This window comes from Ornithinibacillus halophilus, assembly GCF_900129485.1.
Lineage (GTDB): Bacteria > Bacillota > Bacilli > Bacillales > Amphibacillaceae > Ornithinibacillus > Ornithinibacillus halophilus.
Window position 1 is genome coordinate 1 of sequence record NZ_FQVW01000013.1, and the last position, 57671, is coordinate 57671.

The following is a 57671-nucleotide window of genomic DNA, read 5'->3' on the forward strand; positions in this document are numbered from 1 at the left end:
AACTCGCTCCACAAAAGAAAAAGTCGCTCGCCCCGAGGAGGAACTCGCTCCACAAAAGGAAAAGTCGCTCGCCCCCACGACTTCCACGCTCCCCAAAACACCAAACTCGCTCCACCCTCAAGCAAACTCCCACCCCCACCAACCGGCCTTTCATTCACTTTTCTTCCACGAGCAACGTTCAACCTGCCACCTTGTCCTATCATGTGTTAAAATAATAGCTAAGATTTGACACGCAAATGGGGGATTTAGATGGCACAGAAAAAAGATGATAAGTCGAATAAGTCTGCTTGGATTATGGTCCTAGTGTTATCCGTCGTATTATTCGGTACGATGTATATATTCCAGCCGATTTCAAAGGATGAGGCTGTTGAAAGTGCAATGGAGATGGTCCCAGAGGAGTTCACTATTGTGAAGCATTCACAATTTATTTCTGCTGAGGAATCTGAGTCAGGTTCTGATGAATGGTATGTTCACTTGGAAAATGAAGCGGAGGAAAGAGCCATTCTCACGATTAACGCCCACAATGGGGAGTTGATTGTAGGTGCGATAGAAAACCAGCAAGGAGAAGTGATGGAGGAATTGTAAAATAACAAGGTGGGAAATTACATGAAAAATGTAAACTTCCCACCTTGTTTTAATTTAACATAATAAAAACGATTTCCACTACAAACTTATTGATATTCTTCCATTAATTCACGATTGAAATATGATGTTTCCTTTTCTCTTACGAAATGAATATCATCGTATCGATACACGATATAATCGACCCCATCAACCGTAATTTCTTCTACAAAATCATATTCATTATTATAATTAATATCATCGAATGTTAATGAAAATGGTTCTTCATCGACGTTAACCCAAGAAACATCGTATAACTTCCAGTTTCCATCATGGAATCGATATTCCCAGTAGTTGGTACCTGGAGTAATTAGAAAAATCTCATCGTCTAACTCTAAGGATGAAGCAACAAAGCTTTCTTCTCCAGTTTCAACTAGTTCAAAGCCAACATTCAAATCATTTTCGGTATAGTGAAACAATACGTCACATTCACAAAAATATGCGCTCAAATATAACTGTGAGAGTGTTTTATCTGCCTCCGGGTGAATATAGTCGGACAATTCCTCGATGGTTATTTCAAGAGCATCAACATGATCTTCATTATTCGAATCAAAATCCAATAAATTTAACCCAAACCATTCCATATTGTATTCATCCTGTAGTTCGTACATCTTCTCATTAATCTGTTGTAAATTCGTAGTAGCTATCTTTTTGGCTTCTTCAGTGTCAAGAGAAGCTGTTGGTACTTCCAATTCTCCTTTTAACGTATAAACATCTGTGGAAACATCCAATTCCATCGTTTCCTGCATAGAACCATTGGTATTTAATTTATTGAAAACCACCCAACCATCTTGGCCATAGATGAAATCATAGTCATACACTTCTATAAATCCTCGCATATTTCGATTTGATTCTTCTGTATACGTTGCCTTTGAAAGATGATCTTTTATTTTAGCTCTCAACGTAAATTGATTATCCAAATATTTTACAGTAATTGACGTAGGGTCTAATGTAATCCCAGTATATTGTTTATCGTGGTAATCACTTGTTTCTTCGTGAAGCTCCTGGAATTCCTTGGAATAATTATTAGTTAGGTTAGAGGCTACATGTTCAAGTTGAGAGAGATCATTTTTTTCCCAACTATCCAAATAGAGTTCCAAATGCTCTTGCACTGCCGTTTCGATACTAGCTAGCAGCTCATCGTTTGTTTCGAAATTGGTTGATACATATTCACTTTCAATCACTTCTTCCGTAGATTTCATCGTTCCCCAAGGAAAATCTACCTCGACATAAAGTGACATAGAACCATCTGCTAGAACAGGGCCAATGGGATCTTCGGAAAAAGCATTAAAATCTGTTTCTTCCCCGTTAATATACACGCGATTCTCTAAGTCATCATTTCCTAAAATATCTAAAAAAACATACGTTGCATCAAAATAAAGAGAGATATGTTCTTCTGACCCGTACACTTCATATTCCTCTTCCAATTCTAACTCTGTAACACCTGAATTAACGGCTCGAAAAGTATAGCGTCCTGGTAGAATGGAGGACATCTGATAATTAAAATCATCCGAATCAGAAGTAACTACTTCCTCATCAGCCATAAACAAGGTTGTATCCACTAGATTCGTACTAAGGTAAACGTCTACTGGCTGAACGGCTAACTGATATGAATCGAAAAATAAAAATCCATCTTTTTCTTCTAAGAGGATTAAATCACTAGTGAAACTTGATGTAACAAAAGAAATAGCTTCTTCTATATTGGTAGGGAGTTTATTCCCACCTTCATCTATAGCAGCTAGTTGTTCATCCAATGAAGTGGAAACGTGTTCTGCCACACGCTCTTCTTTTATGTACTTAAGAAATCCTTGAATTTCAGTTTCAGAAATTTCTTCATCAGTATCACGATAGTTTAATAGTTTTGCTAACTTTTTCGTGTCCTCTTTTTCAACGGCCTCTGTAAATTGATTAACTAATCTTTCCGGAGAAGTAAGGTGTGATATAAATAAAAACAACCCGATTAGTACTGCAACAGCACCTATTCCAATAGATAGTTTTATCTTTTTTTCTTTTGTGAGAGGCTGTGATGTTTTTACTTTGCCTTCATTAGCTGCCTTTTGGGTGACCGGTGTCCCACAGTTTTCACAGCTTTCCTTTCCTTGCTCTAACTTATTCCCACATTCTTTACAAAAATTCATTCCCATTTTCCCCCCATGTTTTTAAAGCCACTTCATATAAGTGGCATTTATAGCTAGAAAAACCGAACTAATTCTTCTATTTCTTCTATGAAACTCAATACTGAGTTACGGATAACAAAATATGAAATAATCATGGCGATAACGCTGGAACCAAGACTAATATAAACCCGTTGATTGGAGATTCCTTGTGTTTTATCGTAAGCAAATAGAGCTGGTACGATAAATGTTAAAAATACTAAACTTATTAATAATAATCCAACTGTTAAAAAGGTTGCCCCGAATAATCCTATAATGAGTGCAATTACACTAACAGCAGCAAATGGAACAACTAATCCCCCATATTGTCCAATATAATGTTTAAAGGAAAGATTACTTTTTGCAGCAAATTTTGTAAGTACAAACATACTAAAGAAACCTATTGCAACAAATAGTAATGCTATCAATGCAACTCTAGAGAATATAGTAAAGAAAGGGAGGCTTTCATCTACAACGCCCCAATAACTTGTCGCCTCTTTAAATAGACCATTCAGAAGAAAATAAATAGCTAGCCCAAAAGTGACAATATAAATTCCAATAGTAATAAGTCCATTTACAAAATATTTTTCACTTAAATTTAATACGGTTGTAGGATTTTTTAATGTGTCTAGGAAATAAGTTCCGTATTTACTTAATGCCTCTTTTGCATTCTGCGTTGTATTAGCTGTAGTTGGTTGTGCTTCAATTGATGCCGCTTGTTGATGTTCTTGGTGTTGAGGATTTGCTTGTTGTTCTACTGTTTCCTGACTGTTTAATGGTGTACCACAGGATTCACAAAATTTTCCTCTATCCTGCTCGTGGTTACAATTTGTACATATCATGGATCTATACATTCCTCTCTTTTATGAGTATTTTTAGGCAAAAATCAGATTTAGTTCTGTTGACCTAATCCAAAAGCACCTCCCTTAAAATTTATTATAAGATTAATTACCTATACAAAATGTTACATAAAGTGGCAAAATTTTCAAGATATTTTATTTTAGATCATTAAAACATGCTTCGCTCCCCAGGTCTTCCGTGCTCGCCACAGAGTGGAATACGCTCGCCCCTGGGGTATTCGCGCTCGCCACGGCAAGAAACTCGCTCGCCCCCCAGGCATCCACGCTCGCCACGCCATAAAACTCGCTCCCCAGATCTCCACGCTCGCCACAGAGTGAAATTCGCTCGCCCCCCAGGTCCCCGCGCTCGCCAAAGCATAAAACTCGCTCGCCCCCCAGGCATCCACGCTCGCCACAACACGAAATTCGCTCGCCCCTCAGGTCTCCGCGCTCGCCACAGCATAAAATTCGCTCGCCCCTCAGGTCCCCGCGCTCACCACAACACGAAATTCGCTCCCAAGGTCCCCACGCTCCCCAACTCCACCACAATCCCACATTTTTCTACTATTGAATTTAAAAACAATCCTATATAATAGGGAAGTATAAATTAAAACATTGTATTACTATGTCGGTTAACATAGAAAATGGGGTATTCAAATGAAAAAAACTAGTATTGCCATATTAATATCAAGCATCATAGTCCTACTCACAAGTGGATTTCTATTTGCAAATAGTAATGATCTTTTTACCACCACCGCCGAAATTGAGTTTTCCACGCATTCTCATAAATCTATCAATCTAAAATTGAATGCTGAACAAGATGTTCAATTCATTAAAGAACGGGACGAGCAAATAAAACAAGAAGAGGAAGAAAAACGTCTAGCCGAAGAAAAAAGAAAAGAAGCAGAGAGACGGAAAGAAGAAGAAAGGGTACGTCTTGAAGAGGAAAAACGTCAAGAAGAACAAGAGCAACAAAAAGCAAAACAAGAATCCCAACAAAATAACGAAGACCAGAAACAAAAAGAAACTCAATCACAAGAACCAAAGGAAAATAAATCAGATTCACCTGATAACTCTTCCTATCCTGGGGTGACTTCTTTTGAAAAAGAAGTTGTGAAGTATACGAATCAAGCAAGGAAGGATGCGGGGTTACCAGAGCTTAAGCTAGATCATGAGTTAAGTAGAGTGGCTTGGTTTAAGTCAAAGGATATGCAAACTCTTGATTACTTTGCTCATCAAAGTCCAACGTATGGTTCTCCTTTTGAGATGATGACGGAGTTTGGCCTTCATTATACGTATGCCGGGGAGAATATTGCGTATGGTTACCCAACTGCAAAACGCTTGGTACAAGGTTGGATGGATAGTCCACCACATCGGGAAAATATATTAAATGAGAACTTCACTCATATTGGAGTGGGACATGTACCAAATGGGCATTATGCGACACAGATGTTCAGGGCGAAGTAATGCACTCTTTAAATTCATTTCTCCAGGACTACCCCAGTACTTCTTTAGGGGAGTCCTAGAGAAATATGAAACTTACTCTCCTACCATCTCATCCATTAATTCCCTCTTTTCTAGTAATTAATAAGTTGTATAATAGAATTTGCATACAATTCCTGTCATATTCCGGTAATATTACCATCTCTTTTCGTCAAATTTCGAGTGTATTTCACAAAAATCTTTCCTTTGCGTGATACAATTGTGTTATAATCTTTTTTAGGTGTTTTTAATTACTTGACAATTTTAATAGACTAATGGAGGTTCAGTCATGGAGGAAACGATTTCCCTAAAGGAAATATTTGATGTATTGAAGAAACGCTTTTTAATGATTATTGCGTTGATGGTAGGTGCGGCAGCTCTTAGTGCTATTTTAACTTATGGATTTATTACGCCGACCTATGAATCTAGTTCGCAATTTATTGTAAACCAAAAGCAAGCTGATCCGAATGCACAGATTACATCAGGTGACATTCGTACTAATGTAGAGTTAATCAATACGTATAACCATATAATTAAAAGTCCACGTATATTAGATATAGTTTTAGAAGAATTGGACTTACCATATTCAAATGGGGTATTAAGTGGGAAGCTACAAGTTTCTAGCCCTGATTCATCACAGGTTGTGAATGTTACGGTAACAGATCCAGATCCACAATTAGCAACAGATATTGCGAATACAACGGTACAAATCTTCCAAGAAGAAATATCATCATTAATGAATGTGGATAATGTACAAGTGTTATCTCCAGCTGTAACATCTGCTAATCCTTCTCCGGTTAATCCAAAACCTGCATTAAACATTGCGATTGCTCTTGTTCTAGGAGCGATGGTGGGAGTCGGAATTGCATTCTTGCTTGAGTACATGGATACAACGATTAAAACAGAAGATGACATCACGAAGAAATTCGGTGTACCTGTACTTGGTGTCATTAGTCATATGGATGATTCAGATATGCGTTCGATGAAACCAGAAATGAATAAAAGAAGACAGAGGGGAGCTTAATAATGGCTAGAAGAAAGAAGCAAAAAACGATTAGTAATGTAAGAAACTTAATTGCTAAACTAAGTCCGAAATCAGTCATTGCAGAACAATACCGTACATTGCGTACCAATATTGAGTTTTCCTCTGTTGATGAGAAATTACAGACGATTCTTGTAACATCAGCAGGTCCTGGTGAGGGGAAAACGTCAACTATCTCTAATCTAGCAGTAGTCTATGCACAACAAGGGAAAAAAGTATTACTTGTAGATGCAGATTTACGTAAACCAGCTGTCCACTATACGTTTCGAATTGACAATATAAATGGACTTAGTAATATTTTGGTTGGCGATATGTCAGTGGCTGAGGCTGTTAATGATGGTGGAGTACCAGGTCTAGATGTTATTTCTAGTGGCCCAATTCCTCCGAATCCATCAGAATTATTAGGTTCCAATAAAATGAAGAAATTCCTTGATCTAGTAAAAGGAAACTATGATATTGTACTAATTGATACACCACCAGTAATAGCGGTTACCGATGCACAAATCCTTGCAAACCATTGTGACGGGGCAATCCTAGTGGTTCGTAGTAAGCATGCAGAATATGAGGCGGTAAATAAAGCGATTGATTTAATCAAGCCTGCTAAAGCAAAATTACTTGGTACGGTATTAAATGATAGAGATAAGAAAGAATCTAACCATTACTATTATTATGGAGCTTAAGTAAAAAGTTGTGCTAATCCTAGCACAACTTTTTTATTTGTATACTATTGAGAGTACTATTATTTTAGGTCTCTTTACCCAAAATGAAATGTTTGGTAGAATAGAAATATAATTTTGAATTGACTAACATTTTATGGAGGGATGGCCGATGATCGATATACATAGTCATATTTTGCCAGGATTTGATAATGGAGCGCGAACAGAGGATGAAAGCATCGCGATGGTCCATAAGGCAATGAGTGAGGGGATTGATAAGATTATATTGACACCGAGTTATATTTCTGGAGAAAGCTTAGTGAATCCAGATCAAATCTTTGAAGCCGTTTCATTATTGGATAATAAGCTATATGAAATGAATGTACCGGTAAAGGTCTATCCAGGTCAATTGATACATGTCTATGGAGAGATAAGTACAGATTTAGAAAATGGAGATTTACTTCCACTGAACCATAAAAGTCAATATGTATTAATAAAATTGCCGAACAGCCATGTCCCACAATATATAGAGAAATTATTTTTTGATATACAAATCAAAGGCTACACCCCAGTCATCGCTCAACCTGAACTCAATCAGGAGTTGATGGAGAAGCCCAATGTGCTATATTATCTAGTGAAAAGTGGGGCATTAACTCAAGTGAATACGGGAAGTATTGCTGGAAAGAACGGTAAAAAGATTCAGAAATTATCACTAGACCTACTGGAACGTAATCTCATTCATTTTCTTGGGACAGATGCAACACGGCCTAGTAGAAATGGTTTTTTCATGAAGGATGCCCTTCGCCTAATTAATAAAGAATTTGGTGATGTCGTGACATATCAGTTGAAATCAAATAATGAAGCGATTCTTGAGGGAATGCCAATTTCAAAAAAAGAACCGATTTATTTTGAATCCAAAAAAATATGGAAAATCTTTAGCCGAAACTAGACTGATGAGGTCTGGTTTTTTTATTCAGTGGAAAAACCGATAAAGTTGTATTATTCACTGATATACCCAGTAGTTTTCCCGATAAAACTATTCTTTTCCCGATAATCCTCCAATCTTCCCCGATAAAACATATAAATTTCCTTCTGTTAATTCTGATATATCTAGCATTTTCATTTACATAAAAGGATAATATTTCACCTTTCATTTTGGCTCGTTTCTTGGTATTCTATTCATAGAGTGTTCATGGGTAATTTGACCTACGAAAGAAAAATGATTGATTTAATTCTACAATAAACGATACTTGTTGTAATATGGTGTCATAATTTGGTATAATTGCTTACTAGATTAATAGGAAGTGATAAAAAATGATCGATATACACAGTCATATTTTACCAGGGATTGATGATGGTGCGAAAACCCTTGAAGATAGCCTTGAAATGGCAAGAGAAGCAGTAAGAGAAGGAATTGATACGATTATTGCAACACCTCATCATCGAAATGGTTCATTTGACAATTATAAAAATGATATTCAGTTGCATACGAAAGTATTAAATGAACAACTTAAAAAAGAAGGTATACCACTAACTGTCTTGAGTGGGCAAGAAACACGAATTCATGGCGAGATGATTGAGGAACTTGAGTCTGGCATCATGGACACGTTGAATGGAACGGATTATGTATTTGTTGAGTTTCCGTCTAGTTCGGTACCACGTTATGCGAAACAGATGCTATTTAATTTGCAAGTTGCAGGGTATAAGCCAATTATCGTTCACCCTGAGCGAAATAGCAGGTTGTTAGAACATCCTTCTATGCTTTTTGAATTCGTGCAAAAGGGTGCGTTAACGCAAGTAACCGCTGCAAGTCTTATAGGGAAGTTCGGTAAGAAAATTCAAAAGTTCTCGCATCAATTAATTGATGCAAATTTAACTCATTTTCTCGCTTCGGATGCTCATAATACGACCTCACGTGGATTTGTGATGCAGGAAGCATTTGGTGTGTTACAAAAAGAACACGGGGCTGAGTTGTTTTATCTATTTATGGAGAATGCACAACTTCTAGTCGACGGACAAATGGTCAATCGTTTTGAACCAGAGCCGATTAAAAAGAAGAAGATCTTAGGACTGTTTTAAAAACAATGGTCCTTGCCTTACCGACTGTAGCAACTCTAACAATTATAAAAGGATGAGTGAGATGATTAAAATATTACTCGTTGATGATCAACGATTATTTCGTGCTGGTGTTAAGTCATTACTTAATGATCTAGAGGATATGGAAGTCATTGGAACTGCAGAAGACGGTGAGGAAGCGGTTCGTGTAGTAGAAGAGAAGAATCCAGATGTTGTATTAATGGATATTCATATGCCGAACCTCGATGGAATACGAGCAACAGCTCAAATTAAAAGGAAGTTCCCTGATACGAAAGTCGTGTTTTTAACGACACAAGCGGTAGAAGGATTAGTGATTCGTGGGATTGATGTTGGTGCGGATGGTTTCTTAATTAAAGAGCTTTATCCTGATAATTTGGAACAAGCAATCCGGGATGCGTATCGTGGGCAAATGGTCTTATCAGGAGAGGTCGCTTCTGTATTAGTAGGACGGATTCGTGAACTGACGAAAGATCCAATACAGATTTTAGCAATCCGGTTGGAGAACCGTGGTATTAAGTTAACGAAACGAGAATTAGAAATCTCGATGTTGTTATTGGATGGAAAAACGAATACGCAACTGGCAAAACATTTCCAATTGCGTGAAGGCACGATTAAAAATTATATTAGTGATCTCTATATGAAACTAGACTTGCATAATAGAAGACAAGTGATTGCTTATTTGCAAGACATTTTAGCATTCGCTGATTATGAGTATTAGATAACTTTCCAAACTTTCCTGAAAAACACAATGTGAAAAGTGACTTTTCTTGTCGAAAGTCACTTTATGATGTGACTAGGTCTATAGTATGATATTCTAGCACGTCATTTTTGTGAGGAAAAAACTACTAAACTAAAAATGTAAACAGAGCTACATAAACTATGAAAGGAGTGAACACCATGACCTATAAACGAAGATTATTCTTATTGATCCTACTCGATTCATTCATCGTAACCTTTGCGATTTTCGCTGCCTCTTGGATTGTTTATCCTGGTATGAATTTAGATACCTTTAATCTTCCAATCTTATTTATAAGCTCCATATCTCTATTACTCTTTCATCATTTATTTGCATTTATCTATAAGCTTTATAACAAGATGTGGGCATATGCTAGTGTCGGAGAATTATTGGCCATTGTTAAGGCTATTACATTATCAATAATAGCAGCTGGGATCGTACAGTATTTAGCGAATGACTTTTCGGTCTATCATCGTGCGTTGGTTGTTACTTGGTTGCTTCACATTATTTTAATCGGTGGGTCACGTTTTGTATGGAGGGTATTTCGCGATCGTTATATTGTGAATGTAAAAAATAAAAAGCGTACCTTAATTGTTGGTGCTGGTGCAGCTGGTTCGATGATTGCTCGTCAATTGCATCATAGCAATGAAGAAGATAATGAGTTGCTACCTGTTGCGTTTGTGGATGATGACATTAGCAAACAGAAGATGGAAATCTATGGTGTTCCTGTATTAGGTAGTGTACAAGATATCGGTTTTCTTGTGAAAAGCCAAAACATCGAACACGTCGTCATTGCAATTCCTTCATTAAAAAATGGGGAACTGAATGATATTGTGACGAAGTGTAATGAAACGAATGCGAAGGTGCAAATGATACCGAAGATCGAGGATTTGATGTCTGGGAAGGTTTCGGTTAGTAACTTGAAAAATGTTGAGGTAGAAGATGTTCTTGGTCGTGAGCCGGTGGAACTGGATATTGATAAAATATCTGAGTATGTAACTGGAAATACGGTGATGGTTACTGGTGCTGGTGGTTCGATAGGTTCTGAGATTTGCCGTCAGTTGATGCGATTTACTCCTAAGAAAATTGTCCTAGTTGGTCATGGGGAGTTCAGTATTTATACGATTGATATGGAACTTCGGGAAAAATATGGACAAACCGATATCGAGATTGTGCCGGTAATTGGTGATGTCCAGGACCATGATCGTGTCTTTGGAATTGTGGAAGAGCATCAGCCAACGATTATTTATCATGCGGCAGCACATAAGCATGTGCCTTTGATGGAATATAATCCGCACGAAGCAGTGAAGAACAATGTCATTGGTACACGAAATGTGGCAGAAGCTGCGGATACGTTTGGAGTAAGTACGTTTGTACTTGTGTCGACGGATAAGGCTGTCAACCCTACGAACGTAATGGGTGCGACGAAGCGTGTTGCGGAGATGGTTGTACAAGCGTTAGCGAAGCGTAGTAAGACGAAGTTTGTTGCTGTTCGGTTTGGGAATGTGTTAGGGAGTCGTGGTAGTGTCATTCCGTTATTCAAAAAACAGATTGAACGTGGTGGGCCGGTGACGGTGACACATCCTGAGATGACGCGTTACTTTATGACGATTCCAGAAGCATCAAGGCTTGTGATTCAGGCTGGTACGCTTGCTAGAGGTGGAGAAATCTTTGTTCTTGATATGGGTGAGCCTGTGAAGATTGTTGATTTGGCTAGGAACCTTATTAAACTATCAGGTTATACAGAAGAGGAGATTCCGATTGAGTTTAGTGGAATTCGTCCTGGTGAGAAGATGTATGAGGAATTGTTGAATGAGAAAGAGATTCATCCGGAGGCTGTGTATGAAAAAATCTATATTGGGAAGACGCTTGATGTGGATACGGCTGTGTTGGATGAGATGATTGGTACGTTTGATCGGTTGGATAATGTGGAGTTGAAGAATGTGTTGATGGATATTGTTTATGCTGAGCGTGAGGTTATGGCGAAGGGATCCTGATACTTAAGTAACAAATTTTTATTTGGGTGTGTAGTTGTCTATGTAACTGCTAAGTTGATTTTCGTTACGGACAGTTGCTTTCCGTGGGCACGGCTTCAGCCTCCTCGCGGAAAACCATCGCTCCGGGGTCTTCAGACACGTGCTGTTCCCACAGGAGTCAACTGTCCTCCACTACAATCAACCATAAGGAATTGTAATAGATTAGTATCTCACACTCACATTCAAAATCAAGGAAATGGAAAATGGGGGATGTTTTTTATGAGAACTGTTAAGAAGGCGATTATTCCTGCGGCTGGTTTGGGGACTAGGTTTTTGCCTGCTACGAAGGCGATGCCTAAAGAGATGCTTCCTATTGTAGATAAGCCGACGATTCAATATATTATTGAGGAAGCGATTGAGTCTGGTATTGAGGATATTATTATTGTTACTGGTAAGGGTAAACGTGCGATTGAGGATCATTTTGATCACAATTTTGAGTTAGAAGATAATCTTGTTAAAAAAGAGAAGTTTGAGATGTTGGAGAAGGTGAAACAGCCTTCGTCTGTTGATATTCATTATATTCGTCAGAAAGATCCTAAGGGGTTAGGTCATGCTGTTTGGTGTGCTCGTAAGTTTATTGGTGACGAGCCCTTTGCTGTGCTTTTGGGTGATGATATTGTACAGGCTGAAACACCTAGTTTGAGACAGTTGATTCAACAGTTTGAAGAGACGCAGTCCTCGATTGTTGGTGTGCAGCAAGTGCCACAAGAAGAGACTCATCGTTATGGGATTGTAGATCCAGTTACTGTTGAGGGTAGACGTTATCAAGTTAGTCAATTTGTCGAGAAGCCTAAGCAAGGTACAGCTCCTTCTAATTTGGCGATTATGGGACGTTATGTGTTTACTCCGGAAATCTTCGATTTCCTTGATAAGCAACAAGTTGGTGCTGGTGGAGAAATCCAGTTGACGGATGCGATTCAGATGTTGAATGAGTTGCAGAAGGTTTTTGCTTATGATTTTGAGGGTAAGCGATATGATGTTGGTGAGAAGTTAGGGTTTGTGAAGACGAATATTGAAATGGCTCTTGATAATGAAGAGATTAATGAAGAGTTGTGGAAGTATTTGGTTGAGTTGGTTGAGAAGAGTAGGGTTGGGGTTTAGCTCTTACCTTAAAATAGAGAAGTGATTTTGGGAACCTTGCGGTTCTTGCATTGTATTAAAAAAAGATTTTGCTTCTTACGAAGCTGGTTATGGGTGATGTCTCCTTATCCTTAGCAATGGAGGTACTCGGCTGTGCTGTGGGTTGAAATAGTACCTTAGACACTTAGTTGTCAGTGGTGTGGCGTGAGGTGGGGTTAGATGCCCTGTGTTAATTATTATCTCCTTAGTCAAACAGTTGTGGCTTTGATTAATTTATTGTTTGCTAAGGAGGTGATATATAGGTGAAAGAAAAGCATGGTATGGATGGCTATACTATGGTAGAGTTGTTAACTGTGTTAGTTATATTAAGTATTATTACTTTAATTGCGATACTTTCAGTATCGGATATTATTGATAATACGAAGAAAGATGTTTGTATTGCCAATCTTAGTGAATTAGAAAGGTCTTATGAAATGCACTTGCATTTTGAAGGTGTGGATCATGAGGAGTTTTTGTTCAGGGATTTTTTCGGTGAATTCACTGAAGATATTTGTCCGGAACATGGTGTTATTAGTTATGATGGTGGAGATGTTTTATGTAGTATCCATTCTGATGTAGAGCATGATGATTCTGAGGATAATGATGAAGTGCCTTTCTTGTAGGTTTTATTGAGTTTGTGGGAAGAGTATTGGGTTGCGGTTTTTACTTCGGTTTCCCATGATTTTTGGTTTTGATGCTTAAAGGAGAGTTTATGATGGCCTTACGGCCTATAAGAAAGTAAGTATGATTGAATGTTAGATGGGAACTGAGTATCGTAGTTAGATTGAGTGCTAGAAACCTTGCGGGATAAGGGATTGAGGCGTTTTTAGCGAGAATTATAGATTGATTGAATGGTTTATATAATAGGAAGAAACTCGGTTTGAAGTGCTAAAACAGTAAATGTCTATTTCGTATTTGTTAGGTAGATTGAATAGATGTTACGAGGTGGCTATCAGATATTTAGTGGTTTAGTAGTTGGTTGGAATAGTTCTGGGGATTCCAAGTAAGTCCTAATCTACTAAAATATTAACTTAACATGGGAAGGAAGTCTAGAAGATGAATTCGACAAAAGTGAAGGAAAGAATATTCCTCTCTTCACCACATATGAGTGATGAAGGTTATGAAATGCAATATGTTAAGGAAGCTTTTGATACAAATTGGATTGCTCCCCTTGGTGAAAACGTAAATGGATTTGAAAGAGAGCTTGCTGAGAAGGTTGGTTCTAAAGCTGCTGCAGCACTGTCTTCAGGAACAGCTGCTATTCATCTAGCGCTTAAAGCGGCAGGAGTTGGAGAAGGGGATATTGTATTCTGTCCAACACTTACTTTCTCTGCTACTGCAAATCCAATCATCTACCAAAATGCTATTCCTATATTTATCGATAGTGATTACGAAACTTGGAATATGAGCCCAAAAGCATTGGAAAAAGCTTTTGAAAAGTATCCAGAAGTAAAGGCGGTATTGGTCGTTCATCTATATGGTTTGTCTGCAGATATGGACAAAATCATGGAGATTTGTAAGAAACATAACGTAGCGGTTATAGAAGATGCTGCTGAGTCGCTGGGTACTTACTATAAAGGTAAGCATACTGGAACTTTCGGTGACTATGGCATCTTCTCTTTTAATGGGAACAAGATTATCACAACTTCTGGGGGTGGAATGCTTGTTTCTAATAATGAAGAGAGAATTGCTAAGGCGAGATTTTGGGCCACTCAATCCCGAGATCAAGCAAGGCATTATCAACATAGCGAATTAGGGTTTAATTATCGAATGAGCAATGTGGTTGCAGGGATTGGTAGAGGGCAGCTTAAAGTGTTAGATCAAAGAGTTGCCCAAAAGAACTACATTTATGAATTCTATAAGAGAGAACTTGGTGAACTTGAGGGTGTTGAGTTCATGCCTAGTAATAAGTGGGATGAACCTAATTATTGGTTAAGCTCAATGGTTTTAACTGGAAAGGTTAGACCAATTGATGTTATGGAGGCTCTTGAGAAAGAGAATATCGAGTCCAGGCCTGTTTGGAAGCCAATGCATTTGCAGCCATTTTTTGAGAAATATGATTTTGTGGGTACAGATGTAGCAGAGATTTTGTTTGAGAATGGTGTTTGTTTGCCATCTGATACGAAGATGACAGATGAGGACTTAGAAAGAGTTGTGGAGACTATTAAGGGTTTATTTTAGTGATTTTAGGAGGATTATATTTTGGTATTATTCAAACAATTTATTACGATACCTAGTACAGAATATCAAGTTAATAGTGTATCGACTATATCAAATCCTAAGAATAGTTCATTAGTCTTTATCCAAAAAGATTATGAAGGCTTATTGGAGAATTTAAATAATGTAAAGGGATGTTGTGTTGTTGCTGAAAATGGAATGAGTATATCAGATGATTTATATAAAATACACAATTTTATATTAACAGATAATCCAAGACTACATTTTGCAAAAATTTATTCACTGTTAGCAGAATATGATGAAAAAAACAGTAGGAATAGAAACTATTCAAATGTAAATGGAGCTCTGATTGGAGAAAATGTAATAATAGGTGAAAATACTATAATTGAGCCTTTTTGTTTTATTGATCATGATGTGATTATAGGTTCTAATACTGTTATTCGTTCAGGGACACGTATAAGAAGAAATACAAAGATTGGTTCAGATTGTCTTATAAAAGAAAATAGCGTGATTGGAACACCTGGTTTTAGTTTTGAGAAAGATGAAGAAGACAATTTTATAAAAGTACCCCAACTTGGGGGAGTTGTAATCCATGACAAGGTCGAATTAGGTGCACTTTCGACAGTGGATTCTGGTGCAATAGAGCCAACATTAATAAATGATCAAGTTAAAATGATGGACCATGCACATGTTGCCCATAATGTGACCATTGGTGAAAAAACTGTAGTAGGGGCAGGTACTACTATAGCTGGAAGTACCAAAATTGGTAAAGACGTATGGATTTCTCCCAATTGTACTATAACCCATAAAATTAGCATTGGTGATGGTGTAGTTATAGGGTTATCAGCAAGAATTCATAAATCAGTTCCTGCTGGTACTACTATGATAAACGAAGGCGCAGAGGTATTGGAACGTCTACTTCAATTTATTGATTATAAAAATGAGTTATTGGGTGAAACGGAATATACAGAGAGAAAATTTGGTCGTGGCCATCCATACTATAAATAAGTTTTAAAATGAGGATGAGTGAACATGTCAGGGAATAGGAAGCGTAGTTTTCAATTATTTATTAAGAGATTGCTAGATATATGTGCAGCATTATTTGCATTAACGATTTGCTCACCAATTTATTTAATCGTTGTTCTTTATATAAAGATAAATACTAATGAAAAAGTACTTTTTAAACAAGAACGTGCAGGACTTAATGGAAAACCATTTATTTGCTTAAAATTTCGAACGATGACAAGTGAAGCAGATTCAGACGGTAATCTTTTACCTGATGAGTTTCGTTTGAAAAAGTGGGGGAAGTTTCTACGTAGTACAAGCTTAGATGAATTACCACAATTTATCAATGTGCTAAAAGGAGATATGAGTCTTATAGGACCTAGGGCACTCCTTGTAAGATATTTACCAAGGTATACACAAGAACAGATGCGTCGCCATGAAATGAGACCAGGTATGACAAGTTGGACTGCAGTTAATGGTAGGAATAATGTTGATTGGGAAAAGAAGTTTAAGATGGATGTTTGGTATATAGATAACTGGTCCTTACTATTAGATTTTAAGATATTTTTCTTAACTTTTTATACGGTTTTTAAAAGAGATGGGATAAGCAAAACGGGTCATGCAACTAGAGATGAATTCTTTGGATCAAAAGATAATCGTGATAAAGCAAATTAACTATGCGAAAGTGATAATAATTTAAGAGGTGAATGTAATGAATATATTAGTTATTGCACCACATCCGGATGATGAGGTTCTTGGTGTTGGGGGTACTATAGCAAAACATAAAGCAAATGGTGACAATGTTTATATTTGTATCGTTACTAAGGGAATGGCTCCAATGTTTAATGAAGAATCAGTAAAACAGGTTAGAAATGAAGCCATTGAAGCCCATAAATTATTAGAAGTTGAAAATACTTTTTTCTTAGACTTCCCTGCTGTACTACTAGAAGAGGTTCCTAAATACAAATTAAACGCAGCGATAATTAAAGTTTTAGAAAGTACGAAACCCGATATTGTTTATTTACCACATAGAGGGGATATTCACCTTGATCATAAAATTGTATTTGATGCAAGTATGGTCGCTCTAAGGCCAATTGGAGGATCTAAGGTTAAGGAGATCTATTGTTATGAGACTTTGTCTGAAACAGAGTGGGATGCGCCAAATACAACCAATGCGTTTATACCAAATACATGGGTAGATATTACACAATTTATCGATATTAAGAAATCAGCGATGTCCGTTTTTAAATCTCAGGTTTATTCATTTCCACACCCTAGATCATTGCAGTCTTTGGAAAATCTATCTAAGTATAGAGGTGCTAACATGGGCCTTAATAATGCAGAAGCGTTTATGACTATAAGAAGGCTTGTATAAAAAGTCACCTGAAGTATTGGAGGAAAAAACATGATAAATGTACTTATTACGAGTGCTGGTAGGCGAGTAGAACTTATAAAATATTTTAAAGAAGCCAGAGATAGCTTAGGCCTTAAGGGAAATGTAATTGCGGTTGATATAGATAATACGGCCCCGGCTTTATATCATGCTGATAAGTATTTTTTAATCTCAAAAATTAATGAAAATAATTATATCTCAGATATAATTGACATTTGTAATAAAGAAAATATAGATTTGATAGTACCAACAATAGATACAGAGTTATATAAACTTGCAGAAAGTAAAGAATTTATACAATCAAGGACAGATGCCGTAGTTCATATTTCAGATAAGAAAGTTATAGAAGTTTGTAGAGATAAATTTAATACACAGCGTTTCTTCTCTGAAAATAACTTTGGTGTTCCTAGATTGATAGACAATGATGCTTTGGTGAATAAAAACTATGATTTCCCTCTATTTATTAAGCCGCTTAATGGCAGTTCAAGTATGAATACATTTAAAGTTAATAATGAGAATGAACTACAATTCTTCTTGGGATATGTTCCGAACCCTATAGTCCAGGAGTTTATTGAAGGTGAAGAATACACTGTAGATGTATTTACAGATTTTTACTCAAATCCTATTACAATAGTTCCTCGATTAAGACTTGCTACAAGAGGAGGGGAAGTTGCAAAAGGGATTGTTAAAAAAGATAAAGAGATAATAAGGGAAGTCAAAAAGTTATTGGAAGTTCTTAAGCCCATGGGACATATAACAATCCAGTGTATGAAGACTAAGGATGGCATTAAATTTATTGAGATAAATCCAAGATTTGGTGGTGGAGCTCCTATAAGTATTAAGGCAGGGGCAGATTCACCGAAGCATTTGTACAAAATACTCTTAGGGGAAAGATTAGAATATAACGAAGATTATGCAGATGACTTTTTAGGTTTAAGGTATGATGAAGCAGTATTTTTAACCATGAGTAAGGAATTAGTATAAATGATTAAAGCGGTAATATTTGATTTAGATGATACGTTAATATCAGAAAAAGAATATATTGAAAGTGGATATCGTCATATTTCAAAAGTTCTTAGTAAAAGATTTAGTAAAGATGCGGAGACTTTATACCAATTATTACTAGAATTACTAAACATCAGTTCAAAAAATGTTTTTAATAGGCTACTGGATAGATTAGGAATTGTCTGTGTGGAAGAAGACATTGTGGAACTTGTAGAAGAGTATAGAAAACATTTTCCTGATATACATTTTTATAATGATGTATTACCTTGTTTAGAGAAGTTAAAAAAGGAAAATATAAAAACTGGTATTATTACTGATGGCTATGCTGAATCTCAACGTCAAAAATTACAGGCTGTTAATGCAAGTGATTATATTGAGGAGATTATTGTAACAGATGAACTTGGAAGAGAGTACTGGAAACCACATCCTTTTGCCTTTGAAAAGATGAGGGAAAAGTTTAATGTTGAATTTTCTGAGATGATTTATATTGGAGATAACCCAAATAAAGACTTCTATATTAGTAAGATACTTCCTATTAAAAGTATAAGAATAGTACGAAGTAATTCTATATATATGAACGCTCCTTACTATGAGAGTGTAAAAGAGAATCATAGGATTAAATCATTGTTAAATTTAAATTTACTTAGTATTACTGGAGAATAGATTAATTAGTCTAATTTAGACTAGTGAAATTGAAGCGATTAAAAGTCTCTAATTCTAAAAAACCGTTAATTTTAGTTTATAGAAATATCTTAGACAAGGAGAAAATACATGGAAGTGCTGTATAAGATCCTATTTTTTATAAGTGCATTTATCATTATTTGGGCAATGGTTGGATACCCAATATCTATAAAGATAATTGGTAGATTATATAAGAAGAATCGAGAGCTTAAAAAAGATTATTCTCATCAACCTACAGTAACTGTTATGGTTGTTGCTCATAATGAAGAAAAAGTGATATTAGGAAAACTTAATAATATTATAAAACTAGATTATCCTCAACACAAAATAGAGTTTTTGATTACCTCTGATAATAGTACTGATAAAACAAATGATATCGTAACAGAATTTATTAATGAAAATAAACATTTAAATATTCGACTTTATGAAGTTAAGGCTCGTAAAGGAAAGACCAATGCACAGAATGAAGCGAGCAGAACCGTTACAACGGATTTTATAGTCATGACTGATGCCAATTCTATGATGGACAAAGATTCAGTTAAAGAGCTTATGGCAGCTTTTTCAGCTGACGATATTGCATATGTTACTGGTAGATTATCTTTCGTAAATAAAGAGGCTAGTGATATAAGTGGTGCTCAATCAAGTTATTGGGATAGTGATGTTGCTATACGTGAAATAGAAGGGAGAATTCAAACCATTACAGCAGGTAATGGAGCCTTATACGCGTGTAGGACTAAAGAATATTATGAATTTAATCCAATTCAAAGTCATGATACTGCAATGCCTTTATTTTATGCGCTGCAGGGTAAAAGAGCGATAGCAAACCATGATGCAAAAGTATATGAGAAGGCTGGCGAAGTAGTAGAAGATGAATTTGGCAGAAAGGTACGTATGAATAGGTTGATTTTAAACCACATTCTTCCAGATCTTAAGATTCTCAATGTATTTAAGTATAAGTGGTTCACCTTTTTTTACTTAGGCCACAGAACAAGTAGATATTTACTTTGGTTTTCACACTTTATCTTGTTATTATCTAATGCTTTTCTTGTAACAGGTTCTTGGTTCTATGCATTAATGTTTATTAGTCAGATATTGTTTTATGGTCTTGCTATAATCAAACTAATAACAAAAACTAGTAATAAATATATAACCTTAATTTATTATTATTGTGTAACAGTATTCGCTCAATGGGTTGGAGTACGAAATATTTTAACAGGGAAAGCCAAACCATTTTGGGAAAAAGCTGAAAGCACTAGGTAGTATTTAGTACCAATATCAATATTTAAACTTGAAACGTTATTTTTTAGCATATAGATTTGAGTTAGCGTATCATTTTCGGGAGGTACTAGAAAAAAATAATCAGAGATAAAGATAGAAAGTACGCAGGTGGATTATATGAAAAATATTATCGTAAGAATGCGAGGCGGATTAGGGAATCAACTTTTTATTTACGCTTATGCACGTGCTATTCAAGAAAGAAATAAAAATGCGAAAATTCTCCTTGATTTAAGAGGTTATAAGAAGTTTAAATTACGTAGTTTTGATTTATCGTTTTTTTCACTAAACTCATACGTAGGTAATTTTAAAACAAGTGATATTTCGAATTTAGGTAATATTATTTATACATGTACTAGAAAGTTATATCAAGTATTATTTTATATAAATAGAGAAGTGTTTAAAAAAAATAATAAGTTATTAAACTTACCTTTTTTTAAGTTTGGCTTCTTATACAATGGGAATGACTATATGGGGTTATCTACCATTCCGGATAAAAAAAATGTTTATGTATTTGGTTATTATCAAGACAAAAAGTATGTTGATACTGTGCGTTCTGAAATAGTAAAGGAGTTGAGGCTTAAACCAAAGTTGAGTAAGAAAGCGAACGAATTTAAAAATCAAATAAATAGTAGTACTAATTCGATTGCTGTTAGCATCCGATGTGGTGATGATTATAAAAAGCTAGGGTGGCCATTATGTTCTATAAAATACTATAAAAAAGGAATAGAATATATACAAAATAAAATTCCAAACGCTGATATATATATATATTCGGATGAGATAGAAACTGTAAAGAAATCCTTTGGTTTTACTGACAACGTAACATATATCGAAGGCTGTTCTGGCTACGAATCACTATATTTAATGTCTTTATCTAACCATTTTGTTATTGCGAACAGTAGTTTTTCATGGTGGGGAGCCTATCTATCTCAAAACAAAAATAAAATTGTAGTTGCACCAACATTCTGGTATAGAAATAAAAAAACTAAAGATACGGGCCTGTATTCTGGTCAAATGGTACTAATTGATAATTAAAATTAGATGAGGTTATATTGATGAAAATAAGTATAGGAGTTGTTTTATATTATCCAAGTATTACTGAGGTAAATAGGGTAATAAACTTTTCGAAGACATTTAGTGATGTATATGTGTATGATAATACTCCGGAAACAAGTCATGAAGAGTATTTTAATACTCCCGGAATTCATTATTATTTTAATGCTAGTAATGATGGTCTATCAGTTGCATTAAACAATATTTGTAAAAATGCAATTAATCATGGTTACAACTTTATTATTACAATGGATCAAGATAGTATCATAAGTAATGAAAGCTTGTTTTCCATACAAGAATTTATTAAAAATAATGATATGGAAAAAGTTGGTATTGTAGCACCTGCAATTATTTATGATCATAACAGAGTGAAAGAACAGCCGCTTTTTGAAAGAGGGTTTGAATATATTGAATGGACAATTACATCTGGAAGTGCTGTAAATTTAGATGTATATAAGAAAACAAGTGGATTTGATGAAAATTATTTTATTGATAGATTGGATTATGATTATTGCATATTATTACAGAAATTAAATTATTACATTATACAGTTAAAGGGTGTTTATCTATATCAAAGTCTTGGGGAGCAAAAGAAGGGTATTTTAAAAAACTACTCTACACATAATCCGCTTAGGCATTATTATATGTTCAGGAATAGATTGTATTTTTATTTTAAAAAGCAAAATATTACTTTTTACAGGTTAAGTAAATTGATTCTTGCAGCAAGTAAACATTTATTGCAAATTATTTTTATAGAAGAGGATAAAGCAAAAAAAATCAGGATGATAATGGAATCCTTTAAAGACTTTATTAATGGGAAAATGGGGAAGTATATAGGTAAATATTAATATTAATTTTACGAATGCTATGTATAACAAACCTATAAAATCAGTCATGAATAAAATAAATATTACTCTAATGAAACTTTGACTAAAAGGAGTAAGTTATGGCCTTTCTATTATTTTTAACATGCTTAGTAATACTTATAATTGGAGGGATTACAGAGAAGAAAATCTATAGCCCTATTATTCTGTTTAGTGCTTTATGGGCAATTATTCTTTTCTTTGCACAGTTTGAATTGTTCGGCCTTACTGGAACCTCATATTATACATTTTTAATTATATTTATTGGATTAATATCTTACTTTGGGGGATATTACTTTTTTAGATTTATAAAACCTGTCAAAAGTGTAAACTATAGTTCGGATATTTATATAGAAAAGGAATGGAATTTCATATTAAAAATTCTAATACTAATCTCTTTATCAGTATTAGTTATTACTTCTATTAGTTCCATAACACTTATGATTCAAGGATATTCAATAAGTGATATCAGATATATTATGGGGATGGGTAGATTTGATTCAGGTATTATAAATATTTTATATGCATATATTACAAAGCCTGTCACAATGCTTATGATACCAATTTCGGCATATTACTTCTTTGGTCCTCAAAGAAATATAAAAATTATGTTATTAACCATCAGCCTAGTTATGCTGAATGTGTTAACAGACGGTGGTAGATTTATATTACTTTATTTACTAATTAATTTTTGTTTAACATTATTAATTTTTAAAGGGAAGAGAAAGTTTAGGTATAAACTTAGAACTAAAGCTACTTTTTATCTGACATTCTTTATTAGTATTGCTTTTATTATTTATGTAACTACAATAAGAGGTTCCTCTATTTCTGAAACGCTCTATATGTATACTGTGGGAGCAATTTCACATCTTAGTTACAGATTAGATGTAATTGATAATATAAATATCTACACTTACGGGTTTTCTTCATTATTGGGGTTTATACGACCAGGTTTTATTATTTTTGAAAAACTGGGTTACCCTCTTCCGGGTCTAGTTAATAATGCCGAACGATTAAATATGGAGTTAGAAGAAGCTGTATTAATTGGAGATGGAGTTAGATTTAATGCATTTACGACGTTGTTTTATAATTTTTATATAGATTTAGGTTTAATAGGAGTTTTTCTTGGTTCTTTTCTTTTTGGAGTGATTTCCTATATAACTTATAGGAACTTTATGATAAGAATGAATTTATTAAACTTTACTATCTATTTGTTAATAGCTCAATCGTTATTAACTTCTATGGTTCGCTTTCAGTTTTCCAAATTTAGCTTCGCTCTTTGTTTTATATATATAATACTAATAACCATACAAGTACGAGTAAAAAAGCAAGCTAAAACTAATATGTTTAAAAATAATCAAAGGTTGGTAGGAGTCTATCGTATAAAGGACTAATAAATACTAGAAATCATGATAGTAGAGAATCGAACTTGTACAATATTAACTTAACAAGGCTAGGCTGTTTAACTGTTAGATTCTAAGATTGTGAAAAATCTAAAACATACCAGTTGATATTTACTATATGAAAAATATAAGAATAAAAATCAAGGTCGTAGATATATTAAAGGATTTATTATACTTACCACATGAAATGGAATTGAGAGGGCAACATCACTTTGTTAGGATTAATTGATTTAATTGATCTTTTGCCCCAAAAAAAGATCATAAAGTTTACCAAGAGATTAAGTTTTATAATTTCCCAAATAACTTATATTTTTTGTTTAAAGAGTAGGAGATACACATGATAAATAAAAATTCAAAGATATACATTGTGATACCGCAAAATTTTGTTACTGGAGGTACTGAAAGTCTTCATCAGCTTGCTTATGAGTTAAAAAAGTTACATCCGTTAGTATATATTTATTATATTAATTCGGGAAATGCTACTACACAAATGAAATTTCAAAAATACAGTATACCAGTTACTAATGAAATTCTGGATAGTAGCGAAAATTGGTTAATAGTATCTGAAACAAACTCAGAATATGTAAATAAATTTACTAATATCAATAAATGTATTTGGTGGCTTTCTTTAGATTATTATATAAGACAGTTACCAAAAAATTTCCCATATTATTTTTGTGAAAATCATAAAATACCACTAATATTTAAGCCAATAATCAGTAAGATTCTTCAGTTAACAGGGAAGATTAAAAAAGACATTTATTTATTTGAGGATAGGAATAAGGTTTTTCATTTGTACAATTGTGAGTATATAAGACTATATTTAAAAGAACAAGGTGTTAATGACAGGAATATGCTTTATCTATGTGGACCAATTAGTGATGATTATTTTAGTAGAAGAATGAAAGAAAAGAAAAATATTATTGCATATAATCCTGCAAAGGGTATTGAGTATACAAATAAGGTTATTACTGCAGTTAAAAAAGAAGGGTTAAATTTAGAATTTGTTCCAATTAAAGATTTGGACTTAAATGGGGTAATAAATTTATTATCTGAAGCAAAGCTTTACATTGATTTCGGTTATTTTCCAGGACCAGAAAGAATACCACGAGAAGCAGTTATATCGAATGTTAATATAATTACTTCAACCTCAGGAAGTGCAAAAAACAAAATAGATGTTCCGATACCTGAAGATTGTAAATTTAATTTGCTAGATTTAGATAATAATATGAATGCAATTATTAATAAGATAAAAGACCTTATATATAATTACGAAGAGAATGTAAGCCTATATGATGATTATCGCTCAAAGGTGATTAAACAAAAAGAAGTATTTCATGATAATATTAAGTATTTATTAAACATTTTTAAGGATAAGATTAATCATGATTAAAAAGGAATTACTAAACGCATATGCGGAGTTAGTAATATGTTGACCCTAATTCGAAAATTAATTAAAAATAAATTTATAAAAAACGTAACAATTATTGCGAGTGGAACAGCTTTGGCACAAGTAATTGCATTTGCTAGTATTCCCTTTATCACAAGAATATATGGACCAGAGGCTTTCGGGATTTTAGGTACTTTTACCTCAATTTCTAGTTTTGTTTTACCAATAGCTGCACTAACATATCCAATTGCGATAGTAATACCAAAATCTGATATAGAGGCAAAAGATATTATGAGGTTATCTCTCATAGTTTGCTTGTTGATAGGATTATTAAGTGTAGCGCTAATATTAATATTTTCTGATACTCTACTTCACTTATTGAATCTCGAAGTACTAGGTTCTTATTTATATTTAATCCCAGTTGCTATCGTAGTGGCAGGCGGATTTCAAGTTATTGAGCAATGGATAATTAGAACTCAAGAATTTAAAGTGAGTGCCAAAACGGCTATTTACCAGGCATTGATTATGAATTCTTCAAAAATAGGCATAGGCCTTTATTATCCACTATCTGTAACTTTGATCGTAATACAGACTTTTGCTTATGCCATTCGCGGATTATTAATGATATCTTTATCTGATAAGTCTATTATAAAAAAACAAGGATCTTTTAACTTTAAAAAAATGCTCAAAGTTGCATGCAGATATAGAGATTTCCCTTTATATAGATCTCCGCAGATTTTTGTAAATTCTGCTTCAGTGGCACTCCCGACTATTTTACTTACTGCATTTTTTGGACCTAGCGCAGCCGGATATTTTACATTGGGTAGACAAGTTTTAAATACACCTGTTACATTGTTAGGGAAAGCTGTACAAGATGTATTTTATCCCAAGATTATTGAAGTATCCAATGATAATAAGAGTATAAAAAATATTATTTTAAAGGCTGTTTTAGGTTTATTTTCTTTAGGTGCACTGCCTTTTGGGATACTAATTATTTTTGGACCTAATATATTTTCATTTATCTTTGGATATGAATGGTATACAGCGGGGGTATATGCAAGATGGATTTCATTATTTTCATTGTTTATGTTAATAACAAGGCCAGTAATTGCAGCTATTCCAGTACTAAATATGCAAAGACAATTCTTATTTTATGAAATTGTAAGTGCAATAATTAAATTAAGTGCATTATTTATTGGAGTATATTATTTTAATAGTGATATATATGCTGTTGCTTTTTATTCTTTAAGTGCAATGTTCTTATATATTATCTTGACTGCTTATGTGTTAGTAATAGCAAAAGATATAAGTAGGTATAGAAGATAGGTGTTCCAAATTTATATCAAATTAGCACATTATTCAATAATATTTGGAGGTTTTGTAAAATGAAAGGAATTATATTAGCAGGTGGAAGTGGTACACGGCTATACCCATTAACAATGGTAACGAGTAAACAACTGCTCCCAATATATGATAAACCAATGATTTATTACCCTTTATCAACGTTAATGCTTGCTGGAATTAAAGATATATTAATTATTTCAACTCCTGAAGATACGCCACGTTTTGAGTCATTACTAGGGGATGGAACACAATTTGGTATAAATCTTGAGTACAAAGTACAGCCGAGCCCAGATGGATTAGCTCAGGCTTTTTTAATTGGGGAAGATTTTATTGGTAATGACTCTGTTGCTATGATTCTAGGTGATAATATCTATTATGGTAGTGGCATGAGAAAAATACTGAAACGCGCAGCAAATAAAGAAACAGGTGCTACAGTATTTGGTTATCATGTACAAGACCCAGGGCGCTTCGGAGTAGTAGAGTTTGATAAGAACGGAAAGGTAATTAGTGTTGAAGAAAAACCTGAAGAACCAAAATCTAATTATGCAATAACCGGATTGTATTTCTATGACAATCGTGTTGTAGAAATTGCTAAGAATGTTATGCCATCGACACGAGGCGAGCTTGAAATAACTTCTATTAACGAAGCTTATTTAAAACTGGGAGAATTAGAAGTAGAGTTATTAGGACGTGGGTTTACTTGGTTGGATACTGGAACACATCAAAGTTTAGTAGAAGCAACAAATTTTGTGAAAACAGTTGAAGAGCATCAAGGAATAAAAATTGCTGCTCCTGAAGAGATTGCTTATATAAATAGTTGGATTACAAAAGAACAATTGTGGGATTGTGGAGAGAGGCTTAGTAAAACAGGATATGGCCAATATTTAATGAAAGTAGCTAATGGACAGATCCAATACTAATTGAAAGAAGTGAAATAGAAGTGAAATTTACTAAAACTAATTTAGAAGATGTAATAATAATCGAACCAGCAATATTTGGTGATCATCGTGGCTGGTTTATGGAAACTTATAATGAGGAAAATTTCTTAGAGAATGGAATCAATATAAAATTTGTACAAGATAATCAATCATTTTCAGCAGCAAAAGGTACATTAAGAGGACTACATTATCAATTAAATCCGAAAGCACAGATAAAGCTTGTACGTTGTACAAGAGGGGCTATTTATGATGTTGCTGTTGACATTAGAAAAGGGAGTCCAACCTTTGGAGAATGGTTTGGGATTGAATTGACAGCAGAAAATAAAAAGCAATTATTAATTCCAAAAGGTTTTGCACATGGTTTTATGACATTAACAGAAGATGTCGAAGTTCAATATAAAGTGGACGAGCTATATGCGCCTGAATGTGATCGAGGCATTGTTTGGAATGACCCTACGATTGGAATTGACTGGCCAATGGATATTATACCAGTTTTATCAGCAAAGGATGAAAAAGCTCCATTATTAAAAGATGCTGATAATAACTTTAGTTATGGAGAGTAATTCTATGAAAATCTTAGTTACAGGTTATACGGGACAACTTGGTTTTGATGTAGTTCAACAGGGGAATATACTTGGTTTTGATATGATTGGTATTGGATCAAGTGATTTGGACTTAACCAACGAAATAGATGTACGAGCTTTTGTTAATAAGGTACAACCAGATGCAATTATACACTGCGCAGCTTATACGGCCGTCGATAAAGCTGAAGATAATCAAGAAACTTGTTGGAACGTAAACGTTGAGGGTACGAAACATTTAGCTACAGCAGCTCAAAGAGCAAATGCTAAATTCATGTATATCAGCACAGACTATGTATTTGATGGAAAGGGAGACCTTCCATTTGAGGTAACTGATAAGACGAGTCCAATTGGATATTATGGATTAACTAAATATGAAGGTGAAGAACTAGTAAAGCAATTACTAGATAAATGGTATATTGTAAGGATATCATGGGTATTTGGAACTAATGGGAATAATTTTGTTAAGACGATGTTACGATTGGCAGAAACACGTGATGAACTAAATGTTGTTGGGGATCAAGTGGGATCGCCAACTTATACATTTGATTTAGCTCGATTACTTTTAGATATGACTCAAAGTGAAAAATACGGCACTTATCATGCTTCAAATGAAGGCTTTTGTAGCTGGGCTGAATTTGCAACTGAGATTTTTAGACTAGCGAATAAAGATGTCAAAGTAAATCCGATTCCAACAGAAGAATATCCAACTCGTGCAATACGTCCTAAAAATTCACGTATGTCAAAACAAAAGCTAGTAGAGAACGGATTTAATCCGTTACCAATTTGGCAAGATGCTGTTAGTCGATACTTAAAGCAATTAACACAAGAGGTGAAATAGATGACAAGGAAAAAGGTGCTAGTTACTGGTGGTGCTGGTTTTATTGGTGGTAACTTTGTGAAGTATATGGTTAATAAATATCCTGAGTATGATATTTATAATTTAGACTTGTTAACTTATGCTGGTGATTTAACAAAGCATCAGGATATTGAAGATAAAGATAATTATCATTTTGTAAAAGCGGATATAGCCGATCGTGAAACAATTACTTCTTTGTTTGAAAAAGAAAAATTTGATTATGTTGTTCACTTTGCCGCAGAAAGTCACGTGGACCGCTCAATATCAGATCCAGGAATATTTGTCGTAACTAATGTGCTTGGTACACAAGTATTATTAGATGCTGCAAAACTAGTTGGTGTTTCTAAATTTGTTCATGTTTCAACTGATGAAGTGTACGGGGAACTTGATTTTGATCCAACAACCTTCTTCACAGAAGAAACACCGTTACAACCAAATAGCCCGTATAGTGCAAGTAAAGCATCATCTGATTTATTAGTTCGTGCATATCACGAAACATATGGGTTACCTGTTAATATCACTCGATGCTCAAACAATTATGGCCCATATCATTTCCCTGAGAAGTTAATTCCATTAACGGTTTCTAGAGTGTTAAACGCTCAGAAAGTACCTGTTTATGGTGATGGTAAGAATATTCGTGACTGGTTACATGTATTAGATCATTGTGCAGCTATTGATTTAGTATTGCATGAAGGCCCAAATGGTGAAGTTTACAATGTAGGTGGACATAACGAGCGAACTAATTTAGAAGTAGTTAAAACGATTATTAGTACACTAGGTAAATCCGAAGACTTGATTGAATTTGTTAAAGATCGTCTGGGTCATGATAAGCGTTATGCAATTGACCCTACTAAATTAGAACAATTAGGTTGGAAACCAGCATATTCATTTGAAACTGGTATTGCTCAAACTATTCAGTGGTATTTGGATAACAAGGAATGGTGGGAGCAGATTATTAGTGGGGAATATCAAAAGTATTTTGAAGAACAATATAACGTTTAATATATTTGTATTTGGGTAATAAACTCGATTTTATTACTTCACGAAAGATAGATGTAGGGAGAGAGCATAATGAAAATTACTATTGCTGGAACAGGATATGTCGGGTTATCAAATGCAATATTACTTGCTCAACATAATAAAGTTATAGCACTTGATATTATTCAAGAAAAAGTAGATATGATAAATAATAGAAGATCTCCTATCATTGATAATGAGATTGAAGAGTATTTAGCAACTAAAGAATTAGATTTATCTGCAACTACTGATAATTATAAAGCATACAAAGATGCTGAGTATGTTATCATCTCAACACCGACTAATTATGATCCTGAGAAGAACTATTTTAATACAAGAACTGTTGAAGCAGTTATCGCCAATGTACTATCCATTAATCCAGACGCAATAATGGTAATTAAATCTACAGTCCCAGTTGGCTATACAGAAAAAGTAAGAGAAAAATTTGAAACAGAGAATATTATTTTCTCCCCAGAATTTTTACGTGAAGGAAAGGCTTTATATGATAACTTATATCCTTCACGAATTATCGTTGGTGAACAGTCTGAGAGAGCAAAGGTATTTGCTGACTTACTAGTACAAGGTGCTATAAAAGAAGATATACCTGTATTATTTACAAACTCAACAGAAGCGGAAGCAATCAAACTTTTTGCTAACACTTATCTTGCAATGCGTGTTGCTTATTTTAATGAGCTAGATTCGTATGCGGAGGTAAGAGGTTTAGATAGTAAGCAAATTATTGATGGTGTAGGACTTGACCCAAGGATAGGCAATCACTATAATAATCCTTCATTTGGTTATGGGGGCTACTGCTTACCTAAAGATACAAAACAATTATTAGCAAATTATGAAGACGTTCCAAATAATATAATGACTGCCATTGTAGATGCAAATAGAACAAGAAAAGACCATATTGCCGAAATGATAATTAAGAAAAATCCTAAGATTGTCGGTATCTATAGGCTTACTATGAAAATGGACTCAGATAACTTCAGACAATCAGCTATTCAAGGTGTTATGAAGCGTATAAAAGCTAAGGGTATTGAAGTTGTTGTATATGAACCAGCCCTTCATGAAGAGACATTCTATAATTCAAGAGTAATAAATGATTTTGGAGAGTTTAAGAGAGTTTCAGATGTAATCGTAGCAAATCGATTGTCTGATGATTTATGTGATGTAGAGGACAAAGTATATACAAGGGATTTGTTTAGTAGAGATTAATATATAACCCGCTGGGCCTATTGGCTTGGCGGGCTTATTTGTGTTGCCTATTTTTCCCTAGAAATGTAATTCCTCGTAATCAGATCCCCGTAAAATAATGATACTCGCTTCTATATCTAAATGAATTGGTTTGAATTGAATATACTGCTCAGCTAATAAACGTTTATCCATCACTATAGAGTATTTGGTGATTGGTTTGTCGTAAACAGCAAGCCTTCCAAACCTTAGAAGTAGCTGTTGTCGCCCCATAAGGGAGAAGCATGGGGACGGTTCTCACGCTCCATTTTCTGTATTTTCAAAATTTAAAAGCTCGTATTTCGCCTTGATTCCACTTAATATGGCAAAATAACACAAAATACGAACAAATGTTCTTGACTTTCCTTTTAGAATCGACTATTCTATTTATAATAAAAAGGAAAGAAGTGAGAATGATGGCGACTGTAATATCAAGTATTGGCCTGAAAGGAATGGAAGGTTACCGAGTTCAGGTGGAGGTACAGCTTATTCCAGGTGTAGAAGGAATTTGTATTGTAGGTCTCCCAGATGCATCAGTAAAGGAATCCAAAGATCGAGTCATGGCAGCTTTGCATTCCAATGAGTGCGGTATACCCGAAAAAAGGATTATTATTAATCTGTCCCCAGCAGAGCAAAAGAAAAACAGCCCAATTTTTGACCTGGCCATGGCAATTGGGATTATGAAAGAGGCAGGGGAAATAAAGCATGCGATACCTAAGGATGCGGCATTCTTAGGTGTGTTGTCACTAGATGGCTCCATTAAGCCGGTAGAGGGGATGCTTCCAGCGATTGTTGCTGCTAAAAAAGAAGGATTTAAAACCTTGTATTTACCATCTATGAAGGATACACCGCTATCCCATATTGACGGAATCGAGATTCGTTTTGTAGAAACACTTCAGGAAGTGATTGAATCGTTCTCAGGACAATTAACAACTTCCATATTTACTTCATCACACACCACAGAACCACCTCAAGTAGTCACCCCTTCTTATGACAAAGACTTCAAACATATCTTAGGACATCAAAAGGCTAAAAGAGCATTAGAAATAGCTGCTGCAGGCGGCCATAATGTATTGATGGTTGGTCCTCCAGGCTGTGGTAAGAGTTTACTAGCTGAAACATTCCAATCGATTTTACCACCTCTCCAACAGGAAAGTAGCTTCGATGTCATGAGTATTTATCAATTAGCTGGCGTTAGCAACCCAAACTATCAAATCCCACCATATAGAGACCCACATCATTCCGCATCAGCCGTCTCATTAATTGGAGGTGGTGCGAATCCAAAGCCAGGTGAGGTGTCACTCGCACATCATGGAGTGCTTTTTCTCGATGAAATGGCCGAATTCCCCAAGCGAACGTTGGACATGCTAAGGCAACCATTGGAAACAAGTAAGGTAACCATCAGTCGTGCTGCCACAACCGTGACATACCCCGCACAATTTATCTTACTAGCTGCTATGAACCCTTGTCCTTGTGGGTTCTTAGGATCAAGATACCGGTATTGCACCTGTACACCCAAACAAATCCTAACCTACAACAACCGTGTTTCGGGACCAATTGAGGACCGTATTGATATTTTACTAGAATTAGATACCGTCGTACTGGATAAGGAATCCGAACAAGACAATGAAACTTCCGATGAAATCCGTTCAAGAGTAATTGATGCGCGTAACATTCAGTATAAGCGGTATGATTCTGAAACCTATAATGCGATTATCTCCAATGAACAATTGACTAGTTATTGCCAACTGACAGAGGAGCAGAAGAGAATGATTCAACAATGGGCAAGTAAATACAACTGGAGTACGAGGGTGCAGATGAAAATCTTGCGCCTTGCGAGAACAATCTCCGACTTAAGTGGCCATGAAACGATCACCAATGAATCTATCTGGGAAGCTGTAACGATGAGGCGTGGTTCTGGTGGTAAAGCGCAAAGGAAGACACCGGTAAATGGTTAATTTTATATAGGGGAGTGGGGAACGAATGCCACGTAAAGCTAGGAGGAAAAGTAATAGTGGTATCTACCATATCATACTTAGAGGCGCCAATAGACAGGAAATCTTTCATGACGATGATGACTGTATAAGATTTTTAGAAATTCTCAAGAAATATAAAGATAAAACTGACATAAAAGTCTACGCATGGTGTTTGATGGGCAACCATATTCATCTGCTATTGAAAGAAGGAAATGAAGCTATTTCCAACACGATGAAACGGATTGGTGTCAGTTATGTTTCTTATTATAACTGGAAATACAGAACAACAGGGCACCTGTTTCAGGACAGATTTAAGAGTGAAAATGTGGAAACAGATAGGTATTTATTAACGGTTACTAGGTATATTCACCAGAATCCATTAAAAGCAGGAATGGTTGGTAAGGTGGAAGAATGGAGTTGGAGCAGCTGTCTTGGTTATTATGGTAAACATTGTTTTCCGATTAAATTATTGGATAAGGAATTGGTATTAGGGATGTTTTCTGTGGATATGGAGAAGGCAATTGAACGGTTTAGAGTTTTTAATGAAGAACGTAATGATGACGAGTGTTTAGATGAGCCAGTTATTAAGAGGAGAAAGACGGATGAAGAAGCAAGGCAGGAAATCAAGCAGTTGCTTGGTCAGTTAGAAATTGCGCAGGTGAAGAGTTTACCTAGGGTGGAGAGGAATTCAGTGTTAAGAAGAGTGAAGAGGATTGATGGAGTATCTCAACGGCAGGTGGCGAGGATATTGGGAGTGTCTGCGACATTGGTTTTTAGGGCTTAGAGGAGCGTGGTACATTTTTTGGTGGTTCTTAATGCTCCCTGAAAGGGGAGCCATTACAAGAACATGAGGGTGGAGGTATTGTTTCCTGCTTGATTACTGAAACGTTCGGACCGTTCCCGTGTTTCTAAAGGGAAGATAAAGATCTCACCATCCACTAGTACATTATGAAATACTACAATTAAATCGGTGTTTTTTTTCCTGTACTCAGAAATAAAAGGATATTTATTCTTTTTGTCGAAATATGAAATATAGAGAAATGATATTTTAGGGACTCTTAAATAGAATTAAAGATGGTATCGAGACTATTACTGAACTAAAAGTAAAATCAATAACAAATCATGTCCCGAAAATATCATATACATAAGTTGAATCTAAACATATATGAATATTTATAGAAAGAGAGGCATATCCATGGACGATGGGCAAATAAAAGCCCATATGCCAATAAATCGAATTTTTGCTATAATAGATATTACAATGGAATCCGAAATGGTCTGTATTAGTCATGATGAACCTGAAACTTTTGAGGTCACATTTATAAATGGAGGGGACCAAGATGAAGAAGCATTCTAATGAGAAGGAATATATCGCTGTCCGTGCAACTCCAGAAATGGCTAACTGGATGCATCCTAAAGGTGAAGAACGAACACAAGAAATTCAAAAACGAGTTGAAGCTGCGAAAGAACGGGTTTGACCAAAGTAAAAATCAGGAATCACTTTCTAATCTAATGGATGCAGAATCTGTTAAACAACGCCATTTGAAATAATCGCGCCTTGAGGGGACGTATGGGACATGGGGACAGGCACTACAACCATGTTCCGCTTTTTGCCTATCAGTCACCCTTCAAGAAAAACGGTACCCACAGATCATCGTTCTCTCCACCTGCGTCTTCAACTGCTTGTACGATATATCCAGCACGACCCGTTGATCATTCCTGAAGTGCACGATGGATTGGGTGGGATTGGGGTGTTTTTGGATGAAGGCAATTTGATGATGGAGAATCCAAGCGCAGTCATAGTTGGTGAGAGAATGAGTGGGGAATACATACAATCTTCGGGTTGGATCAATGGGAATGGGGATTTTATTCCGGAATCCTAAATGCTCAATCACACTTCGCCGTCTCCCTTCATACGTCGACCCATAATGCATACAAGAGGCACGAATAATCTCTGATGGGGTTTCTTTTACCATTACTTGCCTGTCCACTTCAAAAATGATCGAACCGAATTCCATTTGTTTGGCAGGAAAGATAGCCATCGTACGTGGCGTAATAACATACGTTTTTTGTAATACTGCTTGTGACAATACATTCACTCCTTAGATAGATTCATAGAATAAAGGGAATAGATAGTGATTGGTTTTGTCTTCATAGATAGTGGGAATGGGGGTGGTGGTGAGGATTCACGAAGAAGTGGTGCCCCTGATGAACAGGGGAGGGAACCCGAACAGTTAGGTACTACTAATGTTACTTTTGCTTCTTCGAGTTTTTATCTGTTTGCCACTCAAAAAATGTCTGTATAAACATGAGCCCATCTCTTTCAAGCAATGGCCATCTTTCAGCTTGAAAAATAAACGGATTCTCCATACCATGTTTCTCAAATAAATGTTCAAGTTGCAGATACTGCTCCACTGATAATTTTCGGTCTTTGTCTAGAAAACACTCTTTTCCTTCGATAAGGTAATCAAGTGAAACATCAAGCAACTTTGCTATTTTGCGTGACACTTCAGTACTTGGCAATTCATCATTTCGTAAAAGCTGAGCAAACCAATTGTCACTATATCCTAAACGTTCACTTACATCCTTTTTTGTGAGTCCATGCTTGTCTAGTAAATTCTCCACTCGTAATCGAAACGCATCCACAATCGACACCCTCTTTCTATTTGGCTAAAACCTACCATATTCCACATTAAAATTGTCAATAACACAAAAACCTTTTGTTATTTTAATTTTTGTGATGAATAACACAGGATTCCTGTGTTTGTTTAATAAGTCCCTAACTGGAAAAATCCCCGTGGAAATCGTCATTTTCCATGGAGATTTTTGCGTTTTCCCTCTATAAACTTGTGTTTTCAGTTCAGAAAATTCCCAAACGGTTCCATGACAACTTACACTTTCTTTTTTTACTCTAGTCACGAAGACGATGAGAAGGGAGGAATGGAATGTCGAAGGAACAAAAGTTTACGTTTGAGGAGGTTTTTCAACAGAACAAAAATCGAATTCATTATTACGTGCATCGCCTCGGAATCCATGATCCACATAATGAGTACTATACGGAAGGGCTGCACGCCATGTGGTTGGCCTATAAGAAATACGAACCAAATAAAGGCCCTATGTCCACCTATTTCAATTACACCATTCGCCAGCGCCTCATTGATAAAATCCGCCGCGATGAAATCAAAGAACTTCGGGAAGAACAGGCAGCAGAAGCAGAGGAAGTCATGAAATCCGATGGGAATTGGAATCCACAACAAGAAGTTCCGATTATCAAACCAGAAGGAATCGATTTGAAAGACTGGACCTTTTGGAAAAATGTTAAGTCCATCTTAACGGACAAGCAATGGAAGTGGGTCGATTACTTCATTATTCAAGGCTATTCGCAACTTGAAATTGCAGAGAAAGAAAACACTACGGTCGAGGCAGTGAAACAATGGAGAAAAGGCGCAATTAAGAAACTAAGAAGTGTATGGGATGAAGAGAATGAAATATTTTTGCTGATAAATAAGGAGGAAAAGGAATGAAATATTTTATGAAATACTATCCATCAGATGAAGAGTGGGAGAGCTTTATCTGGTATTTGGACCAGAAGGGAAATTCACTATCCCAAAATGCGATCACACTCTACCTTGCCCTGTTGTGGAATAAAAGAGGCTCAAACGCAAAAGTAGAATTCATCATTTCCGATTTAGAACTTAGTAGATTCACCCGAATGAATTGGAGGAAGATCGCCAAGGCAAGAAAAGAATTAAAAGAAAAAGGCCTAATCCGATACCGAGACCAAAAATGGCACGTGTTTATCTATCAAATCATGCCAATCACGAAGGAGAAGTAGTGAAATCGGGGAGTGCCTGTCACTCCCCGATTTATGTCGAATACGTGGGTGATGTGGGTGGTGACTGTCACTTCCCGAATTTTGTAGAATACATAGGTGGTGCCTGTCACTCCTCGAATTTTGTCGATAACAATTGGGATGAGGTTGGGACGCTCCCCACACATTGAAGATACATCTTAAATATAGAAGGGAAGTTTATTAAATGAATTACATAAAAGAGATTAATGCATTTTATAATTGCCTGGAACGAAATCCATTATCAGCATCAGCAGTCACGCTGTGGCATGCCTTGATGCATATTAATAACAAAGCAGCATGGACAAAGGAGTTCACCGTGAGTGGTCTCGTGTTGCGATTGAAATCTGGACTAACAGAAAGTTCATTTAAACGAGCAAGGACGGAATTGAAGAAGAAAGGCTATATTAACTATCAATCAAGAGGAAGTAATCAGGCACCAATCTATCAGATCGTGAAACTATCATTTGATGTGGGTGGTGGGAATGGAGTTTCTGGTGATAGTTGTGATTGTGGGGCTTCTGGGGAGAGTGAACGACCTGGGACTGATGGGAAGGATGATTTGGCGAACGGCGAAGTGAATCATGAGGTGAACCACAACATGGACCACAGAAAGAACTACAGTATGAACCAGCAAGCGAACCCATTAACTAAACAAAATAAAACGAAACGAAATGAAATAAATCTAGCAACATCAGACGCAATCGTATTTTACCATGAGAACTTCGGTGTCATCCCCCCATTTGTGACAGAGGATTTGCTGAAATGGGTGGATGATCTCGGTGAAGATATGGTGTTGGAAGCTATGAAGCGAGCATTAGAACGCAACAAAGCAACCTGGGGATACGTCAAAGGAATCCTAAATGCATGGGCGAAGAAAGGCATCCGTACTGTGGAGCAGGTGGAAGCAGAGGAAAGGAAGTTTTTGCGAGAACGAAAGGGTGGAGATGGCTATGGTCAATGGAAAAAGGCCCGGCAATCGGATGAAATCGTGCCGGAATGGTTTTTGGAAAGGAAAAGGAAGGAGAAGAATACGGTGATAGCAATGGATGGCGGGGAACAGGAAGACGTTGGAGAAATGTTGAGGAAGTATAAGGAGGGGGGAGCGATTTGATGTGGTTGTGGAGCGAATCGTTTGGGTTGGCGAGCGCAGACCGTCAAGAATGGAGCGAATTTAGGGTTGCATCGAGCGAGCAGATTAAGGTGGGGATCGAATGCTCAGGGTCGAGGAGCAAATACATAGATGTACTAAGCACAAAACAGGTGCTTGATCAAATCTTCAAGAATGGCGAGCCCGAAGGGGGCTGTCACTTCCTAAATTTCCCAAAGAGGAAAAAAATAATCACCAAGTAAAGAGAGATAAAGGATTTTCATTCTTTTTGTCGAAATATGAAAAATAGAGTTATGATATAGTAGGGTAACCAAGAGTAAATTAAAGGTAGAGACTATTCCTTACCTAAAATTAAAATCTATAACAAATCATGTCATCAATATGACATACATAATCGAATGAAGACGAGGTGGTGATAACTTGTTGTATTTTATATTAGGGTTAAATGTCTATTTTATAGGCTTTCTCATTGTTTTACTGATTAATAAATTACTTGGTGATGGTTTTCTTTCTAGATTGCTGAAGGTTGTTACAGTCCCTGTTATATGTATCTATTATATTAAATTATACTATAATTCATTATATGACTTTAATGATTTAACAAGTGAACTTCAGGTTCTAGTTATCTTTGGTCCATTAGTTTTATTTATACTAGTGTTAGTCATAGGTTATGTAATTGGTGGGATTAATCTTGACGATTTGAAAGAAAGAATCTCTCGTTTTTCATTGAAACGTTTTGTTGTTGGAACGTTGAAGGTGTTGCTTATAATTATAGTTATAGGGAATTTTGTGAGGATGTTTAATTAACCAACGAGAAGCACTAAAGTTTTGAGTTGTGCTGAAGTTTTCCTTTTTTACGAACATCTGGTGTCAGACTCCACCAAGATAGTATGTTAAAGTGTGATGATGAGAATGGTAATGGCTGCAGTTCTTATGACTATTAAATGGTGCCTGCCACTTCTCGTTTTTTGTCGGGGCTATTGGGACACGAAACTGTCCCAATGTCCCTACAATTTAGAAGTATTTCAAGCCCCACAATTAAAAAGTAGAGTGTTAGAAACTAGATTCTAAATATAAGGGGGGACTAGCTTGGCTAGAACTAAATTATATATTACTTATGGTGTTATTCTGGTTATTTTTATTATTTCCGTGTACGCTGCATTTACCGTTAATCCTTTTGATACTGCAAAAGACCGTGTTGATTTTATTGTTACTATTACTTCACTTATTATTTCTCTGTTAGCATTCATAGTAGCAATGAATACGTACGTATCAATTGATAACGTAAACCGGGTGACTCAATTAAATGGAAATATTTTAGAAGATGAGAACTATAAAACCTCGCTCCCAGCGATATTTTATGATTATGGGCAAGGTGATTCAACAAAAAGTAAAGATGAAATATTTGATAAGCTAGAATTGAAGTTTATCAAAGAGTCTAAAACAGCAATTAATTTCGCTAACAATCTTCAAGATTTTATAGAGGTTCTTGTTATCTTCCCTGCATTATTTTCAAATCATGAAAGTAATGAAACTATAAGAAGAATGGATCGATTAATTACAACAATTGAAGAAAAGAGAGATAATTTTCTTTCCATTGGTACAGGCAATTTAAGATTAATTGAAGAGACGGTTAAATTGATTAAGGGTGTAACAGATTATCAGAAATTGATTAGTAAACAAGATTTTAATGTTGAATCTGACCTTATTAAAGTAAGAGGAACCATGTTAAAGAACAGTGTCAGCCAGACTGTTTATTATAATTATTTAGGGTTATTTTATAATAAAAAGGCAATGTATCTAATTGGTCAACATATAAAATTAAATTCTGATAATACAGATTTATTTGATATTGAAAACCATAGACAGTTGATCGTACATAAACACAAAATTGATAGTGGAGTTTTAGACACTATTTCTATTTATTTGCAGGAGTCTAAAAATGCTTTTGAACATGCTATAAAGTGTAGTCAAAATGATACAATGTGGGAAGGGTTTATTAAATATAACAACGCAAGAACTACCTATTTCTTGAAACTATTATCTCCAGATGAGAAAGGTGAACATGGAGATTGGCAAGAATTAATGGATGATGCCATTCTTGCTAGAATGAAACTTAATACGCTCATTGAAGATGTGATTAAGACCAGTAACAATTCCTATTTAAAAGATTACTTTATTTATCAGGAATATATCGCTAGATTGGTTAAAATCAATATACTTATTGCTAGAAAAGAAGATATTACTGACTTTAGAGGTAATGTTCTATATAAAGCACCGGAATACAAAAAACTCTTAAAGGATAGTATTATCAATTTCCCGTATGAAGGTAATTTTACTAGAATAGTAGAGTATCAGGATAAAATTAGGAAGCTTTTAGAGGTATAGATTGCCATTCTTTTTATGGTTAAGTAAATAGTGCAGTGCTTTGCTATAGAAAACCTCGAAACCTTCGAAAACCTCTGGGGTCAGATCCCCACTACGGTAGTGTGTTAAAGTGATGGTGACAATAGTGATGGCTACAGTTTTTGTGACTGTGGCTATTTTTTTTATTTTGGTAGTTTATGAATTTTGGGTAGTGTTGGTGGAGGAGAAATGGGTTTTTGGGGTGTTTTGCTTGGTGGGATTTTTTATTTTGTTTTTAGAAAACGCTGTATAATGGCATTTTTGTGACTCTTCTTCATAGGTTTCTATTATCTTTTTAGCTAATATAGATTCATAGAAAAGGGTTTACTATATGGCGACACGGTTTCTAGTATGGGGTTGAAGGGAATTGAAGGGTATCAGGTTCAGGTGGAGGTCCAGTTGATTCCTGGAACAGAAGGGGTGAATATTGTTGGGGTACCTGATGCTTCTGTGAAGGAGTGTAAGGATCGTGTGATGGCGGCTTTGTATGCGAATGATGTACAAATACCTGATAAGAAAGTAGTCATCAATTTATCGCCAGCTGAAGAGAGGAAGAATAGTCCGATTTTTGATTTGGCGATGGCGATTGGGGTGATGAAGGAAGCTGGTGAAATTAAGCATCCAATTCCAAATGGGGCCGCATTTTTAGGTGTGTTGTCACTTGATGGCTCTATAAAACCAGTTGATGGTATGCTACCATCTATTATTGCTGCACGAAAGGAAGGATTGAAGATATTATATCTCCCTCATATTCCGGGGGTTCAGTTGGATACAATCGATGGCATTGAGTTTCGGTTTGTTGAAAGTTTACAGGAAGTAATTACTTCTTTTTCTGGTCAATTATCTACTTCTATTATTTCTAAGAATACTTCTATAAAATCCTCTACGAAACTGCCAACCTACGAAAAAGATTTTCAATATGTGATTGGGCATAAGCAAGCAAAACGTGCGTTAGAAATTGCTGCTGCAGGTGGTCATAATGTATTGATGGTGGGTCCCCCAGGCTGTGGGAAGAGTCTTCTTGCAGAAAACTTTCCATCGATTTTACCTCCATTAAGTCAAGAACAACAATTTGACGTGATGAGTATATATCAACTCGCAGGAGTCAGGAATCCCAACTTTCAAGTTCCTCCATTCAGAGATCCTTATCATTCTCTTTGTGACATCAACAGAGGGTAAGTGGTCTTCGTTAATGGAACCATGGAAACGAGAATTAAACCAGTCTTGGACATGTACCTGTTCCTTTTTTGGGAGTAGTTTTCCATTATGAATCTGTTCCAAAATTTTAGTGATATTAAATTGAAAAATACCATTTCTAAATACATCATCATCTTCATTAATAGGAAATGGTGTATAGATTGATTTCAATTTTAATTTTCTACTTTTGTTCATTTATATTACCTCTCTTACTATTTCATTCTATTAAACCGATTAGGAAAATATAATCATAGATTCTATTTAAAGGTAGATAAGTTAAAAATAATTTTACCAACAAACGTTACCACCATTGGAAGATGTTCCACTAACTCACATTGATGGAATTATTTTTTAATCGGTTTAGGATTTCTTACTGATATTGTATCTAAAATGTATTGTTATGTTGTAGAAATACAATGTTAGGTAATTAAATGATTTAGTATTGACAAATATGCAAGAGTTATATTATTATAAATTTATAAATTAATAGAAAATTTAATCATCTGGCAAAAGGAGAAGTATTTTGGGCGACGTAAATACAGTTTTGGTAACAGGTTACTCGAAGGCTCCCCAAGGGACATCAATGTATGAGATATACAAGCATGCTGGTATTGTATTAGAAATTAATGCTAATACTAATGTAATTGAGAATGTTAGCTTTACTTTTATAACAAAATTAACGTCTGATTTTTTTGAAAGACTAGTAGTTGGTTATGATTTATCAGACGGAATTGATCCATTAATCGAGAAGATTAAAAATCATTATCTTGCTCCATCCCAGCAAGCAGTAATCGTGGCATTAAAGTCAGCTATACAAAGGTATTGGAATCATTTTGAAAAATAATATATGTAGGATTTAATTGTCGTAAGAAGACGACCTCTTCTTAATTAATCAATTGAAACCTAGTGATTTGACGAAAGCATACTAAGTTTATTTGGTGTGTGAATAGTTAGATTGCTAGGTTTTTTCGTTCTCATAATTATGTAAATAGGAGTTGATTGTTGTGAACAAGGAACTAAAATTGTCAGATGTAATTCAATATATAAAAGATGGGGATAAAATAATGGTTGGTGGATTTGGATTAATAGGCACTCCATTAAAACTTATTGAAGAGCTAGCAAATTCAGAGGTTAAAAATTTAACAATAATTAGTAATAATTTAGGCGAACAAGGTAAGGGGTTAGGAAAACTCGTTTTAAATGGTCAAGTAAAAAAAGCAGTTGGTTCTTTTTTCACATCTAATAAAGACGTAGTAAACGCCTATAAAAATAAAGAGATAGAAGTTCAATTATTACCACAAGGTACTTTGTCAGAAGCAATTCGTGCAGGAGGTGCTGGTATACCTGGATTTTTTGTACCAGCAGCTGCTGGTACACAGTTGAGTAAAGATAAAGAAGAAAAAATATTTGAAGGTAAGACATACATCCTAGAAAGGTCATTAAATGCAGATGTGGCATTTATAAAGGCTCATAAAGCTGATAAATTAGGTAATTTAGTATATGAAAAATCGGCAAGGAATTTTAATCCGATTATGGCATCCGCAGCCAAATTAGTGATTGTAGAAGTGGATGAGGTTGTAGAAGTTGGTGAATTATCACCAGAAGAGATAGCTACACCACATCTATATGTTGATTACTATGTTGTTAAGGGAGCTAGAGAATAATGAATATTAAAGAGAAGATTGCTAGAAATGTAGAAAGATATTTACAGGATGAAGAAGTTGTGAATCTGGGAATAGGAATTCCAACTATTGCTGCAAATTATATTAAAGAGGATAAAAATATTTATTTGCATTCAGAGAATGGAATCTTGGGTGTTGATTCTATTGCTACTGCTGATAATGCAGACCCAAATATAGTAAATGCGGGGAAAATTCCTGTAAGTGTACAAAAAGGCGTATCTTATTTTAATAGTGCAGATTCCTTTGCAATGATTAGAGGAGGTCACGTAGATGTAGCAGTTATTGGCGCATTACAGGTAGATAAGAATGGTCTAGTAGCTAATTGGAATATACCGGGTAAAAATGTACTAGGTGTTGGAGGAGCAATGGATCTATTAGAAGGAGTTAAAAAAGTAATTATAGCTACTACTCATACAACTAAGGATGGAAAATCCAAATTAGTAGAGGAATTAGAATATCCCCTTACATCATTAAGGCCGGCCGATTTAATAATTACTGATTTGGGAGTTTTTGAAGTTGAGGAGGGTCAATTATTCCTTATAGAGATACTCCCAGAAGCTACATTAGAAGAGATTAAAGATAAAACAGATGCAAACTTTAAAGTGAAAATTAAAGAGACTGTAAATGATTAGATAGTGGAGGTAATATCGATGGTTGTTATTGTAAGTGCATTACGTACACCTATTGGGAAATATGGCGGAGCAATTTCTAATGTTTTACCTGAAGAATTAGCATCAATTCTGCTTCAAAATACATTGTCTTATACAGGGATGGATCCAAAACTAGTTGATGAAACCATAATTGGACATACAAAACAAAGTGCCCATACACCAAATGTAGCAAGAGTGGCAGCATTGAAAGCAGGATTTCCAACTAGTATTCCTGCGTACACAGTACATCGGCAATGTGGATCAGGTATGCAGGCAGTTTATAACAGCTGGATGTCTATATTAACAGGTCAAACTGAGACAGTATTAGCTGGTGGAGTGGAAAGTATGTCTCAAGCTCCTTATTACTATGTAGGGAATCGTTTTAATTCAAAACCCGAACATTTTACAATCTATGATTCTAACCTAGAAAGTCAACCAAAATCTCAACCAGAGGATATATACGGCAGATTTAATATGATAGAAACGGCTGAACATCTAGCTTCTAAATATGGCATATCCCGTTATGAACAGGACGAATTTGCTTTAAATAGTCAATTGAAAGCTAAAAAGGCGATAGAAACAGGCAGATTTGGAGATGAAATAGTTTCAATTGAGGTAAGTACTAGAAAAGTACAGAAGGCTTTATTTTCAAGGGATGAGCATCCAAGAGATACTGATTTAGAAAAACTTGCTAAATTAAAACCAATCATAGGTGAAGATGGTACTGTTACAGCAGGAAATGCATCTGGATTAAATGATGGAGCTGCAATGTTAATGATTATGAAGGAAGAGAAGGCCTTGTCTTTAGGTCTTAAACCTCTTGCTAGTATTGAGTCTTTTGGTGTAGGTGGTGTCCATCCTAAGGAGATGGGCTTAGGACCTGTACCAGCAACAAAGCAAGCCTTGAGAAATTCAGGTCTTGAGATGAAGGATATTGATATTATTGAGTTAAATGAAGCATTTGCAGCTCAAAGTATAGCAGTATTGAAAGAATGGGGAATTACTCCGGATGATGATCGATTAAATAAAAATGGTGGGGCAATTGCTTTAGGACATCCATTAGGAAGTTCAGGTGCTAGAATTATTGTCACTCTTGTACATGAAATGATAAAAAGTGATTTGAGATATGGTTTAGCCACGTTATGTACAGCAGGTGGTTTAGGTATTTCAACCGTCATAAAAAAATGGGATACCTAAAACTATACCAGAGGAGGAAGGAAAATTGATCAATCCAAAATACATTAATCTCTCATTTAAAGATAAAGTTCAAATTATTACTTTAAATCGTCCTGATAAATATAACGCACTAAACACAGCAATGTTATATGAGTTAAAGAAAGTAATTACCCATGCAGACGAAAGTCCAGATATTAATTGCATTGTGCTAAATGGAGCAGGAAAGGCTTTTTGTTCAGGAGCAGATATAAAGGAATTTGCTGATGTAAAAGAGGATAGTTCAGCAGTTGAGGAGAGAGCGAATCTATCAAAAGAAATACATTTATTGATGAGACAAATCAAAAAGCCAATTATTGCCTCTGTTCATAATTATGTGTTTGCTGGAGGTTGTGGAATTGCGTTGGCATGTGATTTAGTGGTTGCAGCAGACAATGCGAAGTTTTCGTATCCTGAAGTAAAAAGAGGTTTTGTACCTGCATTGGTAACCTCTAACCTGATACGAATTGCAGGACCTAGAAATGCTTTTGATTTGCTAATAACAGGAAGAAAAGTTGACGCGAAAGAAGCCTTATCTATGAACTTGGTTAACCATGTAGTACCAGCAGAAAATCTTGAATATGAAACTATGAAACTAGCAAAGCAAATTGCTGATCAGAGTCAAACTGCTTTAACAATGACAAAAGAATTGTTTTATCAAGTATCAGAATTGGAATTCGAAAAAGCTATGAATTTAGGTAGACAAGTGAATGTACGAATGAGAAAAACAGATGATTTCCATAAGGGTGTTGAAGCTTTTGTTAATAAAAATTAGTCTAACTTAGTAAAGGTGGGAAAATATGTTTCAAAAAGTTTTAGTAGCAAATAGAGGGGCAATTGCAGCTAGGATCATACGAGCTTTAAAAACAATGAATATTAAAACTGTAGCAGTGTATTCGGAGGCTGATAAGGATCTTCCATATATAAAGGAGGCAGATGAAGCCTATTATATAGGAGATTCTGTTGCAAAGAAAAGTTATCTCAATCAAGAAGCATTAATGGAAATTATTAAGAATGCAGAAGTAGATGGAGTTCATCCAGGATATGGTTTCTTATCAGAGAATATTGAATTTGCTGCTGCAGTCGAGAAAAAAGGTGCCACTTTTATTGGGCCATCATCAAAATGGATGAAGACTATGTCGCATAAAAGTCATGCCCGGGACTTAATGGAAAGGCATGGTATGCCAATTGGTAAGGGGTCTGGAGTATTAGGTGAAAATGAAGAAGAGTGGAAAAAAGTTGCTAGAGAAATAGGTTATCCTGTACTCGTAAAACCGGTTGGAGGTGGTGGTGGGATTGGTATGATCCCTGTATTCCATGAAGGAGAATTAGAGAAATCAATAAAACAGGCAAAATCAGTTTCTAGTAAAGCATTTTCTGACGATGATATCTATTTGGAAAAGTATTTAGAAAATCCAAGACATATAGAATTTCAAATATTAGCAGATAACCATGGGAATGTTGTTCATTTATATGAAAGAGACTGTTCGGTTCAACGTAGGCATCAGAAGGTAATAGAAGAGTCACCGTCTGTAGGAATCAACGAAAGTGAAACTAGTGAACTAGCATCTACAATTACTAATGTTATAAAAGCTATTGGTTATAACAATATAGGTACTATAGAGATGTTAAGAGGAGTGGATGGCACATACAGCTTTCTAGAAATGAATACGCGTTTGCAAGTTGAACATGCTGTGACAGAAGAAATAACGGGAGTTGATTTGGTTGTTGCACAGATTAAATTAGCAGCAGGTATGAAACTTAGCGACGTCATACCTTCTACTATTAATAAAGATGGACATTCCATAGAAGCAAGGGTATACGCAGAGGACCCAGTAAAATTTTTTCCGTCACCAGGTAGGTTACAAAAATTTGTACCACCAAGTGGAGATTCTATTAGAATTGAAACAGGATATCAAGAAGGAAATGAGATTTCTGTCTTTTATGATCCGCTAATTGCAAAGGTTATCGTACATGAAGAAAATCGTGATAGAGCAATACAGGTACTATTAGAGGCACTTAATAATTTTAAAATCTCGGGAATTAAAACTAATATACCTTTCTTAATACATGCACTTCAATCAGATGAATTTAAAAATGGCAGAATCGATACGAATTTGACAAAAGAATTAGTAAAAACAATATAAGGGGGATTATAAATGACTGTTGATATTAAGTCTATTATGTCAGGATCTGTTTGGAAAATAAATGTATCAAAGGGTGATTTGGTAACTGAGGGAACAGACTTAGTTATACTAGAATCAATGAAAATGGAAGTTCCTATTGAAGCTACAGAAGATGGAATTGTGAAAGAAATACTTGTGAGTGAAGGCGAATTTGTATCAGAAGATGATGTAGTCGTTGTTATAGATAAATAACATTCAAAACAACAAGAATTAGATTGGAGGAATTCGATGTCCTTACCATTAGAAGGAATAAAGGTATTAGATATATCCCAAGCTATAGCTGGCCCTTTGGCAGGCCAAATGCTTGGAGACTTAGGGGCAGAAGTAATAAAGGTTGAGAAACCTACTGGGGATGAAACGCGTGCAATGCTTCCTCCTGAATGGAACGGAGAAAGTATGATTTATCTTTCAAATAATAGAAATAAAAGAAGCATTTCTATCGATTTGAAAACGGAACAAGGAATTAAGATTATTCATAGTCTGATAGAGGATTGTGATGTATTTATAGAAAACTTTCGAACCGGAACTGCGGACCGTTTAGGGATTGGTTATGAAGAGCTAAGTTATATCAATCCATCGTTAGTGTATTTATCAATTTCTGGATTTGGTAGAACGGGTCCTGAAAAGAATAGAGGGGGATACGACATTATTTTACAGGCGTACGGGGGTCTCATGGGCGTAACAGGAGAACCAGGTAGAGCACCTGTAAAAGTAGGAACTTCAATAGTTGATATTACAACAGGAATTTCTGGTGTTGTCGGTATATTATCTGCACTTTATTCGAGAAAGGAAACAGGAAAAGGACAATATGTTGACTGTAGTTTATTAGACTCTCAGGTAATGATGCTGAACTATTTAATACCAACTTACTTTGGAACTGGAAAATCTCCAACTATGCAGGGTTCAAGTCATCCTTCTTTATTCCCTTATCAAGCTTTTCCTACAAAGGATCAATATATTGTTTTAGGTATTGCTAATGATGGTTTATGGGAAAAATCCTGTCAAGCACTTGGTTGGGAGGATCTTTTAGTATATAAATATTCGACAAATCAATTGCGAATAGAACATAAAGAAGAGTTAATCGAGATTATAACTGATAGATTAAGCGAGAGAACTTGTGAAGAAGTGTGTTCTAAGTTAGATGCAGTTGGAGTTCCTTGTAGCCCAATTAATTCAATTGAGCAGGTAGTCAATACAGAACAATTCAAATATAGAGAGATGGCAAAGGAAATTTTGCATCCAAGAATTGAAAATTTGAAAACACCTTCCTTTCCGATTAAATTTTCTGAGGATACCACAACAGTTCGTCGTCATCCTCCACTATTAGGAGAACATACAGACGAAGTATTACTAGAATTAGGCCATACTCAAGAGGAAATTAGAGCTTTAAGGGAAAAAAAGGTAGTAAAATAAGTAGCAGTATAAAGGAGGTTTTTCTTTATGGATATTTATGAAAAAGTACAAAAGTTAAATGATAAAAAAGAAAAATACAAACAAATGGGCAGTGAGAAATACATTGAAAAACAGCATAATGCAGGAAAATTAACAGTTAGAGAGAGGATTTCTCTATTACTAGATGAAGGATCTTTTATGGAAATGGGCTTACTTGCACATCAACAAAACCTCCATCCAACGATGGAAGGTAAATATACCCCTGCTGACGGTGTAGTAACAGGTAGAGGAACAATTGATGGTCGTCCTGTTTGTATTGCAGCACATGATTATACAGTTCTAGCTGGTTCTACAGGAAAAGTGGCAGAAAAGAAAATGTATCGGGTCAGAGAATGGTCATTAAAACATCGTGTTCCAATGATTTGGCTGATTGATTCGGCAGGTGTTCGTATTCAGGAGTCTATAGGTTCTTTATTTGCCGATAATGGTCGTCATTTTTTCGATGAGGTGAAGATGTCTGGGGTTGTTCCTTTAGTTTGTGCAATGATGGGTCCAGGTGTTGCAGGTACAGCATATTTACCAGCTTTGGCTGACTTTGTTCCAATGGTGAAAGGAACTAGTTTTATGGCCTTGGGTGGACCACATTTGGTAAGAGCTGTTGTTGGTGAAGATGTTGATGATCAAACTTTAGGGGGCTCTAAAGTTCATACCGAGGAAAGTGGAGTAGCTGACATTGAAGTAGAAAATGATGAAGAATGTATTAACGTAATTAAGCAGTATCTATCCTTTTTTCCATCCAATTGTGAAGAAAAACCACCAGTAAACGATTTACCAGAAACTAGAAATGAAATATCAGAAAAATTGATGGAAATAGTGCCTAGTAATTCGAAGCGTATTTACAATATGTACGATGTTATTAAAGAGATCGTGGATGATGGTGAATATCTAGCAATCAAACCGAAGTGGGCACAAAATATAATAACTGTGTTTGCTAGAGTCGGTGGAATGCCAGTTGGGATCGTAGCTAATCAACCAAGATATATGGGTGGAGCTTTAGATGGAGATGCAGCTGATAAAGCAGCGCGTTTTATCAATATATGTGATGCTTATTCCATTCCATTAGTATTTTTGCAAGATATCCCTGGTTTCATTGTAGGCTCAAAAGTAGAGAAAAAAGGGATAATCCGTCATGGTGCTAAGATGTTGCATGCCGTGTCTGAGGCAACAGTACCTAAAATAACTGTAATTGTTCGTAAAGCCTATGGGGCAGGGTACTTTGTAATGTGTGGTAAACAGTATGATCCTGATTTAATTGTTGCTTGGCCTACTGCGGAAATTAGTGTAATGGGGGCGGAAGGGGCATCAAGTATTTTATATCATAAACAGATAGCTAATTCTGAGAATCCAAAGGAAGCATGGAATGAGTATGCTGAACAATTTAAAGAACTTATTGATGTAGATATTGCAGCCTCCAATGGATTGATTGATGATGTTATTGATCCAAGGGATACAAGAAGAGTCATATATGATGGACTTAAAAACTCTTGGAATAAAAAGGTTGAACGACCATGGAAAAAAACAAGTATAAGACCGGTTTAAAGTTAGAACAAAGCTTTGAAAGCGTTTACTATTCAAGGGGGTGGAGGAAATAGTTAGTAACTTAATCTCTAAGTTGATAAAAATATTTAATAGCTTTTCTATGATAGGGTTATTGTTGATGATGCTTGTTATTACAGCGGATGTAATAGCTAGAAGAATATTTGGACAATCATTATCATGGGTCTACGGCTTAACTGAGTCCTTTTTAATGGTAATTGTTGTTTTTTTGGGTATTGCCTATACTCATTACAAAGATGATCATATACGTTTTAAATTAATAATTGATATCATACCAAAAACTGGACTAAAGATTATCACGGCAATTTCTCATTTATTTACAATGTTGTTTTTTGTTTTAATCGCATATCAAGGGTTACTACAAACACTTCATGCTTGGGAAAAGGATATTTCAACAGGAGGTATTGTATCTCTACCACTCTATTTATCTTATATATGGGTGCCACTTGGGTCAATTCTGGTTATCATTATTAGTTGTTTAAGAATTTGGGAGAATGTTAAGGAAATAATGAGTCCAGAAAGGTATAAGGAAAATACCTAACAGGTACACAAAGAATTGAAGGAGGGAGAAATAAATGGAAATTGCCATTGCGATTATTTTATTAGTTCTATTTCTAATTGGTGGTATGCCTGTTGGGATTGCCTTAGGGGTATCTGGAAGTGTTGGGTTATGGCTCACTGTAGGTACGGATTCAATGTTAGGTATCCTTCGTACAGCACCTTATGAAGAAGCATCTAGTTTTGTATTAACTACTATTCCCATGTTTATATTAATGGCGGAATTTATGAACCAGGGACAAATGACACAAAAATTATTTTCATCTGCCTACAGGTGGTTTGGACACTTAAAAGGTGGAATGGCTATTTCTACCGTCATGGCATCTGCAGGCTTGGCAGCAGTTTCAGGTTCATCAACTGCATCTGCTGCAGGAATGAGTTCTATTGCTGTTCCGGAGATGAGAAAGTATGGCTATGATGACAAGGTATCTGTTGGTGTTGTTAGTGTTGCAGGTACTTTAGCATTCATAATCCCCCCCAGTACAATTTTGATTATTTATGGGATTCTAACTGAATCTAGTATTGCAAAGCTATTTGTAGCGGGAGTGATTCCTGGAGTTATAACAGTCATCGGCTATTGTCTAGCTATTTATTTATGGGTTAGACGTAGACCAGAAGTTGCTCCTAGTATTGGGCGTTTTGGCTGGAAAGAGAGATTTTCGTCCTTGCAAGGAATATGGCCTGTATTGCTTTTGGCTTTAGCTGTAATCGTTGCAATTTATACAGGCTTCGTTACTCCAACAGAGGCAGGAGCATTTGGATCTTTTTGTGCTTTGATGATAGTCATTGTATTAAGAAAAATAAATTATGAAGGGATTAAAAAAGCTCTAAGTTCTACAATACAAATAACTGCGAAAATTTTTGTTATTATCATTGGAGCAATGATTTTTGGCTACTTTTTAACTATTACAAATTCAATACAGAATATTATTAATGCAATCCAATCAATGGATGTAAATAGATGGGTTATCCTAATTATCATTGTTGCATCGTATCTACTTTTGGGATGTGTAATGGACCAATTAGCCATTATGTTTTTAACCATTCCTTTGACATTTCCTGTAATAATTGCATTAGGATTTGATCCAATTTGGTATGGAATTGTAATTGCGAAAACTGTAGAAATTGGATTGGCAACACCTCCACTTGGATTGAATATCTTTGTTGCTTCGAGTGCAGCGAATGTCCCTCTGGGAGTTGGATTTAGGGGAGCAGCTAGATTAATAGTAGCAGATTTTATCATTTTAGTTATATTAATTGCATTCCCTGTTATTGTTACTTGGTTACCAAGTTTGATGTAACTTGAAATTTACAACTTACACTACCAAATGATGTGGTTTAAGTTGTTCATATAAATAAATTTTAGGAGGGGTAAAATTGATAAAATATAAAAGAGTTCTTTTTCTAATGGTGATTGGTTTACTAGCATCTATTACAGTAGCCTGTGGAGATGAAGCTGGAGGGGACGATGAAGAAACTATTAATCTAAAAGTAGCACACCCTTTATCAAGTACTAGTACTGTAGCAGTTGAAGGTGCTGAGTTTTGGATGAACGAGGTTGAAGAATTAACAGATGGAAAGGTTACCTTTGATTACTATCCAGCAGAACAGTTGGGTAAAGCGGGGACTACAGTGGATTTATTGAATAGTGGAACGGCTGATATTGCATTGGTAACACCAGCATATTATGGTGATGAATTAATTTTATCAACAGTAACCGAGTTACCAGGGACATATGAAACAGTATATCAAGCAAGTCAAGCTTATACAGAATTACTTACAAATAATGCTGAATTTGATAAATTATTTTCCGAAATAGGTGGAGTTCCGATGTGGGGTTCTAATATGGGACCATATGAACCTAGTACTATGGATAAAAAGATAGAATCATTAGATGACTTTAAAGGGTTACAAATTAGAGCATCCGGTAATACTCAAGAAATTCTATATAATGCACTTGGTGCTTCTCCGATTTCAATGTCATCTTCCGATATGTATACAGCTTTGCAACGTGGAACAATTGATGGTATAAGTTATACAATTGCTAATTGGGAAGCATATAGTGTTCAAGAGGAGTTAAAGTATTCTTCTACGAATGGATTTTTTGGGACTACTGCGGTATTTATGATGTTTAGTGATGATACTTGGAGTTCTTTACCTAAGGATATTCAGTCAGCAATGCAGGAGGCCAATGATAAGACTGTGGAACATTTTGCTAAATTTATGGATTCGCAGTTAGAAGAGAAAGTAGTAGAATTCACAGACCTAGGAATTGAAATGTACGAGTTTTCTGATGAATTATTAGAGTCCATTTACGATGTTATTCAAGAACCAACCTTTGAGGATTGGAAGAATAAGACCGACGAAAAAGGGTATGATGCACAATCAGTATTAGATAGCTTTTTAGAGTTAGTGGAAGAAAGTCCGAAAGAATAGGAAGTGATCTCACTTGTTTAATGAAGAACTATATATGTATAGTTCTTCATTAAATTTCAACTTAATGGCTGGAGGAAATAATATTGAATAAAATAGAAGGGCAAGTTGTTATAGTAACAGGAGCTACTAGTGGGATTGGAAAAGAAACAGCAATACAACTTGCTGATAATGGAGCAAAAGTTATATTAGCTGCAAGAAGAACAGAACGTTTAAAAGAAATAAAAGAAATTATTGAGAAGTCCTATGGAATTGTTGAATTTGTACAAACCGATGTAACTAATCAGGAACAGGTACAGGCGCTAGCTGAATTTGCAGTTAACAAGTTTGGAAGAATTGATGTATGGATTAATAATGCTGGTGTTATGCAACTTTCTTTTATAGATAAATTAAAGGTTAGTGAATGGGAACGGATGATTGATGTAAATGTGAAAGGTGTTCTCTATGGTATTGCGTCTGCAATACCTGAAATGAAGAAACAAAAAAATGGACATATCATTAATATTTCCTCTGTAGCCGGAATGAGAGTGGGATTGACTCAATCGATTTATAGTGGGACTAAATTTGCTATAAGAGCAATCACAGAAGGCTTGCGTCAAGAACTATCACCAAAGTTAAATATAAAAACAACACTTATATCTCCAGGTTCTGTTAATACTGAACTTAGAGAGCATATTACAGACTTAGACGCTGTTAATTTATTACAGAAAAGAGAGATGGAATTTAGATTAACTCCAGAAAATATAGCATCTGCAATAATATATGCAATAAAACAACCTAAGCATGTTTCTGTAAATGAAATAGTAATTCGCCCTATAGATCAACGTACATAGTTTAGTTGAAAGAGAGGTTATAAATGTGGGTTTACCAAAGAAAGTTATATTAACAGAATGTTGGGCTAGGGATGGACTTCAAAATCAAGTGAAGTATATTCCTACTGATCAAAAGATTAATATGATTGAAAGAATTGTAGATTCAGGTTTTAAAAGAGTAGAAGTCACCTCGTTTAGTCACCCGAAATATGTACCTCAATTTAAAGATGCTGAAGAACTTTTAGAAAAGCTTCATAAAAATAGTGATGTTTCATATAAAGCAACATGTGTAAATAATAGGGCCTTACTTAGAGCGATTGACACAGTTGAAAAAGGATATGGTCCCAATGAAGTAAGTTTTGTAATTGCAGCAAGTGAAGAATACAACAAAGTTAATGTTAAAATGACCCAAAAACAACTAATCAATCAAATAGATGGAATGATTAACTCAGCAAAAGACGCCGGTTTAGAAGTACTAATAAGTGTTTCAACTGCATTTGGCTGCCCTTACAAAGGAACAGTGGAAACAGAAGATGTTCTGAGATTAGTTGATCATTTCTCTACTAAGGGCGTGGACAGGATTACTATTGGAGATACTTCTGGAATGGCAAATCCTAAACAATCCTATCAATTATATACCATCCTAAAGGAAAACTATGGAGAAGATATTCCGATTATTGCTCATTTTCATGATACCAAGGGCTGGGGTATCAGCAATGCCTATGCTGCACTTCAAGCGGGTGTCAATCATTTTGATGTAAGTCTAGGAGGTATTGGAGGTCCACCAGCAGAAAGGATAGGCAGCCAGTCTGGTAATACAGGAAATGTTTGTACGGAAGATTTTGTCTTTCTACTGAATGATTTAGGAATTGACGCTGGTATTGACTTAGAAAAATTAAAAGGTGTAGGTGAATACTCTGAAAATATGTTAGGGATGCAGCGATCCCAAATTCTAAGATCAATATAAGTATTATACCTGTCACTTCCCGATTTTTGTCGAATAGGCAATACCTAAGAAAACCGATACCTACATAACTTTAGGGTCAAAGCCTCACTAATCGTAAAATTATACGTATAATTTTACGTGAAATAATGGTATAATAAACTCAACAAAAGGAGTCGATATTATGCCGAATATTAAGCCTGTATCCGATTTAAGAAATTATAATGAAGTATTAAAGGATATTGTTGTTGGCGAACCCGTTTTCCTTACAAAAAATGGTCGAGGTAGATTCGCCATTCTTGATATTGAAGAATATGAAAAAAATCAAGCTACCATCAAACTTCTTTCAAAACTCATGGAAGCTGAGAGAACAATAAAAACGGGAGATGAGTGGCTAACAGAAGAAGAACTTAAAAAAGATCTGGGAGTCTAATATGCATGCGTAAATTAAGAATAAATCCCATTGCTAAACAGGACTTACTTGATATCAAAATTCAAATGCAGCAGTTGATGTGATTACAAATATTATGGGATGCTACGGAAAACTTAAAGAATTTCCGTTGCTGGGACTCGCATTATCGTCAAAGATTGATATTCCAACAGATTATAGGTATTTGATTTGTGGACAATACATTGTTTTTTACAAAAATGATGATGTATATGTTTCTATTTACCGAATTTTGTATTCAAAACGAGATTACTTGAAAGTTCTCTTTGATGAAGAACCTAATGAGGAACAGGAATAACTTTTCTTAGGCTACTTAGTGGTTTAATAAAATAGATACAGGATGGCACTCTACATTAAAGGGTGTCTTTTTTTATTTTCTTTATTTGGTGCCACTTCCCGAATTTTGTCACAAAGTGATGAGGGTATTGTCGATACATTAATGGAAATTCTGGAAAATGGAGAGAATCTAGAACTTCGGTTTCGGGCCTTTTTTGGTGTAACACTGTACCATCGTAGGCAAAATAATCATTCTGCATTTAAGAGAATTGTAGACAAATATGTAGGGGAATTTCAGAACTTTAGCCTCCATTACCATGTCTTATCTTTAATGTACAAACAGTTTGGCGATCGCGAGGGCATTATGAAGTCAATAAAATATGGACGATTAGCTGTTGATAAATTGAATAGGCATGTTGGAGTGGATTAGAAGAGAATTTGAACATTGATCAGGAAGATATCGACAATGCTAACTCTTATATTGAAACGGTATTGTTGTTAAGGAATGATTATGCGATGTTTTTTTGCACCAAAGCTCGTTTGCAAGCGCAGAACGGACAATATGAAGAAGCGAAGAAAAATGTATCACATGCAATTGATATTGAGAATCCACAATCCAATGACTATGCTATGCGCATAAGTGACTATAGGAATCACCTATCAAACATTAAGACTCGTGAATTATATGCAAATGTTCGACACGATATAATGGATGCGAAGCGGTCGATAATTAAGGCAGAAACATCAGTTGAACAGATATTGGAGCAAACCAAAGAACAGGCAGACCAAATGAAAACACAGAATATGCAAATGCTTGCCTTTTTTACGGCGATTATCAGTTTTATCATCGGGTCCATTAATATTATTAGTAATCAGCCTAGTTATCTAGAATCTGCTATGTTAATGTTGATTTTGGCAGGAATATTAATACTAGCAAATTTAGGGTTGAGTATTCTACACTCTACCATTAAAGAGAATCTATCAAAATATATCATTGTGGCAATTATTGGAATAGGGTTAATAGTTTCGGGGTTTGTTTTGTACATCTAATGGGAATGGAGGTTAATTCATGGTTCAAGTTGAAGTAATTAGTGAAATAGGAAGTAATCCCCACAATGAAGATGCTTATGTGGTTGATAAAGAAGCAGGTGTTTTCTCGGTTATTGACGGGGCTACAGGCTTAGGGGGATTACCAGGAAAAATAGCTTCTGAGACGCTGAGTGATGCCTTAACTAAAGATGCCTCGTCCTCACAATCCCTTCTTGACTGGATACTTCAAGGTAATGAAAAACTTAGATGGAAAACTGAAAAAGAACTTAACATAGCTAACTTAGAGGAAATTCCTAAAGAAAAAAGGAGTACATGTGGTATTGCTGCGGTACAACTCAATAACACTCATATTAATTATGTTCACGCAGGTGATTGTATGTTCTTTTTAAAGTATAAAAATGGGGAAGTAAGAGCAATTACCCGTGACCCACTTATGAGTCTAGATAATATAGCAATTGAAATGATGAACAATATTTTGAATCAAAAGCTCTCAAAAGTAGATGATTATCAACAGTGGGATGCTGGGAAGGTAGACAGTTTCTTAAAGGAAGTGAAGAGTGAAATCCACCAACAATTGGTACATAATCGAAGGAAACTTAATACACCGGATGGATACGGTATTGTTGATGGTAGTAATGAGGTAAAGAAATATATTGAAAGTGGTAGTATTCCACTTCAAAATGTGAGTAGTATTCTCTTACTGAGTGATGGGTTGCAACTGCATGAGAATACTATTTCAGACGGGCAATCTATTTGGTTGAAAACGGCGATATTCGCGTTTGAACATGGAGTAGAACAATTAAAAAATCACATTATTTTACAGGAATCTGAAGATAGGATTTGTAAAAAGTACCCAAGACTGAAGCC

The 57671-nt window shown here is 35.3% G+C and carries 61 protein-coding genes and 1 pseudogene (1 of these 62 running past the window's edge); 57 read left to right on the forward strand and 5 right to left on the reverse strand.

The features are described 5' to 3' along the window. The first annotated feature begins 249 nt into the window (after nucleotides 1-249). On the forward strand, nucleotides 250-585 hold the full coding sequence (locus BUB12_RS07290) for a hypothetical protein (protein ID WP_072889575.1): 336 nt from the start codon (nucleotides 250-252) through the stop codon (nucleotides 583-585). 86 nt (nucleotides 586-671) lie between these two features. On the opposite strand, the gene BUB12_RS07295 is transcribed toward BUB12_RS07290, so the two are convergent. Both BUB12_RS07295 and BUB12_RS07300 read right to left on the reverse strand, forming a co-directional pair. Then, complete coding sequence (locus BUB12_RS07295) at nucleotides 672-2759, reverse strand: zinc ribbon domain-containing protein (protein ID WP_072889577.1); 2088 nt, start codon at nucleotides 2757-2759, stop codon at nucleotides 672-674. A gap of 53 nt (nucleotides 2760-2812) precedes the next feature. Continuing rightward, nucleotides 2813-3616: a zinc ribbon domain-containing protein gene (locus tag BUB12_RS07300; protein ID WP_072889579.1), complete on the reverse strand. Its 804-nt coding sequence runs from the start codon at nucleotides 3614-3616 to the stop codon at nucleotides 2813-2815. 801 nt (nucleotides 3617-4417) lie between these two features. On the opposite strand from BUB12_RS07300, the gene BUB12_RS07310 reads away from it, so the two are divergent. The 26 genes from BUB12_RS07310 to BUB12_RS07435 all read left to right on the forward strand — a co-directional run bounded on the left by BUB12_RS07310 (nucleotide 4418) and on the right by BUB12_RS07435 (nucleotide 30990). After that, nucleotides 4418-5080: a CAP domain-containing protein gene (locus BUB12_RS07310; RefSeq protein WP_234982607.1), complete on the forward strand. Its 663-nt coding sequence runs from the start codon at nucleotides 4418-4420 to the stop codon at nucleotides 5078-5080. A 304-nt stretch (nucleotides 5081-5384) separates the two neighbouring features. Next, nucleotides 5385-6119: a YveK family protein gene (locus tag BUB12_RS07315; protein WP_072889585.1), complete on the forward strand. Its 735-nt coding sequence runs from the start codon at nucleotides 5385-5387 to the stop codon at nucleotides 6117-6119. 2 nt (nucleotides 6120-6121) lie between these two features. After that, nucleotides 6122-6817, forward strand: coding sequence for a CpsD/CapB family tyrosine-protein kinase (locus BUB12_RS07320; protein ID WP_072889587.1), 696 nt, complete (start codon nucleotides 6122-6124; stop codon nucleotides 6815-6817). A gap of 148 nt (nucleotides 6818-6965) precedes the next feature. Continuing rightward, entirely contained in the window at nucleotides 6966-7742 is a 777-nt protein-coding gene (locus tag BUB12_RS07325) for a tyrosine-protein phosphatase (protein WP_072889589.1), read from the forward strand. Nucleotides 7743-8107: 365 nt separating this feature from the next. Next, nucleotides 8108-8872 (forward strand): tyrosine-protein phosphatase, encoded by a 765-nt coding sequence (locus BUB12_RS07330; protein WP_072889591.1) that lies wholly within the window; start codon nucleotides 8108-8110, stop codon nucleotides 8870-8872. A gap of 61 nt (nucleotides 8873-8933) precedes the next feature. Beyond that, on the forward strand, nucleotides 8934-9608 hold the full coding sequence (locus BUB12_RS07335) for a response regulator transcription factor (RefSeq protein WP_072889593.1): 675 nt from the start codon (nucleotides 8934-8936) through the stop codon (nucleotides 9606-9608). 179 nt (nucleotides 9609-9787) lie between these two features. Beyond that, entirely contained in the window at nucleotides 9788-11623 is a 1836-nt protein-coding gene (locus BUB12_RS07340) for a polysaccharide biosynthesis protein (protein ID WP_072889594.1), read from the forward strand. Between the two features lie 258 nt (nucleotides 11624-11881). Further along, nucleotides 11882-12763, forward strand: a complete 882-nt coding sequence (gene galU, locus BUB12_RS07345) for a UTP--glucose-1-phosphate uridylyltransferase GalU (protein ID WP_072889596.1) — start codon at nucleotides 11882-11884, stop codon at nucleotides 12761-12763. Between the two features lie 281 nt (nucleotides 12764-13044). Next, a complete protein-coding gene (locus BUB12_RS07350) occupies nucleotides 13045-13404 on the forward strand; it encodes a type II secretion system protein (RefSeq protein ID WP_072889597.1) in 360 nt (119 codons plus the stop codon). Nucleotides 13405-13852: 448 nt separating this feature from the next. Continuing rightward, on the forward strand, nucleotides 13853-14962 hold the full coding sequence (locus tag BUB12_RS07355) for a DegT/DnrJ/EryC1/StrS family aminotransferase (protein ID WP_072889703.1): 1110 nt from the start codon (nucleotides 13853-13855) through the stop codon (nucleotides 14960-14962). A gap of 21 nt (nucleotides 14963-14983) precedes the next feature. Next, nucleotides 14984-15967 carry a UDP-3-O-(3-hydroxymyristoyl)glucosamine N-acyltransferase gene (locus BUB12_RS07360; protein WP_084063259.1) on the forward strand — a complete coding sequence of 328 codons (984 nt, stop codon included), beginning with the start codon at nucleotides 14984-14986 and terminating at the stop codon, nucleotides 15965-15967. 24 nt (nucleotides 15968-15991) lie between these two features. Then, the gene (locus BUB12_RS07365) at nucleotides 15992-16639 is read left to right on the forward strand and encodes a sugar transferase (protein WP_072889601.1); all 648 of its coding nucleotides are present in this window, start codon (nucleotides 15992-15994) and stop codon (nucleotides 16637-16639) included. 37 nt (nucleotides 16640-16676) lie between these two features. Next, nucleotides 16677-17339: a PIG-L deacetylase family protein gene (locus BUB12_RS07370; protein WP_072889603.1), complete on the forward strand. Its 663-nt coding sequence runs from the start codon at nucleotides 16677-16679 to the stop codon at nucleotides 17337-17339. Nucleotides 17340-17369: 30 nt separating this feature from the next. Continuing rightward, nucleotides 17370-18341 (forward strand): ATP-grasp domain-containing protein, encoded by a 972-nt coding sequence (locus tag BUB12_RS07375; RefSeq protein ID WP_072889605.1) that lies wholly within the window; start codon nucleotides 17370-17372, stop codon nucleotides 18339-18341. Beyond that, the gene (locus BUB12_RS07380; protein WP_072889607.1) at nucleotides 18342-19025 is read left to right on the forward strand and encodes an HAD family hydrolase; all 684 of its coding nucleotides are present in this window, start codon (nucleotides 18342-18344) and stop codon (nucleotides 19023-19025) included. It abuts the gene before it with no gap. 108 nt (nucleotides 19026-19133) lie between these two features. Then, nucleotides 19134-20303, forward strand: a complete 1170-nt coding sequence (locus BUB12_RS07385; protein ID WP_072889609.1) for a glycosyltransferase — start codon at nucleotides 19134-19136, stop codon at nucleotides 20301-20303. A 135-nt stretch (nucleotides 20304-20438) separates the two neighbouring features. Continuing rightward, the gene (locus BUB12_RS07390; protein ID WP_072889611.1) at nucleotides 20439-21356 is read left to right on the forward strand and encodes an alpha-1,2-fucosyltransferase; all 918 of its coding nucleotides are present in this window, start codon (nucleotides 20439-20441) and stop codon (nucleotides 21354-21356) included. A gap of 20 nt (nucleotides 21357-21376) precedes the next feature. Then, the gene (locus tag BUB12_RS07395) at nucleotides 21377-22222 is read left to right on the forward strand and encodes a glycosyltransferase (RefSeq protein ID WP_072889613.1); all 846 of its coding nucleotides are present in this window, start codon (nucleotides 21377-21379) and stop codon (nucleotides 22220-22222) included. Between the two features lie 98 nt (nucleotides 22223-22320). Then, entirely contained in the window at nucleotides 22321-23631 is a 1311-nt protein-coding gene (locus BUB12_RS07400; RefSeq protein ID WP_072889615.1) for an O-antigen polymerase, read from the forward strand. A gap of 346 nt (nucleotides 23632-23977) precedes the next feature. Then, entirely contained in the window at nucleotides 23978-25033 is a 1056-nt protein-coding gene (locus BUB12_RS07405) for a hypothetical protein (protein ID WP_072889617.1), read from the forward strand. 36 nt (nucleotides 25034-25069) lie between these two features. Continuing rightward, nucleotides 25070-26356, forward strand: a complete 1287-nt coding sequence (locus BUB12_RS07410; RefSeq protein WP_072889619.1) for a lipopolysaccharide biosynthesis protein — start codon at nucleotides 25070-25072, stop codon at nucleotides 26354-26356. A 59-nt stretch (nucleotides 26357-26415) separates the two neighbouring features. Next, nucleotides 26416-27294, forward strand: coding sequence for a glucose-1-phosphate thymidylyltransferase RfbA (rfbA, locus tag BUB12_RS07415; protein ID WP_072889621.1), 879 nt, complete (start codon nucleotides 26416-26418; stop codon nucleotides 27292-27294). Between the two features lie 20 nt (nucleotides 27295-27314). Beyond that, nucleotides 27315-27875 (forward strand): dTDP-4-dehydrorhamnose 3,5-epimerase, encoded by a 561-nt coding sequence (rfbC, locus tag BUB12_RS07420; RefSeq protein WP_072889623.1) that lies wholly within the window; start codon nucleotides 27315-27317, stop codon nucleotides 27873-27875. A gap of 4 nt (nucleotides 27876-27879) precedes the next feature. Continuing rightward, nucleotides 27880-28734, forward strand: a complete 855-nt coding sequence (gene rfbD, locus BUB12_RS07425) for a dTDP-4-dehydrorhamnose reductase (protein WP_072889625.1) — start codon at nucleotides 27880-27882, stop codon at nucleotides 28732-28734. Next, nucleotides 28735-29754: a dTDP-glucose 4,6-dehydratase gene (rfbB, locus tag BUB12_RS07430; RefSeq protein WP_072889627.1), complete on the forward strand. Its 1020-nt coding sequence runs from the start codon at nucleotides 28735-28737 to the stop codon at nucleotides 29752-29754. Nucleotides 29755-29823: 69 nt separating this feature from the next. Beyond that, nucleotides 29824-30990 (forward strand): nucleotide sugar dehydrogenase, encoded by a 1167-nt coding sequence (locus tag BUB12_RS07435; RefSeq protein WP_072889629.1) that lies wholly within the window; start codon nucleotides 29824-29826, stop codon nucleotides 30988-30990. Nucleotides 30991-31047: 57 nt separating this feature from the next. On the opposite strand, the gene BUB12_RS17995 is transcribed toward BUB12_RS07435, so the two are convergent. Beyond that, entirely contained in the window at nucleotides 31048-31239 is a 192-nt protein-coding gene (locus BUB12_RS17995) for a hypothetical protein (protein WP_072889631.1), read from the reverse strand. 182 nt (nucleotides 31240-31421) lie between these two features. On the opposite strand from BUB12_RS17995, the gene BUB12_RS07445 reads away from it, so the two are divergent. The 4 genes from BUB12_RS07445 to BUB12_RS17635 all read left to right on the forward strand — a co-directional run bounded on the left by BUB12_RS07445 (nucleotide 31422) and on the right by BUB12_RS17635 (nucleotide 34459). Further along, a complete protein-coding gene (locus BUB12_RS07445) occupies nucleotides 31422-32963 on the forward strand; it encodes a YifB family Mg chelatase-like AAA ATPase (protein WP_072889704.1) in 1542 nt (513 codons plus the stop codon). A 25-nt stretch (nucleotides 32964-32988) separates the two neighbouring features. Next, complete coding sequence (locus tag BUB12_RS07450; RefSeq protein WP_072889633.1) at nucleotides 32989-33765, forward strand: transposase; 777 nt, start codon at nucleotides 32989-32991, stop codon at nucleotides 33763-33765. Between the two features lie 411 nt (nucleotides 33766-34176). Then, nucleotides 34177-34338, forward strand: a complete 162-nt coding sequence (locus BUB12_RS17630; RefSeq protein ID WP_159431552.1) for a hypothetical protein — start codon at nucleotides 34177-34179, stop codon at nucleotides 34336-34338. Next, on the forward strand, nucleotides 34322-34459 hold the full coding sequence (locus BUB12_RS17635; protein WP_159431553.1) for a hypothetical protein: 138 nt from the start codon (nucleotides 34322-34324) through the stop codon (nucleotides 34457-34459). The genes BUB12_RS17630 and BUB12_RS17635 overlap by 17 nt, the downstream gene beginning before the upstream one ends. Before the next feature lie 150 nt (nucleotides 34460-34609). Here the strand turns inward: BUB12_RS17635 and BUB12_RS07455 are convergent, their stop codons facing one another. After that, entirely contained in the window at nucleotides 34610-35071 is a 462-nt protein-coding gene (locus BUB12_RS07455) for a competence protein ComK (protein ID WP_084063260.1), read from the reverse strand. Between the two features lie 160 nt (nucleotides 35072-35231). After that, nucleotides 35232-35627, reverse strand: coding sequence for a helix-turn-helix domain-containing protein (locus BUB12_RS07460; protein WP_072889635.1), 396 nt, complete (start codon nucleotides 35625-35627; stop codon nucleotides 35232-35234). A 299-nt stretch (nucleotides 35628-35926) separates the two neighbouring features. Between BUB12_RS07460 and BUB12_RS07465 the strand changes: the two genes are divergently transcribed. The 26 genes and pseudogenes from BUB12_RS07465 to BUB12_RS07590 form a co-directional block, all read left to right on the forward strand. Further along, nucleotides 35927-36505: a sigma-70 family RNA polymerase sigma factor gene (locus BUB12_RS07465; RefSeq protein ID WP_072889637.1), complete on the forward strand. Its 579-nt coding sequence runs from the start codon at nucleotides 35927-35929 to the stop codon at nucleotides 36503-36505. Continuing rightward, nucleotides 36502-36816 carry a type 1 periplasmic-binding domain-containing protein gene (locus BUB12_RS07470; protein ID WP_072889639.1) on the forward strand — a complete coding sequence of 105 codons (315 nt, stop codon included), beginning with the start codon at nucleotides 36502-36504 and terminating at the stop codon, nucleotides 36814-36816. The genes BUB12_RS07465 and BUB12_RS07470 overlap by 4 nt, the downstream gene beginning before the upstream one ends. Before the next feature lie 202 nt (nucleotides 36817-37018). Beyond that, complete coding sequence (locus BUB12_RS07475) at nucleotides 37019-37945, forward strand: DnaD domain-containing protein (protein WP_072889641.1); 927 nt, start codon at nucleotides 37019-37021, stop codon at nucleotides 37943-37945. Between the two features lie 417 nt (nucleotides 37946-38362). After that, nucleotides 38363-38749: a hypothetical protein gene (locus BUB12_RS07485; RefSeq protein WP_072889645.1), complete on the forward strand. Its 387-nt coding sequence runs from the start codon at nucleotides 38363-38365 to the stop codon at nucleotides 38747-38749. A gap of 282 nt (nucleotides 38750-39031) precedes the next feature. Next, nucleotides 39032-40330, forward strand: a complete 1299-nt coding sequence (locus BUB12_RS07490; RefSeq protein WP_072889647.1) for a hypothetical protein — start codon at nucleotides 39032-39034, stop codon at nucleotides 40328-40330. A 127-nt stretch (nucleotides 40331-40457) separates the two neighbouring features. Next, nucleotides 40458-40601, forward strand: a complete 144-nt coding sequence (locus BUB12_RS17640) for a hypothetical protein (protein WP_159431554.1) — start codon at nucleotides 40458-40460, stop codon at nucleotides 40599-40601. Nucleotides 40602-40699: 98 nt separating this feature from the next. Next, on the forward strand, nucleotides 40700-41527 hold the full coding sequence (locus BUB12_RS07495; protein ID WP_072889649.1) for a magnesium chelatase domain-containing protein: 828 nt from the start codon (nucleotides 40700-40702) through the stop codon (nucleotides 41525-41527). Nucleotides 41528-42068: 541 nt separating this feature from the next. Beyond that, the gene (locus BUB12_RS07500; protein WP_072889651.1) at nucleotides 42069-42389 is read left to right on the forward strand and encodes a DUF3870 domain-containing protein; all 321 of its coding nucleotides are present in this window, start codon (nucleotides 42069-42071) and stop codon (nucleotides 42387-42389) included. Nucleotides 42390-42549: 160 nt separating this feature from the next. Next, nucleotides 42550-43209 (forward strand): CoA transferase subunit A, encoded by a 660-nt coding sequence (locus BUB12_RS07505; protein WP_072889653.1) that lies wholly within the window; start codon nucleotides 42550-42552, stop codon nucleotides 43207-43209. Further along, on the forward strand, nucleotides 43209-43859 hold the full coding sequence (locus BUB12_RS07510) for a 3-oxoacid CoA-transferase subunit B (RefSeq protein ID WP_072889655.1): 651 nt from the start codon (nucleotides 43209-43211) through the stop codon (nucleotides 43857-43859). Before BUB12_RS07505 ends, BUB12_RS07510 begins: the two co-directional genes overlap by 1 nt. 18 nt (nucleotides 43860-43877) lie before the next feature. Further along, complete coding sequence (locus BUB12_RS07515; RefSeq protein WP_072889657.1) at nucleotides 43878-45074, forward strand: thiolase family protein; 1197 nt, start codon at nucleotides 43878-43880, stop codon at nucleotides 45072-45074. 25 nt (nucleotides 45075-45099) lie between these two features. Continuing rightward, the gene (locus BUB12_RS07520) at nucleotides 45100-45864 is read left to right on the forward strand and encodes an enoyl-CoA hydratase/isomerase family protein (RefSeq protein WP_159431555.1); all 765 of its coding nucleotides are present in this window, start codon (nucleotides 45100-45102) and stop codon (nucleotides 45862-45864) included. A 25-nt stretch (nucleotides 45865-45889) separates the two neighbouring features. After that, complete coding sequence (locus BUB12_RS07525; RefSeq protein WP_072889659.1) at nucleotides 45890-47236, forward strand: acetyl-CoA carboxylase biotin carboxylase subunit; 1347 nt, start codon at nucleotides 45890-45892, stop codon at nucleotides 47234-47236. A gap of 12 nt (nucleotides 47237-47248) precedes the next feature. After that, nucleotides 47249-47467, forward strand: coding sequence for an acyl-CoA carboxylase biotin carboxyl carrier protein subunit (locus BUB12_RS07530; protein ID WP_072889661.1), 219 nt, complete (start codon nucleotides 47249-47251; stop codon nucleotides 47465-47467). A 36-nt stretch (nucleotides 47468-47503) separates the two neighbouring features. Beyond that, nucleotides 47504-48688 carry a CaiB/BaiF CoA transferase family protein gene (locus BUB12_RS07535; RefSeq protein ID WP_072889663.1) on the forward strand — a complete coding sequence of 395 codons (1185 nt, stop codon included), beginning with the start codon at nucleotides 47504-47506 and terminating at the stop codon, nucleotides 48686-48688. Between the two features lie 27 nt (nucleotides 48689-48715). Then, nucleotides 48716-50266, forward strand: a complete 1551-nt coding sequence (locus BUB12_RS07540) for an acyl-CoA carboxylase subunit beta (protein ID WP_072889665.1) — start codon at nucleotides 48716-48718, stop codon at nucleotides 50264-50266. A 73-nt stretch (nucleotides 50267-50339) separates the two neighbouring features. After that, complete coding sequence (locus BUB12_RS07545; RefSeq protein WP_234982608.1) at nucleotides 50340-50825, forward strand: TRAP transporter small permease; 486 nt, start codon at nucleotides 50340-50342, stop codon at nucleotides 50823-50825. A gap of 34 nt (nucleotides 50826-50859) precedes the next feature. Next, entirely contained in the window at nucleotides 50860-52143 is a 1284-nt protein-coding gene (locus tag BUB12_RS07550; protein WP_072889669.1) for a TRAP transporter large permease, read from the forward strand. Nucleotides 52144-52219: 76 nt separating this feature from the next. Then, a complete protein-coding gene (gene dctP / locus BUB12_RS07555) occupies nucleotides 52220-53278 on the forward strand; it encodes a TRAP transporter substrate-binding protein DctP (protein WP_072889671.1) in 1059 nt (352 codons plus the stop codon). A gap of 83 nt (nucleotides 53279-53361) precedes the next feature. Then, on the forward strand, nucleotides 53362-54108 hold the full coding sequence (locus tag BUB12_RS07560) for an SDR family oxidoreductase (RefSeq protein WP_072889673.1): 747 nt from the start codon (nucleotides 53362-53364) through the stop codon (nucleotides 54106-54108). A 25-nt stretch (nucleotides 54109-54133) separates the two neighbouring features. After that, a complete protein-coding gene (locus BUB12_RS07565) occupies nucleotides 54134-55054 on the forward strand; it encodes a hydroxymethylglutaryl-CoA lyase (protein WP_072889675.1) in 921 nt (306 codons plus the stop codon). Nucleotides 55055-55214: 160 nt separating this feature from the next. Further along, entirely contained in the window at nucleotides 55215-55463 is a 249-nt protein-coding gene (locus BUB12_RS07570) for a type II toxin-antitoxin system prevent-host-death family antitoxin (RefSeq protein WP_072889677.1), read from the forward strand. Nucleotides 55464-55533: 70 nt separating this feature from the next. Further along, nucleotides 55534-55776: pseudogene (locus BUB12_RS07575) on the forward strand (type II toxin-antitoxin system RelE/ParE family toxin); the annotation flags it as partial. A 42-nt stretch (nucleotides 55777-55818) separates the two neighbouring features. Next, complete coding sequence (locus tag BUB12_RS07580) at nucleotides 55819-56184, forward strand: hypothetical protein (RefSeq protein WP_143155608.1); 366 nt, start codon at nucleotides 55819-55821, stop codon at nucleotides 56182-56184. Between the two features lie 8 nt (nucleotides 56185-56192). Beyond that, nucleotides 56193-56804 carry a hypothetical protein gene (locus BUB12_RS07585; protein WP_072889680.1) on the forward strand — a complete coding sequence of 204 codons (612 nt, stop codon included), beginning with the start codon at nucleotides 56193-56195 and terminating at the stop codon, nucleotides 56802-56804. Between the two features lie 19 nt (nucleotides 56805-56823). Further along, nucleotides 56824-57671, forward strand: the 5' portion of a protein-coding gene (locus tag BUB12_RS07590; RefSeq protein WP_072889682.1) for a protein phosphatase 2C domain-containing protein. The gene runs 37 nt beyond the window's last position; 848 of the gene's 885 nt are visible here — the first part of the coding sequence; its start codon is at nucleotides 56824-56826; its stop codon lies beyond the right edge, outside the window.

Coding starts and splice junctions, on each gene's coding strand:
- BUB12_RS07525 (WP_072889659.1), top strand. CDS start 45,890: ATGTTTCAAAAAGTTTTAGTAGCAAATAGAGGGGCAATTGCAGCTAGG.
- rfbA (WP_072889621.1), top strand. CDS start 26,416: ATGAAAGGAATTATATTAGCAGGTGGAAGTGGTACACGGCTATACCCA.
- rfbD (WP_072889625.1), top strand. CDS start 27,880: ATGAAAATCTTAGTTACAGGTTATACGGGACAACTTGGTTTTGATGTA.
- BUB12_RS07375 (WP_072889605.1), top strand. CDS start 17,370: ATGATAAATGTACTTATTACGAGTGCTGGTAGGCGAGTAGAACTTATA.
- BUB12_RS17640 (WP_159431554.1), top strand. CDS start 40,458: ATGGCTACAGTTTTTGTGACTGTGGCTATTTTTTTTATTTTGGTAGTT.
- BUB12_RS07370 (WP_072889603.1), top strand. CDS start 16,677: ATGAATATATTAGTTATTGCACCACATCCGGATGATGAGGTTCTTGGT.
- galU (WP_072889596.1), top strand. CDS start 11,882: ATGAGAACTGTTAAGAAGGCGATTATTCCTGCGGCTGGTTTGGGGACT.
- BUB12_RS17995 (WP_072889631.1), bottom strand. CDS start 31,239: ATGGGGCGACAACAGCTACTTCTAAGGTTTGGAAGGCTTGCTGTTTAC.
- BUB12_RS07325 (WP_072889589.1), top strand. CDS start 6,966: ATGATCGATATACATAGTCATATTTTGCCAGGATTTGATAATGGAGCG.
- BUB12_RS07290 (WP_072889575.1), top strand. CDS start 250: ATGGCACAGAAAAAAGATGATAAGTCGAATAAGTCTGCTTGGATTATG.
- BUB12_RS17630 (WP_159431552.1), top strand. CDS start 34,177: ATGGACGATGGGCAAATAAAAGCCCATATGCCAATAAATCGAATTTTT.
- BUB12_RS07450 (WP_072889633.1), top strand. CDS start 32,989: ATGCCACGTAAAGCTAGGAGGAAAAGTAATAGTGGTATCTACCATATC.
- BUB12_RS07300 (WP_072889579.1), bottom strand. CDS start 3,616: ATGATATGTACAAATTGTAACCACGAGCAGGATAGAGGAAAATTTTGT.
- BUB12_RS07405 (WP_072889617.1), top strand. CDS start 23,978: ATGATAAATAAAAATTCAAAGATATACATTGTGATACCGCAAAATTTT.
- BUB12_RS07380 (WP_072889607.1), top strand. CDS start 18,342: ATGATTAAAGCGGTAATATTTGATTTAGATGATACGTTAATATCAGAA.
- BUB12_RS07395 (WP_072889613.1), top strand. CDS start 21,377: ATGAAAATAAGTATAGGAGTTGTTTTATATTATCCAAGTATTACTGAG.
- BUB12_RS07400 (WP_072889615.1), top strand. CDS start 22,321: ATGGCCTTTCTATTATTTTTAACATGCTTAGTAATACTTATAATTGGA.
- BUB12_RS07570 (WP_072889677.1), top strand. CDS start 55,215: ATGCCGAATATTAAGCCTGTATCCGATTTAAGAAATTATAATGAAGTA.
- BUB12_RS07580 (WP_143155608.1), top strand. CDS start 55,819: ATGGCACTCTACATTAAAGGGTGTCTTTTTTTATTTTCTTTATTTGGT.
- BUB12_RS07515 (WP_072889657.1), top strand. CDS start 43,878: ATGGTTGTTATTGTAAGTGCATTACGTACACCTATTGGGAAATATGGC.
- BUB12_RS07445 (WP_072889704.1), top strand. CDS start 31,422: ATGGCGACTGTAATATCAAGTATTGGCCTGAAAGGAATGGAAGGTTAC.
- BUB12_RS07535 (WP_072889663.1), top strand. CDS start 47,504: ATGTCCTTACCATTAGAAGGAATAAAGGTATTAGATATATCCCAAGCT.
- BUB12_RS07465 (WP_072889637.1), top strand. CDS start 35,927: ATGTCGAAGGAACAAAAGTTTACGTTTGAGGAGGTTTTTCAACAGAAC.
- BUB12_RS07470 (WP_072889639.1), top strand. CDS start 36,502: ATGAAATATTTTATGAAATACTATCCATCAGATGAAGAGTGGGAGAGC.
- BUB12_RS07410 (WP_072889619.1), top strand. CDS start 25,070: ATGTTGACCCTAATTCGAAAATTAATTAAAAATAAATTTATAAAAAAC.
- BUB12_RS07365 (WP_072889601.1), top strand. CDS start 15,992: ATGTCAGGGAATAGGAAGCGTAGTTTTCAATTATTTATTAAGAGATTG.
- BUB12_RS07315 (WP_072889585.1), top strand. CDS start 5,385: ATGGAGGAAACGATTTCCCTAAAGGAAATATTTGATGTATTGAAGAAA.
- BUB12_RS07295 (WP_072889577.1), bottom strand. CDS start 2,759: ATGAATTTTTGTAAAGAATGTGGGAATAAGTTAGAGCAAGGAAAGGAA.
- rfbB (WP_072889627.1), top strand. CDS start 28,735: ATGACAAGGAAAAAGGTGCTAGTTACTGGTGGTGCTGGTTTTATTGGT.
- BUB12_RS07385 (WP_072889609.1), top strand. CDS start 19,134: ATGGAAGTGCTGTATAAGATCCTATTTTTTATAAGTGCATTTATCATT.
- BUB12_RS07550 (WP_072889669.1), top strand. CDS start 50,860: ATGGAAATTGCCATTGCGATTATTTTATTAGTTCTATTTCTAATTGGT.
- BUB12_RS07530 (WP_072889661.1), top strand. CDS start 47,249: ATGACTGTTGATATTAAGTCTATTATGTCAGGATCTGTTTGGAAAATA.
- BUB12_RS07335 (WP_072889593.1), top strand. CDS start 8,934: ATGATTAAAATATTACTCGTTGATGATCAACGATTATTTCGTGCTGGT.
- BUB12_RS07340 (WP_072889594.1), top strand. CDS start 9,788: ATGACCTATAAACGAAGATTATTCTTATTGATCCTACTCGATTCATTC.
- BUB12_RS07390 (WP_072889611.1), top strand. CDS start 20,439: ATGAAAAATATTATCGTAAGAATGCGAGGCGGATTAGGGAATCAACTT.
- BUB12_RS07330 (WP_072889591.1), top strand. CDS start 8,108: ATGATCGATATACACAGTCATATTTTACCAGGGATTGATGATGGTGCG.
- BUB12_RS07540 (WP_072889665.1), top strand. CDS start 48,716: ATGGATATTTATGAAAAAGTACAAAAGTTAAATGATAAAAAAGAAAAA.
- BUB12_RS07475 (WP_072889641.1), top strand. CDS start 37,019: ATGAATTACATAAAAGAGATTAATGCATTTTATAATTGCCTGGAACGA.
- BUB12_RS07435 (WP_072889629.1), top strand. CDS start 29,824: ATGAAAATTACTATTGCTGGAACAGGATATGTCGGGTTATCAAATGCA.
- BUB12_RS17635 (WP_159431553.1), top strand. CDS start 34,322: ATGAAGAAGCATTCTAATGAGAAGGAATATATCGCTGTCCGTGCAACT.
- BUB12_RS07320 (WP_072889587.1), top strand. CDS start 6,122: ATGGCTAGAAGAAAGAAGCAAAAAACGATTAGTAATGTAAGAAACTTA.
- BUB12_RS07510 (WP_072889655.1), top strand. CDS start 43,209: ATGAATATTAAAGAGAAGATTGCTAGAAATGTAGAAAGATATTTACAG.
- BUB12_RS07495 (WP_072889649.1), top strand. CDS start 40,700: ATGGGGTTGAAGGGAATTGAAGGGTATCAGGTTCAGGTGGAGGTCCAG.